The organism is Rhizobium sp. 2YAF20 (assembly GCF_052114685.1).
Taxonomy (GTDB): domain Bacteria; phylum Pseudomonadota; class Alphaproteobacteria; order Rhizobiales; family Rhizobiaceae; genus Rhizobium.
The window spans coordinates 1-56,841 of the sequence record NZ_JBFRFF010000031.1 but is presented as its reverse complement, the minus strand read 5'-3'; the positions used below and the strand labels follow the sequence as shown (position 1 = coordinate 56,841).

General features: G+C 59.2%; 55 protein-coding genes and 2 pseudogenes (1 of these 57 only partly in view). 26 read left to right on the top strand and 31 right to left on the bottom strand.

Annotation, left to right across the window (positions count from 1 at the left end):
- From AB4Z52_RS26730 to eutC, 6 genes are all read left to right on the top strand, one after another.
- Positions 1 to 685: the 3' portion of an ABC transporter permease gene (locus tag AB4Z52_RS26730; protein ID WP_442220922.1), read on the top strand. It extends 365 nt beyond the left edge of the window; the window shows 685 of its 1,050 coding nt (coding positions 366–1,050); its start codon lies off the left edge, out of view; it ends in the stop codon at positions 683 to 685.
- Positions 682 to 1,623 carry an ABC transporter permease gene (locus AB4Z52_RS26725; RefSeq protein ID WP_442220921.1) on the top strand — a complete coding sequence of 314 codons (942 nt, stop codon included), beginning with the start codon at positions 682 to 684 and terminating at the stop codon, positions 1,621 to 1,623. The genes AB4Z52_RS26730 and AB4Z52_RS26725 overlap by 4 nt, the downstream gene beginning before the upstream one ends.
- A gap of 24 nt (positions 1,624 to 1,647) precedes the next feature.
- Complete coding sequence (locus tag AB4Z52_RS26720) at positions 1,648 to 2,973, top strand: amidohydrolase family protein (RefSeq protein ID WP_442220920.1); 1,326 nt, start codon at positions 1,648 to 1,650, stop codon at positions 2,971 to 2,973.
- Positions 2,974 to 3,003: 30 nt separating this feature from the next.
- Complete coding sequence (locus AB4Z52_RS26715; protein ID WP_442220919.1) at positions 3,004 to 3,249, top strand: hypothetical protein; 246 nt, start codon at positions 3,004 to 3,006, stop codon at positions 3,247 to 3,249.
- 581 nt (positions 3,250 to 3,830) lie between these two features.
- Positions 3,831 to 5,228, top strand: coding sequence for an ethanolamine ammonia-lyase subunit EutB (locus AB4Z52_RS26710; RefSeq protein WP_442220918.1), 1,398 nt, complete (start codon positions 3,831 to 3,833; stop codon positions 5,226 to 5,228).
- Complete coding sequence (eutC, locus tag AB4Z52_RS26705) at positions 5,225 to 5,971, top strand: ethanolamine ammonia-lyase subunit EutC (protein ID WP_442220917.1); 747 nt, start codon at positions 5,225 to 5,227, stop codon at positions 5,969 to 5,971. Before AB4Z52_RS26710 ends, eutC begins: the two co-directional genes overlap by 4 nt.
- A 405-nt stretch (positions 5,972 to 6,376) precedes the next feature.
- Here eutC and AB4Z52_RS26700 read toward each other — a convergent pair whose 3' ends face one another.
- The 8 genes from AB4Z52_RS26700 to AB4Z52_RS26665 form a co-directional block, all read right to left on the bottom strand.
- Positions 6,377 to 7,762: an APC family permease gene (locus AB4Z52_RS26700; RefSeq protein ID WP_442220916.1), complete on the bottom strand. Its 1,386-nt coding sequence runs from the start codon at positions 7,760 to 7,762 to the stop codon at positions 6,377 to 6,379.
- A 520-nt stretch (positions 7,763 to 8,282) separates the two neighbouring features.
- A complete protein-coding gene (locus AB4Z52_RS26695; RefSeq protein ID WP_442220915.1) occupies positions 8,283 to 8,516 on the bottom strand; it encodes a hypothetical protein in 234 nt (77 codons plus the stop codon).
- A 93-nt stretch (positions 8,517 to 8,609) separates the two neighbouring features.
- Entirely contained in the window at positions 8,610 to 9,227 is a 618-nt protein-coding gene (locus tag AB4Z52_RS26690) for an alpha/beta hydrolase (protein ID WP_442220914.1), read from the bottom strand.
- The gene (locus AB4Z52_RS26685; RefSeq protein WP_442220913.1) at positions 9,224 to 10,186 is read right to left on the bottom strand and encodes a glutathione S-transferase family protein; all 963 of its coding nucleotides are present in this window, start codon (positions 10,184 to 10,186) and stop codon (positions 9,224 to 9,226) included. The genes AB4Z52_RS26690 and AB4Z52_RS26685 overlap by 4 nt, the downstream gene beginning before the upstream one ends.
- Before the next feature lie 11 nt (positions 10,187 to 10,197).
- Positions 10,198 to 11,055: a VOC family protein gene (locus AB4Z52_RS26680; protein WP_442220912.1), complete on the bottom strand. Its 858-nt coding sequence runs from the start codon at positions 11,053 to 11,055 to the stop codon at positions 10,198 to 10,200.
- A gap of 45 nt (positions 11,056 to 11,100) precedes the next feature.
- Complete coding sequence (locus AB4Z52_RS26675; RefSeq protein ID WP_442220911.1) at positions 11,101 to 11,508, bottom strand: DoxX family protein; 408 nt, start codon at positions 11,506 to 11,508, stop codon at positions 11,101 to 11,103.
- Positions 11,509 to 11,622: 114 nt separating this feature from the next.
- Positions 11,623 to 12,537 carry a LysR family transcriptional regulator gene (locus AB4Z52_RS26670; RefSeq protein WP_442220910.1) on the bottom strand — a complete coding sequence of 305 codons (915 nt, stop codon included), beginning with the start codon at positions 12,535 to 12,537 and terminating at the stop codon, positions 11,623 to 11,625.
- A gap of 406 nt (positions 12,538 to 12,943) precedes the next feature.
- Complete coding sequence (locus AB4Z52_RS26665; RefSeq protein WP_442220909.1) at positions 12,944 to 13,117, bottom strand: hypothetical protein; 174 nt, start codon at positions 13,115 to 13,117, stop codon at positions 12,944 to 12,946.
- 20 nt (positions 13,118 to 13,137) lie between these two features.
- On the opposite strand from AB4Z52_RS26665, the pseudogene AB4Z52_RS26660 reads away from it, so the two are divergent.
- From AB4Z52_RS26660 to AB4Z52_RS26645, 4 genes and pseudogenes are all read left to right on the top strand, one after another.
- Positions 13,138 to 13,302: pseudogene (locus AB4Z52_RS26660) on the top strand (helix-turn-helix transcriptional regulator); the annotation flags it as partial.
- A gap of 102 nt (positions 13,303 to 13,404) precedes the next feature.
- Positions 13,405 to 13,791, top strand: a complete 387-nt coding sequence (locus tag AB4Z52_RS26655; protein WP_442220908.1) for a hypothetical protein — start codon at positions 13,405 to 13,407, stop codon at positions 13,789 to 13,791.
- Positions 13,792 to 13,934: 143 nt separating this feature from the next.
- Positions 13,935 to 15,401 (top strand): glucose-6-phosphate dehydrogenase, encoded by a 1,467-nt coding sequence (gene zwf / locus AB4Z52_RS26650; RefSeq protein ID WP_442220907.1) that lies wholly within the window; start codon positions 13,935 to 13,937, stop codon positions 15,399 to 15,401.
- Positions 15,385 to 15,666, top strand: a pseudogene (locus tag AB4Z52_RS26645) (IS110 family transposase); the annotation flags it as partial. The gene zwf and the pseudogene AB4Z52_RS26645, both read left to right, overlap by 17 nt.
- A gap of 243 nt (positions 15,667 to 15,909) precedes the next feature.
- On the opposite strand, the gene AB4Z52_RS26640 reads toward AB4Z52_RS26645, so the two are convergent.
- The 11 genes from AB4Z52_RS26640 to AB4Z52_RS26590 form a co-directional block, all read right to left on the bottom strand.
- Positions 15,910 to 17,490, bottom strand: a complete 1,581-nt coding sequence (locus AB4Z52_RS26640; RefSeq protein ID WP_442220906.1) for an amidohydrolase family protein — start codon at positions 17,488 to 17,490, stop codon at positions 15,910 to 15,912.
- Positions 17,487 to 18,542 (bottom strand): questin oxidase family protein, encoded by a 1,056-nt coding sequence (locus AB4Z52_RS26635; RefSeq protein ID WP_442220905.1) that lies wholly within the window; start codon positions 18,540 to 18,542, stop codon positions 17,487 to 17,489. Before AB4Z52_RS26635 ends, AB4Z52_RS26640 begins: the two co-directional genes overlap by 4 nt.
- A 1-nt stretch (position 18,543) precedes the next feature.
- On the bottom strand, positions 18,544 to 20,217 hold the full coding sequence (locus tag AB4Z52_RS26630; RefSeq protein WP_442220904.1) for a CocE/NonD family hydrolase: 1,674 nt from the start codon (positions 20,215 to 20,217) through the stop codon (positions 18,544 to 18,546).
- A gap of 3 nt (positions 20,218 to 20,220) precedes the next feature.
- Positions 20,221 to 21,039 carry a creatininase family protein gene (locus AB4Z52_RS26625; RefSeq protein WP_442220903.1) on the bottom strand — a complete coding sequence of 273 codons (819 nt, stop codon included), beginning with the start codon at positions 21,037 to 21,039 and terminating at the stop codon, positions 20,221 to 20,223.
- 9 nt (positions 21,040 to 21,048) lie between these two features.
- Positions 21,049 to 22,548 carry an NAD(P)-binding domain-containing protein gene (locus AB4Z52_RS26620; RefSeq protein WP_442220902.1) on the bottom strand — a complete coding sequence of 500 codons (1,500 nt, stop codon included), beginning with the start codon at positions 22,546 to 22,548 and terminating at the stop codon, positions 21,049 to 21,051.
- Positions 22,545 to 23,342, bottom strand: a complete 798-nt coding sequence (locus AB4Z52_RS26615; RefSeq protein ID WP_442220901.1) for an ABC transporter permease — start codon at positions 23,340 to 23,342, stop codon at positions 22,545 to 22,547. The genes AB4Z52_RS26620 and AB4Z52_RS26615 overlap by 4 nt, the downstream gene beginning before the upstream one ends.
- Positions 23,339 to 24,217, bottom strand: coding sequence for an ABC transporter permease (locus AB4Z52_RS26610; protein WP_442220900.1), 879 nt, complete (start codon positions 24,215 to 24,217; stop codon positions 23,339 to 23,341). The genes AB4Z52_RS26615 and AB4Z52_RS26610 overlap by 4 nt, the downstream gene beginning before the upstream one ends.
- Positions 24,217 to 25,311 carry an ABC transporter ATP-binding protein gene (locus AB4Z52_RS26605; protein ID WP_442220899.1) on the bottom strand — a complete coding sequence of 365 codons (1,095 nt, stop codon included), beginning with the start codon at positions 25,309 to 25,311 and terminating at the stop codon, positions 24,217 to 24,219. Before AB4Z52_RS26605 ends, AB4Z52_RS26610 begins: the two co-directional genes overlap by 1 nt.
- Entirely contained in the window at positions 25,311 to 26,393 is a 1,083-nt protein-coding gene (locus AB4Z52_RS26600; RefSeq protein ID WP_442220898.1) for an ABC transporter substrate-binding protein, read from the bottom strand. The genes AB4Z52_RS26605 and AB4Z52_RS26600 overlap by 1 nt, the downstream gene beginning before the upstream one ends.
- A 139-nt stretch (positions 26,394 to 26,532) precedes the next feature.
- A complete protein-coding gene (locus AB4Z52_RS26595; RefSeq protein WP_442220897.1) occupies positions 26,533 to 27,525 on the bottom strand; it encodes a LysR family transcriptional regulator in 993 nt (330 codons plus the stop codon).
- 276 nt (positions 27,526 to 27,801) lie between these two features.
- Positions 27,802 to 28,701 carry a LysR family transcriptional regulator gene (locus AB4Z52_RS26590; RefSeq protein ID WP_442220896.1) on the bottom strand — a complete coding sequence of 300 codons (900 nt, stop codon included), beginning with the start codon at positions 28,699 to 28,701 and terminating at the stop codon, positions 27,802 to 27,804.
- A 114-nt stretch (positions 28,702 to 28,815) separates the two neighbouring features.
- Between AB4Z52_RS26590 and AB4Z52_RS26585 the strand changes: the two genes are divergently transcribed.
- On the top strand, positions 28,816 to 29,448 hold the full coding sequence (locus AB4Z52_RS26585) for a DsbA family protein (protein ID WP_442220895.1): 633 nt from the start codon (positions 28,816 to 28,818) through the stop codon (positions 29,446 to 29,448).
- Positions 29,449 to 29,641: 193 nt separating this feature from the next.
- Positions 29,642 to 30,541 (top strand): MBL fold metallo-hydrolase, encoded by a 900-nt coding sequence (locus AB4Z52_RS26580; protein ID WP_442220894.1) that lies wholly within the window; start codon positions 29,642 to 29,644, stop codon positions 30,539 to 30,541.
- A 268-nt stretch (positions 30,542 to 30,809) separates the two neighbouring features.
- Here the strand turns inward: AB4Z52_RS26580 and AB4Z52_RS26575 are convergent, their stop codons facing one another.
- Positions 30,810 to 31,712 carry a helix-turn-helix domain-containing protein gene (locus AB4Z52_RS26575; RefSeq protein WP_442220893.1) on the bottom strand — a complete coding sequence of 301 codons (903 nt, stop codon included), beginning with the start codon at positions 31,710 to 31,712 and terminating at the stop codon, positions 30,810 to 30,812.
- Between the two features lie 94 nt (positions 31,713 to 31,806).
- Between AB4Z52_RS26575 and AB4Z52_RS26570 the strand changes: the two genes are divergently transcribed.
- From AB4Z52_RS26570 to AB4Z52_RS26515, 12 genes are all read left to right on the top strand, one after another.
- Positions 31,807 to 33,369, top strand: a complete 1,563-nt coding sequence (locus AB4Z52_RS26570; protein WP_442220892.1) for a 4-hydroxyphenylacetate 3-hydroxylase N-terminal domain-containing protein — start codon at positions 31,807 to 31,809, stop codon at positions 33,367 to 33,369.
- A gap of 10 nt (positions 33,370 to 33,379) precedes the next feature.
- Positions 33,380 to 33,892 (top strand): flavin reductase, encoded by a 513-nt coding sequence (locus tag AB4Z52_RS26565; RefSeq protein WP_442220891.1) that lies wholly within the window; start codon positions 33,380 to 33,382, stop codon positions 33,890 to 33,892.
- Between the two features lie 117 nt (positions 33,893 to 34,009).
- Positions 34,010 to 34,396 carry a 5-carboxymethyl-2-hydroxymuconate Delta-isomerase gene (locus AB4Z52_RS26560; protein ID WP_442220890.1) on the top strand — a complete coding sequence of 129 codons (387 nt, stop codon included), beginning with the start codon at positions 34,010 to 34,012 and terminating at the stop codon, positions 34,394 to 34,396.
- A 44-nt stretch (positions 34,397 to 34,440) separates the two neighbouring features.
- The gene (hpaE, locus tag AB4Z52_RS26555) at positions 34,441 to 35,958 is read left to right on the top strand and encodes a 5-carboxymethyl-2-hydroxymuconate semialdehyde dehydrogenase (RefSeq protein ID WP_442220889.1); all 1,518 of its coding nucleotides are present in this window, start codon (positions 34,441 to 34,443) and stop codon (positions 35,956 to 35,958) included.
- 30 nt (positions 35,959 to 35,988) lie between these two features.
- The gene (gene hpaD, locus AB4Z52_RS26550) at positions 35,989 to 36,969 is read left to right on the top strand and encodes a 3,4-dihydroxyphenylacetate 2,3-dioxygenase (protein ID WP_442220888.1); all 981 of its coding nucleotides are present in this window, start codon (positions 35,989 to 35,991) and stop codon (positions 36,967 to 36,969) included.
- A gap of 66 nt (positions 36,970 to 37,035) precedes the next feature.
- A complete protein-coding gene (gene gabD, locus AB4Z52_RS26545; protein WP_442220887.1) occupies positions 37,036 to 38,490 on the top strand; it encodes an NADP-dependent succinate-semialdehyde dehydrogenase in 1,455 nt (484 codons plus the stop codon).
- Positions 38,491 to 38,514: 24 nt separating this feature from the next.
- Entirely contained in the window at positions 38,515 to 39,387 is an 873-nt protein-coding gene (locus AB4Z52_RS26540) for a fumarylacetoacetate hydrolase family protein (RefSeq protein ID WP_442220886.1), read from the top strand.
- Entirely contained in the window at positions 39,387 to 40,190 is an 804-nt protein-coding gene (gene hpaH, locus AB4Z52_RS26535) for a 2-oxo-hept-4-ene-1,7-dioate hydratase (protein WP_442220885.1), read from the top strand. The genes AB4Z52_RS26540 and hpaH overlap by 1 nt, the downstream gene beginning before the upstream one ends.
- Positions 40,191 to 40,201: 11 nt before the next feature.
- Positions 40,202 to 41,008, top strand: coding sequence for a 4-hydroxy-2-oxoheptanedioate aldolase (gene hpaI, locus AB4Z52_RS26530; protein WP_442220884.1), 807 nt, complete (start codon positions 40,202 to 40,204; stop codon positions 41,006 to 41,008).
- 167 nt (positions 41,009 to 41,175) lie between these two features.
- Positions 41,176 to 41,964, top strand: coding sequence for an SDR family NAD(P)-dependent oxidoreductase (locus AB4Z52_RS26525; protein ID WP_442220883.1), 789 nt, complete (start codon positions 41,176 to 41,178; stop codon positions 41,962 to 41,964).
- 18 nt (positions 41,965 to 41,982) lie between these two features.
- On the top strand, positions 41,983 to 42,762 hold the full coding sequence (locus AB4Z52_RS26520; RefSeq protein WP_442220882.1) for a MoaF C-terminal domain-containing protein: 780 nt from the start codon (positions 41,983 to 41,985) through the stop codon (positions 42,760 to 42,762).
- Positions 42,763 to 42,773: 11 nt separating this feature from the next.
- Positions 42,774 to 43,163: a nuclear transport factor 2 family protein gene (locus AB4Z52_RS26515; RefSeq protein WP_442220881.1), complete on the top strand. Its 390-nt coding sequence runs from the start codon at positions 42,774 to 42,776 to the stop codon at positions 43,161 to 43,163.
- Positions 43,164 to 43,205: 42 nt separating this feature from the next.
- Here the strand turns inward: AB4Z52_RS26515 and AB4Z52_RS26510 are convergent, their stop codons facing one another.
- The 11 genes from AB4Z52_RS26510 to hpaR all read right to left on the bottom strand — a co-directional run bounded on the left by AB4Z52_RS26510 (position 43,206) and on the right by hpaR (position 54,309).
- Positions 43,206 to 44,147, bottom strand: a complete 942-nt coding sequence (locus AB4Z52_RS26510; RefSeq protein WP_442220880.1) for a helix-turn-helix domain-containing protein — start codon at positions 44,145 to 44,147, stop codon at positions 43,206 to 43,208.
- An 11-nt stretch (positions 44,148 to 44,158) separates the two neighbouring features.
- Positions 44,159 to 44,875, bottom strand: coding sequence for an SDR family NAD(P)-dependent oxidoreductase (locus AB4Z52_RS26505; protein WP_442220879.1), 717 nt, complete (start codon positions 44,873 to 44,875; stop codon positions 44,159 to 44,161).
- 15 nt (positions 44,876 to 44,890) lie between these two features.
- Positions 44,891 to 45,640: an ABC transporter ATP-binding protein gene (locus tag AB4Z52_RS26500; RefSeq protein WP_442220878.1), complete on the bottom strand. Its 750-nt coding sequence runs from the start codon at positions 45,638 to 45,640 to the stop codon at positions 44,891 to 44,893.
- Positions 45,609 to 46,313: an ABC transporter ATP-binding protein gene (locus AB4Z52_RS26495; protein ID WP_442220877.1), complete on the bottom strand. Its 705-nt coding sequence runs from the start codon at positions 46,311 to 46,313 to the stop codon at positions 45,609 to 45,611. Before AB4Z52_RS26495 ends, AB4Z52_RS26500 begins: the two co-directional genes overlap by 32 nt.
- Entirely contained in the window at positions 46,310 to 47,347 is a 1,038-nt protein-coding gene (locus tag AB4Z52_RS26490; RefSeq protein ID WP_442220876.1) for a branched-chain amino acid ABC transporter permease, read from the bottom strand. Before AB4Z52_RS26490 ends, AB4Z52_RS26495 begins: the two co-directional genes overlap by 4 nt.
- Positions 47,344 to 48,210 (bottom strand): branched-chain amino acid ABC transporter permease, encoded by an 867-nt coding sequence (locus tag AB4Z52_RS26485; protein WP_442220875.1) that lies wholly within the window; start codon positions 48,208 to 48,210, stop codon positions 47,344 to 47,346. The genes AB4Z52_RS26490 and AB4Z52_RS26485 overlap by 4 nt, the downstream gene beginning before the upstream one ends.
- 69 nt (positions 48,211 to 48,279) lie before the next feature.
- A complete protein-coding gene (locus AB4Z52_RS26480) occupies positions 48,280 to 49,533 on the bottom strand; it encodes an ABC transporter substrate-binding protein (protein ID WP_442220874.1) in 1,254 nt (417 codons plus the stop codon).
- A gap of 62 nt (positions 49,534 to 49,595) precedes the next feature.
- Positions 49,596 to 51,191 (bottom strand): GMC family oxidoreductase, encoded by a 1,596-nt coding sequence (locus AB4Z52_RS26475; RefSeq protein WP_442220873.1) that lies wholly within the window; start codon positions 51,189 to 51,191, stop codon positions 49,596 to 49,598.
- 2 nt (positions 51,192 to 51,193) lie between these two features.
- On the bottom strand, positions 51,194 to 52,600 hold the full coding sequence (locus AB4Z52_RS26470; RefSeq protein ID WP_442220872.1) for an aldehyde dehydrogenase family protein: 1,407 nt from the start codon (positions 52,598 to 52,600) through the stop codon (positions 51,194 to 51,196).
- A gap of 102 nt (positions 52,601 to 52,702) precedes the next feature.
- Positions 52,703 to 53,689 carry a helix-turn-helix domain-containing protein gene (locus AB4Z52_RS26465; RefSeq protein WP_442220871.1) on the bottom strand — a complete coding sequence of 329 codons (987 nt, stop codon included), beginning with the start codon at positions 53,687 to 53,689 and terminating at the stop codon, positions 52,703 to 52,705.
- A gap of 98 nt (positions 53,690 to 53,787) precedes the next feature.
- Entirely contained in the window at positions 53,788 to 54,309 is a 522-nt protein-coding gene (gene hpaR, locus AB4Z52_RS26460) for a homoprotocatechuate degradation operon regulator HpaR (protein ID WP_442220940.1), read from the bottom strand.
- 665 nt (positions 54,310 to 54,974) lie between these two features.
- On the opposite strand from hpaR, the gene AB4Z52_RS26455 reads away from it, so the two are divergent.
- Together AB4Z52_RS26455 and AB4Z52_RS26450 are read left to right on the top strand one after the other, a co-directional pair.
- A complete protein-coding gene (locus AB4Z52_RS26455; RefSeq protein ID WP_442220870.1) occupies positions 54,975 to 55,844 on the top strand; it encodes a hypothetical protein in 870 nt (289 codons plus the stop codon).
- 49 nt (positions 55,845 to 55,893) lie between these two features.
- Positions 55,894 to 56,472: a YceI family protein gene (locus AB4Z52_RS26450; protein ID WP_442220869.1), complete on the top strand. Its 579-nt coding sequence runs from the start codon at positions 55,894 to 55,896 to the stop codon at positions 56,470 to 56,472.
- Positions 56,473 to 56,841: the final 369 nt, after the last annotated feature.

Sequence of the window (56,841 nt, the reverse complement as noted above, 5' to 3'; positions counted from 1 at the left end):
GGGCGCCGTCGCCGGCATGGTTCTGATCCTCATTCCGCTGTGGCTGCGTTTGCGTTTCTCGGTCGATGAAGTCGTGACCAGCCTGCTGCTCAACTTCATCGCATTGCTCTTTGTTTCAATGCTGATCGACGGGGTGCTCAAGGATCCGCTCGCCTTCGGCTGGCCGCAATCGCAATCGGTGAGCGACCATGCCATGCTGCCGAAGCTGGTTGCCCGCTCGCGACTGCATATCGGCTTTGCGATAGCCATTGCGCTGGCGATCATTGTCCACCTTGTCCAGTCGCGCACAGTCTTCGGCCTGCAATCGCGCGCTGCTGGGCTCAATCCCGCTGGCGCAATATTCGCAGGCGTTCCACTGGGCAAGACGCTGGTGAAGGTTGCCTGTCTTTCAGGAGGACTGGCCGGCCTTGCCGGCGCGATCGAGGTGATGGGCGTCAAAGGCTACGTGACAACCGACCTGTCGCCCGGTTTCGGCTATTCCGGCATCGTCGTGGCCATGCTTGCCAATCTAAATCCGCTCGGCGTTGTCCTCGCCGCCATTTTCACAGCCACCATGTATGTCGGCGCAGACGGCATGAGCCGTGGCCTCGGCATCCCCACCTACATCGCCGATGTCACCGTGGCACTTTCATTGCTTACTATGCTGATAGCACTGTTCTTCACCCAGTACAGGATCCGCCGATGACCGTGCTGTTTGATATTATCGCATCTGTCGGGCTGTGGGGTGCGGTGCTGCGCATCGCCACGCCGTTGCTCTTCGGCACGCTCGGCGCATTGCTCTGTGAACGCGCGGGCGTACTCAATCTCGGTATCGAGGGCATCATGACCTTCGGCGCCATGATCGGCTGGCTTTCGGTCTATCACGGCGCAGATCTGTGGACCGGTCTTTTGATCGCAGCAATTGCCGGTGGCGTCTTCGGTCTGCTGCATTCTGGCCTGACGGTGACGCTCGGCCTCTCCCAGCATGTGGCAGGCCTTGGTGTCACGCTATTCGCCTCCAGTTTCAGCTACTACGTCTTTCGCCTGATCGTGCCCACTGCCGGCACGCCGCCGACCATCGTGCCGTTCCAGCCGATCGCCATTGCGGGCCTGTCGACGCTACCCTTCATAGGGCCGGCGTTCTTCACGCAGACGGCGCCGACCTATCTGGCGATCCTGATTGCGATCCTGATGGCCTATATCCTGTTTCGCACGCCGCTGGGCCTTGCGATCCGCATGACCGGCGAAAACCCGCATGCGGCAGAGGCACAAGGCATCAATCCCATGAAGATACGTTATGGCGCGGTGATTGCCGGAAGTGCGCTGATGGGCATGGGTGGTGCATTCCTCACTCTGTCGGCCTTCAACAGCTTTTTCCCGACCATGGTGCAGGGCCGCGGCTGGATCTGCATCGCGCTTGTTGTCTTTGCGTCCTGGCGGCCGGGCCGCGCCTTGTTCGGCGCACTGCTCTTTGCGTTCTTCGATGCCTTCCAGCTTCGACTTCAGACGGCCGTGGACGGTGTGCCCTATCAGATATTCCTGATGACCCCCTATATACTTTCCATTGTGGCCCTTGCGGTCATGGCCCGCCGCGCCCGCGTGCCGCAGGCCTTGATGCAGCCCTACCGGCGCGGCGAGCGATAATCGTTTTCACTCAACGAGGTTTCCATGTTTGACCTGATCATCCGCAATGCAAATCTCCCCGACGGTCGCCATGGCATCGATATCGGCATTACGGCCGGCAAGATCTGCGCGATCGATAGGACCATAGAGGCGCAAGCCGGAGAGGAGATCGACGCTAGCGGACGGCTGGTCAGCCCGCCCTTCGTCGATCCGCATTTTCACATGGATGCAACGCTGTCGCTCGGCCTGCCACGCATGAACGTATCTGGTACCCTCCTTGAAGGGATTGGATTGTGGGGGGAATTGCGCGCAATCGCAACAAAGGAAGAGCTGGTCGACCGCGCCTTGCGCTATTGCGATCTCGCGGTGACGCAAGGCCTACTGTTCATCCGCAGCCACGTCGATACCACCGATCCAAAACTGGTGACCGTCGAGGCAATGATCGAGGTCCGAGAAAAGGTGGCGCCCTACATCGACCTGCAACTGGTCGCCTTCCCGCAGGACGGATATTATCGCGCGACCGATGGCATCGACTTACTCAACCGAGCATTGGACATGGGCGTCGATATTGTCGGCGGTATTCCCCATTTCGAACGGACGATGGCCGAAGGTACGGCTTCGGTCGAGGCGCTCTGCAGGATCGCCGCCGATCGCGGCCTGCCGGTGGACATGCACTGCGACGAAACCGACGATCCGCTCTCGCGTCATGTCGAGACGCTGGCCGCACAAACCATTCGTTTCGGCCTAGAGGGCCGCGTCGCCGGTTCGCATCTGACCTCGATGCATTCGATGGACAACTACTATGTCTCCAAGCTCATCCCGCTGATGGCCGAAGCGCGGATCAACGTCATCCCCAATCCCTTGATCAACATCATGCTTCAGGGCCGGCACGATACCTATCCAAAGCGTCGTGGCATGACCCGTGTTCGCGAACTGATGGACGCAGGGCTCAACGTCTCCTTCGGGCACGATTGCGTCATGGATCCCTGGTATTCGATGGGCTCGGGCGACATGCTGGAAGTCGGCCACATGGCCATCCATGTGGCGCAAATGGCCGGCATCGAGGACAAGAAGAAGATCTTCGACGCGCTGACCGTCAATTCGGCAAAGACCTTGGGCCTGAAGGGGTACGGCCTTGAAACCGGTTGCAACGCAGACCTCGTGATCCTCCAGGCGCAGGATACGCTGGAAGCGTTGCGGCTGAAACCGAACCGGCTGGCGGTGATCAAGGCTGGTAAGGTCATCGCCCGTTCGGCACCGCGCATCGGCGAGCTTTTCCTTGACGGGCGCCCCTTAAAGATCGATGGCGGCCTCGACTACGCGCCCAGCATTCGAGATGGTGAGATCGCGGACTGGAAGAGGTCAACATAAGGATCGGGTGGTAACCCACCGGTATCTGCCTTGAGCGAGAATTCATTCAGCAAGCAGTTGCAGGCAGACGGTTTTTGCATTCGCCCTGCCTATCATACCGTGCTCGCTATCGGAGAGTTCGCATGGTGGCTGATCAATGCGCATGGCGATGGGGTGGACGTTCACGAAGGCAGTGTGGTTTCGTTCATGGAGAGGAGAGTTAAGCTGCCAGATTATCGTTATGGCACGCGCATCGCGCTTACGCGGCTGGTCGCCGGACTCCGCCGTGTCCTATGATTTAGCAGGGGCGGTCGCCTATTGCTTACGATGAAGATTTGGACCAACGACCAGGAAATGCCCGGCCACAATTTTGCTATCGCTCAGAGTACAAATTAGCAATCTTGTATTCGTGCAACTGGCTAGTTTTCCATCATTGCGGCCGATCTGCGCGTAGCTCACTTGAAGTTGACGGTTTCCTCTCTGTGCAGATTACCCCACCGAACAAGCGTTCGAGCGTGAAAAAAGCAGATCAAGAATTGTCAAACAAATTTTATCGCGTTCCAAGTTGAAGTGCCCACTAAAGTGCGTATATCGGCGCACGTTGCCGAAAACTGAATGCGATCGCCACGGCGAGCAGCTACCCCCCAAACCGGACAATGGCCTTACCGAGAGACGCGCATGCGTAAGGGGCCATAGTCTTGCCATACGAAACCCTTGGCGCGGAAGCCTCCCTATGCAGTCCAAGAGAGTGGCGCGGTTCTTGCATGACTTAGGCATGGAGCCGAGCAAACGTACCCGGCGAAAGCCCGCGAATACCACAGTCAGAAGGTGGATGCGTGCTTGGGCAAAAGAATAGGCTGGTTGATAGCCAGGGGCATATGAAAACATATTCGATCGTTCTAGGGCGAGAGCGCCATATTTTCCAGGATCTGAAATCGGTATTGGCTTGCGCCTCGCCCCTGAAATCAGGTGACGTGCTAGCCGGGATCGCAGCGTCGAGCAACGAGCGGCGGGTGGCCGCCCGCTATCTGCTGGCGGAGATGCCTCTCAAGACTTTCCTGGAGGATCTGGTCATCCCCTATGAGATCGACGAGGTCAGCCGACTGATTGTCGACCGTCATGATCGGATGGCTTTTGCGCCGGTGGCTCATATGACGGTCGGCGAATTTCGCGACTGGCTTCTCTCTTATGATGCTACCTCCGAAAAGTTGCTTGCTCTCGCGCCGGGCCTCACCCCGGAAATGGTCGCGGCGGTCTCCAAGATCATGCGCAATCACGACCTGATCACCGTCGCCGGCAAATGTAACGTCGTCACTGCTTTTCGCTCCACGATCGGTCTGCCAGGCCGACTTTCAAGTCGTCTTCAGCCAAATCATCCCACCGACGATCCGGAAGGTGTCGCCGGCTCGACGTTGGACGGGCTTCTCTATGGGATTGGCGATGCGGTGATCGGCATCAACCCGGCTACCGACAATCTTGAGGCCTGTACAAGATTGATGGTCCTGTTCGACCGCCTGCGCGAACGGTTCGAGATCCCTACTCAGTCTTGCGTGTTGGCCCATGTTACCACCTCAATCAAAGCCATCGAGGCTGGCGCGCCGCTCGATCTGGTGTTCCAGTCAATTGCAGGCTCTGAGGCTGCCAACAAGAGTTTCGGCGTCGATCTCGCGGTCCTGAGGGAGGGTCGGGAGGCGGCGCTTTCCATGAAGCGCGGCACGGTCGGAAACAACGTCATGTATCTGGAGACCGGCCAGGGTAGCGCTCTGTCGGCGGACGCCCATCATGGTGTCGACGAACAGACGGTCGAGGCGCGCGCCTATGCCGTGGCGCGCGAACTCAGTCCGTTGCTCGTCAATACAGTGGTCGGCTTTATCGGGCCTGAATACCTATTCGACGCCAAGCAAATTATTCGCGCCGGGCTCGAGGATCATTTCTGCGGCAAGTTGCTTGGCGTGCCGATGGGCGTCGACGTTTGCTACACGAACCATGCGGAAGCAGACCAGGACGATATGGACAACCTGATGGTGCTGCTGACCGTCGCGGGCGTCAGTTTCCTCATCGCGGTGCCCGGCGCCGACGACGTCATGCTCAACTACCAGAGCCTGTCCTACCACGATATTGTCGGCCTCAGGCACCAGTTCAATCGCCCGCCCGCTCCGGAATTCGAAGCCTGGCTCTATCGCATGGGCATGCTTGACCGGACGGGTCGGCTTGCCCCAGCCAGCGCCTCGGGCCCCTTCTCCCGCAACCTCTTGAGCTACAGGGCATCGGCATGAGCACCATCGACTTAGATCCGTTTGCGCGGTTCCGCCATGCCACACGCGCCCGGATCGGGCTTGGAAGGGCGGGCGACGCGTTGCCGACATCGGCAATTCTCGACTTCCAGCTCGCCCATGCCAGGGCGAGGGACGCCGTGCACGGACAAGTGGACTTTATTGCCCTTGCAAACGAACTTGCGCCTGTGCCTACGATCAGGATGAGGTCTCGCGCCAAAGACCGCACGGTCTATCTGGCACGTCCGGATCTCGGCCGTCAGACGAACGCAGCCGATCTCCCAACTCACGGGGATCGGTATGATATCGCCTTCATTATCGCCGACGGGCTCTCGGCCTCGGCGGTCGAACACCACGCGGTCCCGCTGTTTAAGGCTTGCACGAAGCGTCTCGGGGGCTTCAGCGTCGCCCCAGTGATATTGGGCGAACAGGCGCGGGTGGCATTTGGCGATGAGGCGGCAGCGGCGTTTGGTGCAGAAGTTGCCATCGTGCTGATCGGCGAGAGGCCGGGACTAAGCGTTCCCGACAGTCTCGGTGCCTACATCACGTTTCGTCCGCAAGCGGGGATGCGTGACAGCGAGCGCAACTGCGTGTCCAACATTCATGCCGATGGGCTCGGCTACGAGGTTGCGGCCGACAAGATCGTTTGGATCGTCCGGGAGGCACTTCGCTTGCAGTTGACCGGCGTGGATCTCAAGGAAAACGCTGAAGGTGCCACAGCAGCGCTGCCACACTGTGAAACATAATTCAGTTTTCAAAAAGGCGAAATCAATCAAGTTTTTAACCCGCAACTGTAAAAGCCTGACCGGCCCGCTCTTTTCGTGGCTTGCGCCTTGTCGCGCTATTTCGGGCGAATATTTCGGCTCAAGCTTCGGCTGAGACCCTACAAGGCATGGGGTATCGCGTTATCCAGACGATTGCCGAATATGCCGCTGGCTAGCTGGCAGTCTCGTCGACAAATGATACCGTGAGGAGCCCGTCGTCACTAGTAGCGGACAGCAAAGCTGGTTCTGGCGACCGCCGATCAGCACGGCTTTGTTCTTGATGTTTTGCTACAAAGAATGAGCAGTCCCGTCCCAGCGAAAACGAGGGCCGGAACGGGATGACGACACACAGTGACATGATCCCGGTCCGGCGAACTCAATTGGTTACTAGGCGGGCTGAGCAATCGCGACTTCGAGATCATGCTCGATCGAGAGCAGCGCGCCGGGAGCCCGCGCCTTCACGATGAAGAACCACGCGACACCGACCATGAGATAGAGCGCGAATAGGTATGGCAGGATGTTGTAGGGATAGGCGGGGACCGGATAGAGACTGCCGACGAGCGCCAGAACCATGAAGACGGCACCGAGCGCGCCAACAACATAGTCGGCGGTCTTGACCTGTCCGATCTTTTTCAAAAAGACCGGTGCGCTGACCGAGACCAGGAAGTAGACAACGATGAAGCCGAAGGTTGCGACGGTTCCGAAGTAGCCGACCAGATCGCTTTCGGCCCGCCCGTAAAAGGCGACGCAGAGGAAGAGGTTGATGAAAGCACCGACAGTCAGCGCGGTGTAAGGTGTCTTGTGGTGCGTGTGGACCACGCCGACGCTGGCATGGAAGAAGCTATAACGCCCAAGCGAAAACAGCGTGCGCCCGTACGCGTTGAGCGAGGCGAGCGCGCAGGCGAACGAGGACAGCGTAGCACCGGCATAGACGAGGATCGCCAGGATCTGGCTGTCGCCGGTCGTCACATCGCCCAGCGGCGAGGCGCTCGTACCCAGTTTCGCGGTATCGTCGCTGAAAGCTAGGACGAGGATATACGACGTAAACACAAAGAATGCACCTGCCAGAGCCGGGCTCAAGATCACCGCCAGCGGAATCTTGCGCTTGGGATCGCGTGTTTCCTGGCCGAGCGAGGCTGCACTCTCGAAGCCGACGAATGAGAAGATGCCGAACACGATCGCCTGTGCGACGCTTCCCAAATTTGCACCTTCAAGATGGATCTGCTTGGCATCTGCCTTAAAGCCAGTCTTGTTCCAAACAAAGATGCAAACCAGGGTTATGGCGAGCACCGAGACACCTTCCAGGATCAATCCGATCCTAGACGATATGCGGATATCGCGGACCGCCAAATACCAGATCAGCAGCGAAACCAAGGCGTAAACGACATAACCTGGGATCACGAAAGGCAAACCGATGATCTGCAGCAACGTATTCAGGAAAATAGACGTCGCCACAGTCAATGTCGCGGCGGTAAAGACATAGGCGGCCAGCATCGCCCAACCCGACAGCAGACCCGACCCAGGCCCCAAGCTGCGTGACACATATATGAAGAACGAGCCCGCTGATGTGATCTGGGCGGCTAGCTTCCCGACATTGAGACCGACGACGATCATGGCGATCGTCGACAGTACATAGACGAGCCACGATGCGGTTCCAGCCATTCCTGCGACGACAGTCACAGCAAGAGCAGGCGTGAATGTTGGCGATACATTCGCGATCGACTGACCTAAGACTTCTGGGAATGAAAGGCTATCTTTTCGAAGTTCTGACATCTATCCACCTTCTGTTTTAGCGCGACTGATTTACGTGCAGATCATCTACACGCAGCGGTTGGCTTGACTGTCGACGAGGTCAATTGTCGATTTGCGCTACTTAAAGTCGGCGAAGCGCTGTTGGCAGAAAGGCCTCATATGTTCAGTGCAACGGATCCACTACCGCACTTTCGCTAGAGGCAAGAATTATGCCTGACGATCAAATCTGCGCAAAATGATCCAAATTTTCGCAAGGTGGATAGCAATGGACGATGCGGCGGGAGATTGAAGCCCGGATCGTACGCAATAGTGCTGAAAACATTGCCAAACGACTAGAATTTGCACCGTGCAACCGCTCGATAGCCGGCCAATGGGCCTTTGCTGAGGATAGGCGCCGGAAGACTGAGGTGGCGCGGTGCTTCCGACAATGTTCACGACTCTTCGCTTTTTCGTCGAGCGCGAGCACCGATCGTCGCCGGTAACGCAATTCCGGATTTGCTCGGCAAGCCGGACCATGAGTTCATCGGTGCGAGGGGTGATGTCAGGTTAAATCAGTGCTGCGAGATTCTGGTTGGATAGTCGCTCTCAGGCGAGTGTTGGGATGCTCGGAAAGGGTGAGGGTGCCGCTGACAGTGCTATCCGGGCTGACATCGAACTCGAAGCGCATGTTCCTGCCCGTGGCAACGATCAAAGGGCTTCTGGGATAACGGCGACAGAGAATAGTAATCGCCGTCGTGATGCGGATCTGCTTGGTTACGGCAGCGATGGCGCTCATCGCGGCGGCCGGCGGCGCGAGGCTTCCAGACCCCTGGTTCCCTGGGGAAGATCACCCAAGGTGTTGAGGCCGATCTCCATCGCCGTCGATCTCCTATTTCGCCAGCGTATCGGACATGAAGTCGGCTGCTCTCTCTGCTCCTTCGGCAGAGATCGTGTGGCCAAGTCCGGGGAGCGTCAAGGTCTCGACGGCAACGCCGACCGCCTGCAGGATCGCCGCCGCCTTGGCGGTTTCAGCTGCCGGAATGACGGGATCGGCGCTGCCGTGGACGAGCAGGACCTTCGTCGAGACGGAGGGTTTCAGCGGTTGCGGCGAGGCAAGCCGACCCGAGAAGCCGACGACGGCCCCGACCGGCCAGCGCCCAGAGGCGACGGCATCGAGCGCCATGATCGTGCCTTGCGAGAAGCCTACCAGGGCGACGCGATCGAGCCGGTCGGAAAAGCCGTTCTCTTCGATGATCGCTAAAATCGTCGCGTCGAAGGAGGCGCGCGCCTCGCTTATCCGGGCCGGGCGGTTTTCCTCCGTGACACCGGCGACGCTGAACCACTGGTACCCCGAGCCGAAACTGGAAGGGCTCGGCGCATTGGGGGAAGCAAAAACGGCGTCAGGCAGGCGGTCCCGCCAGACGCCTGCGAGCGGCGCCAGATCACTGCCGCTGGAACCGACGCCATGAAGCATGATGACAAGGACATTTGCCGCAGATGTCGTCATGTCGAAGCTAAGCCTTTGAGTTCGGGGCCGAGGGGAACGATACAGCTCGGATTGAGTGCCTTGATCGAATAATAGCCACGCTTGATGTGGTCGATGCTGACCGTCTCGCGGATGCCGGGGACCGACAGCAAGCGATTGAGGTAACGGCTAAGAGCGGGATAATCGACGAGCCGCCGCAGGTTGCACTTGAAGAGGCCGTTGTAGGCCGCGTCGAAGCGGACAAGCGTGACGAACAGCCTCACATCGGCTTCGGTCAGCCGATCGCCGAGGAGGAACGGACCAGCGCCGGCGAGCCGCCGCTCGAGTTCGTCCAGCATCGCAAATACCTCGGCGAAGGCCTCTTGATAGGCGATCTGCGTCGTTGCGAAGCCGGCGCGGTAGACGCCGTTGTTGAGACTTGGATAGATCCGCTCGTTGAGCCCATCGATCTCGGCGCGGAGTTCCTTCGGGTAAAGATCGACGGTCATATCTGCCAGCGCGCCGAAGCCGGAATTGAGCATCCGCAGGATATCGGCCGATTCGTTGTTGACGATGGTTTTGCGCTGCTTGTCCCAGAGAACAGGCACCGTGGCGCGGCCAGTGTAGTGTGGGTCGGCCTTGGTGTAGATCTCGTGCAAATAGGTCGTCCCGTTGAGGTCATCGCGGTCGGAGCCCGGATAGTCGCCAAAACGCCAACCCTCGTCGGAAAGGGCCGGTTCGACAACCGAGACCGATATAGCCGCGCCGAGTTTCTTCAGCGCGCGGCCAATCAGCGTGCGCGAGGCCCAGGGGCAGATCAGGCCGACATAGAGGTGATAGCGCCCGGCCTCCGCCTTGAAACCGGCCTCGCCGGTGGGCCCGGCGCTACCGTCTGCAGTGATCCAGTTTCGGAACCCCGAAATCTGCCGAACGAAGCCGCCTTTGGCGTCGGTCGCCTGTACAGGATGCCAGTCGGTTGTCCATTTTCCATCAACAAGCATGGTCGAACTCCCTAAATGTTCTCTGCGGCCTGTGTGACCATGGTAATTTTGGTTCCCCATGGGTCGCGCAGAGATAGATCTTGCGGCGTAGCGGATGCTGGTTCCGGCTTTATCGGCCGGCTCCTGATCGGATCGATAAAATCGGCGCCGGCAAGGATCTCGACATTGGCAAGGCCGGTGCTCGGATAGGCGCGCTCGCCGGCTCCGCTGCTGTTCCAGATATTTGTTGCCAGGTGGTGATGGTATCCATCGGCGGCATAGAAGGTCCCGCCCGGATAGCGGCAGGTGACGGCGAGGCCAAGGATGCCGTTGTAGAAGGCCTCGGCGGACGGGATCGCGCCTACCTGCAGATGCACATGGCCGACGACCGATCCTTCGGGAAAGCCCTTCCAGCGCCCGTCGCCAGCGCTTGCGACAACGCTGTCGATGTCGAGCGGATCGCTCGGCATGTGCACCTGTCCGTCTTTCCATTGCCAGGACAGACGCGGACGGTCGGCATAGATTTCGACGCCGTTGCCCTCTGGATCGGACAGATAGAGTGCCTCGCTGACGCTGTGATCCGACGCACCGACGACCGGCGGCCGTGTCTCCATCGCGTGCTTTATCCAGCGGCCGAGATCGGATCGCGACGGAAGAAGGAAGGCCGTGTGAAACAGCCCGGCTTCTCTGGGAGAACGGCGGCGCGCCGCCGTATCACGCCGCAGTTCCAGCAACGTCCGTCCCTCGACACCGAGTTCGGCAGTTGCCGCGTCGCCCTTGAGAAGATGAAGGCCGACCGCCTGCTGATAAAAGGCGCTGACCCGATCAAGATCCTGAACGGTCAGGGTGACTTTTCCGACCGAAAACGGCAGGCTCTTCATCGCTGTCATGGCGTTTCTCCGGGATATCAGCGTTGCTCGGGCGTTACGCCCGTCTCACTTGCCGACGGGGGTCGGACGCAGTGCCAGTGCGCCGTCGCCTGTCAGAGCAAGAACGAGGAGAGCAACGATCCAGAAGCCCGGGAATTCCCAGCCACCGTTCGGGTTGGTGAAGAAGAAGCCGGCAGCACCGTGGACGCTGAAGATCGCGCCAAGCAGGATCGGAATCACCGCGATGGCAGCGACGCGCGGCCAGATGCCGAGGATGAGCGTGACCGCGCCGACCAGTTCCCAGACGATCGTCACATAGGCGAGCCAGCCGGGCAGGCCGAGCGAGGCGAAGAAACCGGCGGTGCCGGCAGGCGTGAAGACGAAGATCTTCAGCCCTACATGGGCCAAAAACAGAAATCCGAGCGCAAGGCGTAAGACGAGGGCAGCATAGGGCGCGGTGCGATTATCGATCATGACAGGTCTCTCGACGTTTGAGGTGAATTCCTGCCGAAAGGTATGAACCAATTCCATAGCGATTATTATCTGGCCAGCGAGATATGGTTTGCTTCCAAAATGGAAACTATGTCCTTACCAGCCTTTGTCCCATTGCGGCTGCCCGCGGAAGGCATTTGCGAGAAAATCGACGAGGACTCTCACCTTCAACGCCAGATGCCGCCCGGGCGGATAGACCGCATAGAGGCCGTGGGGCTCGTCCTCCATCTCGGCAAGCACAGGCCTCACCGCCTTGGCCCGCAGCCGCGCGCCTGCCATGAAGCTGGGGACTCGTGCGATCCCCAGGCCAGCCTCGGCTGCGGCCACGCAGGCTTCGGCGTTCGAGAACTGCACGCGCCCCCTGACGTCGACCAGGACGACCGGCTGCTCTTTGCCGAGCCTAAATCGCCAGGTCAAAGGATCGCGAAAATTGGTGTCGATGATGCAGTCATGGTGCAGCAAATCTGCCGGCGCGGACGGAATGCCATGGGCGTTGAGATAGGACGACGCGGCGACGACCACTATTCTTGCAGCACACAGCTTGCGTGCAATGAGGCTGCTGTCGCCGGGTCTGCCGATGCGAATTGCGGCGTCGAACCCCTCGTCCACCAGATTGACAACCCGGTCGGAAAAGCTGACGTCGAGCTGGATATCGGGAAAGGCGGTGGCAAACTGGATAAGAACTGGCGTGAGCTGGGTCGTGCCGAAGGAAATTGGCGCGGTAATCCGTAGCCGGCCCGAGGGCGCCCCCGAGGCGTTGCGCACCGAGGCGTCGAGCGCGTCGAATTCCTCCAGTATGGTCTTCACCCGCTCGTAATAGGCCCGCCCTGCCTCTGAAAGCGACAAGGCCCGCGTCGTTCGCATGATCAGTTGCACGCCGAGGTTCGCTTCAAGGCGCGACACCAGCTTCGAGGCCTGCCCGCTGCTGGTACCGAGCCGCGCGGCGGCCGCTGCAAAGCTGCCCGTATCGATCACCGCAACGAACATGCGGTCGCATTCAATCCGGTCCAAGAAACCTATCCACCCTCTCTGATCAAGACTCGATCGCATATCCTTAGGACAGAGGGGTTTTCGACGCGACATGAAAACGCCAACCGGGATCCGTCTTAATCCCACAAGCAGATGTCCGCGGGTAGGTCGCTGCCGACCCCACGATCGATGGTGATTATCTTGCCCGCGGGGCTAACCATGAGCACCGCCTCGCCGCCGTCCTAGTTGGGCGGGCCCTGCCCGGTCCATGAGCGTCCCCTCGATCCGACGCCGCTGCTGTGGGGCGGCGGCAATCTCGGCTTGCCCATTGCAAGAGCCAATTTGTTCAAAATTTTAGCGACTAAATTCTGAAATTGAATGGCTAAGTCGCCCTGAAGATTGACCCCACGCGCGACGGAATATTTCAACAGTGCAAGGCCAGCCTTTATCACATCATCCCGGCATAGCCTGCGACCTTCTGTTCGTCTCGGCTGGTGAACGAGCCGAGACAGAGGGTCGAAAGCAGCCTTTCGACTTCGCGGTCGCTTAATTTGGCGCCTTCAATACGGGTCGACGATCCAATGCTTCGCAAGGACACGCAAGGCGGGAGCTTGCTGAACATCTTGGGCTCATCGAAGCGCGCAAGAGGAGTTCTCCAAGACCCTCGGCCTGACGCGACGGCAAGTCGCAGAAATTGAAGCCGGCGCGGCAAACCCGACATTTGAAACGCTGGACAGGATCGGCCGGCTGTTCGGGTTCACCGTCGGTTTCGTACCAAAGATTGCGCGCGAGGACACCGCGAAATAGCCGTTCGGCCCGCAACAACAAGTTTGAGAGAGACAAAACTGGTCTACCTGTATCAGAAGTGATCCGGGCGGCGATTTGATCGTGTCCCGGCAGGTGGTGTAGGTGGCGGGACACGATCGCAATTTCGACGCCCCACTGTCGCGTTTATTATTCCAAGATGTCTACAGGTGGGCGGGCAAGTACCGAACGGTTCGAACGTCGAAGGGCGGAAGCACATTTTGCTTTCCCGAATACATCGACGGCGAAATGAACCAGCTGTTTGCCACGTTGAAAAGATCTTTTGCGGCGGAAATTGAAGAACAGTTTGTCTGCGAGGCAGCAGAAATCATTTCCGGATCTATCTGTGGGACAGCTGACACCTTGATCGGTTTTGGATTGTCGACATTGCGTTATTCGAGGACGAGTTTGATCGTAGGCGTGTCTCCAATACATGCCAGCGCGGAACGTCAGCCGCAAAAAAGCAAGCCTAGGCAAATGCTGCCCCCTTGATCGGCTTTGTTATCCATGCCCCTACTCACCTGAAATCGGTGGGGCTTGTTTTCGCGGCCTGAAGCACAAGGACAAGCGCTTCATAGCGGCGCAAGCCTGATAAGGACAGGTCAAGTTCGGATCGTATAACGGAAGGGTCTAGAATGGGTACTTTGCGCAAGAATTCCACACGGGTTGGACCCGGCTATCCACAGGTCGTCGTGCTGTTCGGTGCAACGGGCGATCTATCCCGGCGCAAGCTGCTTCCGGGACTGTTCCATCTTATCAACGCTGGTTTCATTCCCGGCTGCCGCATCGTTGGTGTCTCGCTTGATGATATTAACGTCGATGGTTTCAGGACGATTGCCCGGGAATCGCTGGACAATTTCCTTACCCGCAAGTTTACGCAGGCCGAATGGGAAGCTTTCGCCGCATCGCTCGATTATGTGTCACTTGCTGGCGGAGCAGGGATGCTGAAGGAAGCCGTCGAGAAGGCGGAGGAAGCGCTGGGGCCTGAGACCCGGCGTGTGCACTACCTTTCCGTACCGCCGAAAGCTGCACTTTCCGCTGTGCAGCTTCTCGCCGAGGCTGAATTGGTAAAAAATTGCCGCATAATCATGGAGAAACCGTTCGGCACGGACCTCGCCAGCGCGGTGGAGCTGAACACGAAACTACACGAGGTGTTCGACGAAAAACAGATTTTTCGCATAGACCATTTCCTCGGAAAGGAACCGGCGCAGAACATCCTGGCTTTTCGCTTCGGAAACGGCCTGTTTGAGCCGATCTGGAATCGCAATTTTATCGACCATGTGCAGATTGACGTCCCAGAGACGCTTGGCCTTTCGACCCGCGCCGCCTTCTACGAAACCACCGGCGCCTATCGCGACATGGTCGTGACCCACCTCTTTCAGATCCTAGGATTCATGGCGATGGAGCCGCCAACCGCCCTGGAGCCGGCGCCGATCTCGGAGGAGAAGAACAAGGTGTTCCGATCCATGCTCCCAATCGAGCCGCGCGACGTGGTACGCGGCCAATACATCGGTTACCGCAAAGAGCCAGGGGTTGATGCCGAGAGTGACACCGACACCTTCATCGCGCTCAAATGCGCCATCGACAATTGGCGATGGGCCGGCGTGCCTTTCTTCCTACGCACGGGCAAACGCCTGGCTGAGGGGCAGCGCATAATCTCGATCGCATTCCGCGAACCCCCGAAATCGATGTTCCCTGCCGGCTCGGGTGTCGGCGCTCAGGGTCCCGACCATCTGACCTTCGATCTTGCTGACGCCTCCAGGGTCTCGCTGTCCTTTTATGGCAAGCGACCCGGACCTGGCTTTAGACTCGATAAGCTTTCGCTGCAGTTCGCCATGAGCGAAACCGGTTTGATCGGCGAAGTACTAGAGGCTTACGAACGCCTGATCCTCGACGCAATGCGCGGCGACCACACGCTGTTCACCACCGCCGAGGGCATCGAGCGGCTTTGGGAAGTCTCCCAGCCCCTCCTCGACAATCCGCCACCGGTGCGGCTCTACGACCAAGGCGGCTGGGGGCCGAAGTCGATCCACCAGCTCATCGCCCCGCACGCCTGGCGGCTGCCATTCGAGCGCGCCTGGCGCGATTCATCGAAGGAGTAATCGACGAAAAGACGGGAAGCGGGTCTGGCGGGGAAAATGTCCTTCGGATCCAAAAGTTCTGGCGCAGATGATCCGCAAGCACGCCCCGCATGCAAAGCGCGTTGTATTCGACACAGGCCCATTGTCGACGTGGTTCTATCATGCGCTGACAGCCAAAGGGATTCCTGCGATTTGCATAGAAGCTCGGCACGCGCAAAAGGTCCTGAACGAGACACTCAACAAGACTGACGCCAATGATGCGGATGGTGTAGCCCACTGCTGCGATGCTTGGCGCAAGCTTCAACGTCAGCCTTGGCGCATCATGTCGATCGGACGGGCGTTGGTGCACGGATCGCTTATCGATGATGGGATAATCGGCTGCGATCGCCTCAACCTCGTGCCACCACTATGCCCTTCCGCGGTCGGGCAGTTTCCCATGCCTTCCGCGTGAACCGCTCATGGGTTCCCATACCGATAGGCACGCTGAACAATTGTTTTCGCCAAGGTGATCGGGGTCATTGCGCAATGCTTATTCACAGTCCTGATTGTCCGGCATCGAATTATATCGATACGCGCGCTGCGCGGATGTTGGCGTGAATTTTCGGTGATGCGCCTCCAAATGCGGAAGAAGGGCGCCGATCGCATTCCATGCCTGCGTTTCCGTCTGAGTTTCCGGGCCTTTGAGTATATCTGCAATTTCGAGCAGCACGGTCTCACGGTCGATCGTGGTCACGTTGCCGTTGTCGACGACCAAACACCCGCCGATAAACACCTGATGGACGGCATGCCGCCCCCCGCGATGCAGAACGGCATCTGCCGGAGATGTTCTCATATTGAGATGCGGGCGGCCAATCTTACGTTGGTCCATCAGCACGATATCAGCTTGCAGACCGGGCTCGAGTCGGCCAGTAAAACCGCCGAAGCCGACGGATTTGGCGCCATGTTCCGTGGCCATTTGCAGCACGGCGCCGACATCGGGCCGGTCGTTCCACAGTCCGGTTTCTCGATGCAGCGCCCAGACAAGTTTCATCTCCAGCGTCATATCGCGATCATCGGCGATGTTCGACTGGTCGATGCCGAGCGCCACCGGAATGCCCCGACGCCGCATCTCGTTGACGGGAGCAATGCCGCTGCCAAGCCGGAGCCCCGAAGACGCATTGTGACATATGGTACAGCCGCAATCGGCGATGATGTCGAGATCAGCGCGGCTCAACCAGTTGCCGTGGCCAAGCGTCACATTTGAGCCGAGGCACTCGAGCGCCTTTAAATGCTGCACAGCGCTGTGGCCGAACTTATTATAGGCAAAACTCGATTGCCGCTCGGTTTCCAGAAGATGCATGTGGACTTGTGCGTCAGAAGTGCGCGCCGTTTCGAAGATCGTCTGGAGGCATTCATCGGTACACCAGTGAAGGTTCGCGGGCGCGAGGTTGATGCGAACATGATCTGGCTGCGCCGCCAGCCAGTGCTCGCTAAGCTCTCTGTAAAACGCCATGAGTTCTGCGACTGGCACTGCTGCGGCGTTGAGTTTTGGCGCAATCCATGCGCGCACGGCCTCGGGAAGGGTGGCAAGGACGTTTGCATCGTCATCGTAGGTCAGAATATTGCGGTCACGGATCATGAAAGAGAAACCGGCTCGCATCCCGATCTCGGCATAGGCTTTAAGCGTCGCATCGGCCGTGGTCATCCAACCATCCGGTGCGCCGGAAAATCCGCTGTTGATATGCTGTACCATCGTGGTACCGCTTTCCAGCATCTCGATCGCCGAATAGAGCGTGTCGAGCCTGACATCAATGTGACGCATCGCCCGGAATTGCGGCAGCCATAATTCCAGCGGCGCGAAAGGCACGCCCTGCATCAAGGGAGTTATCCCGAAATGGTGGTGGCTGTTGACCAGTCCCGGCATGGCAATCATATCGCGGGAGCCAAACCGGGGAAGATGGTCGTTGCCATATGCAACCGCTGGCATCGGTCCGATCTGAGCGATCATGCCGCCATCGACACGGATGCCGACGTCATGGCGCATCGCCATGGTGCCATCGGGCGCAAGGCCGCAAAGCACCGTCCCGGCTTCGATAATGCAATCGGCAGTTCTCGACGTCGCTGCCGTCATTTCAGGTAGTCTCCGATAAGACCTAGGCGACGAGCAACCACAACACGATAGAGCGGGTCGCCATAGACCTTCATTTCCTCGCTTGCGGAAAAGGCAAGGCTGATATCGTGCTCATCATAACTCTGCGCGGCGATCGCATGTATCTCGGACCAATCGGGGGCCTGTATGCTACGCCAGCGATCAACCACGACTTTGTCCGGCATCTCGGGAAAGCTAAGCTCGCCCATCAACGCGGCAATGCCCTGCCAGAACACCCGCAAAATCCGATAGAGCGTTTCCTCGTCGCAATGAGGTGCAAGCAGGCGGATCCAGTGCAGTCCGGTGATGACATGCAAGGCCGCAAAATGCTGCGTTGCGGCAAACAGCGAAAGGGCGGTGGATGCCATGTGCTCCATGGTCTCCGGCCCAATTGCGAGCCAATCGACGACGGGTGCGAACGCCGGCACCTTGCCGGCGTCCCGCATATTTTGCCACAACAGCTCATGCAGCTTCATGGCATGTAGTGGCGCAATCTTTGCGGTCATCGCTAGCACCTCGGCTGGGTCGCGCGTTATGGGCGGCGTCCCCTTTGCTGATGGAAGCGGCAGATAGGTGGCAGCCCAATAGGCAAGCGCGATTGCGACATCTGCCTCATTGCCACGAAGAACGCCATAGGCCGCGCGCATCAGTGCGTGAAAAGCGCTGGCAGCAACGCCGGCCGCTAGATCGGGGAGATAGAGCTTCAATGCACTATGGATCCCCAGCCTCGTCAGCTCGCCCACGAAGAATATGCGCAGATCGGGTTCGCGCTCACGCTTTCCGATGGCCGCTTTCCAACTGTTGCCATCAAGGGACGCAATCGGCTGAGCGAAGGGTACGAGCTGCTTTGCATCTCTGTAGTAATCAAAGAAGCGCCGAAGTTGAGGAGGCGCGCCACCGATACGGTCGAGTGCCATGAGAACCATCGGGGCGTGATTGGCGAATGTGTGCGAAAATTCCGAGCCCCACCCCGGCATGCCGGCCAGGATTGCTTCAAGGCCCTCGGCAGTTTCTTCATTGGAGATCGCTGGCATATTAAGCCTTTCTAAGAGTGGCGGCGGCACTTTCGGCGCCAGTCTCCGCCAGGAGCAGCAAGCGGATGGCAGAGGGGTGGGCATCTCCGGATCGAAGCACGAGTGTTGTGACAAGCCCGTCGATAAAAGCCGCGTCTTGGGGACGGACGCCGGTGCCCGGATTGACCGGGAACGCTGGAAACGATGCCGCCTGAATAGAAAGACGCAGACAATGGCCCACCGGCACCGTCATGCACATCGGACGCATCTTGACGATAATCACTAGTGCGTTGTCGTGTGCCATCACGGTCTTATGACCGGCGGTCACCGTGATGGCGGCCCCGTCCGGGGCGAGCGCACTTAAGGTGCAGTCAAGATCGAAGCTTGGTCGGTCGCAGGTTAAGAAGAGCTCAACGTCCGGTGCCCCGACCAGAAAGAGCGGGCTGTCGAGAGGTTCCGAGGTATAGACGGCCACATCGGCCCGGTCATCGATCGCTGCCCTGTCGGCAAAGTCCGATGGCGTCCCGAGATGCAGACCGACGCTTGGAGCTGGCCGCCATGGATCATGTACCAGATAGTCGGAACTCCAGAAGCCTGCCTTGTCATCAAGCTTGCCATCGACACTCGTCGGCGCCGCTCGGCCACTCGATTTGAGATGGAGCAGCAACTCGTCGGTCCGCGGCAGGGTATCGAATCCGACCCAGGCCTTCTTGCCGACATCGAACAGCTGAATTTTCGGATGGCGGTTTTCGCGGCCTTTCAGAACCTCGTCGAAAAAGGCTACAATCTCCGGGTCGATCCCGCCTGCAGCTTCAAGGCCGGCATCCAGCGCGCCGACCCGTCGTCCCCAGGGGAGGTGCGACCAGGGGCCGACGAACAACCGCTGCAGGGAGGGACCCGACGAAAAAGCGTCAAAGGCCGCAAATGTACCCTCAAGCATGATGTCGTTCCATCCGCCGACATGCAGGACCGGAACGTCCAGCGTTACGCCCTCAAGCACCGTTTTTGGCGACCTTTCCCGCCAATAGGCCGGGTCATCAGCGAGCCAATCGTGGTAGTGCGTGTATCGCGATGCATGCTCCAACGCGTCCGGCTTTGCCGAAATCGGGCCGGAGTGCAACGATGGCAGAGCGGCGCGCAAGGCATTGGCGGCGGCAATGTCGCCAGCCAGCCGGGCATTTTCAACCGCCATTTGACAGGCCCACACCTGGTTTGACTGCAAACGGAATCCGTCACCCTCGAAGGCCCAATGATTGCGCACGTCGAAGGCTGCCATCGCGACCGCCATGGCATCGGGTACTTTTCCGCCTGATCGCTTCGCACCCGCAAGCGCCATGAACTGGTTCATGCCATGGTAGCTGAACCCGTAACTCGCCACCGCACCGTTGCCGCCGGCAAGATCAGCTGCCAACGAAAGTGTGAGCGCGCCATCGGCGATATCGTCCTCGAGAACCCTGAATACGCCCTGCGAACAGCCCCTGCCCCGAACGTCCTGCACCAGAACGATATAGCCTTGGGCTGCATACCAAGCGGGATGTGCGAGAACGACCGTCGAGCCCACCTTCCGTCCGTAGGGCAACCGCATCACAAGAACCGGATATGTTTCCGGTCCGACGGGGCGATAGACATCGGCAGCCAACTGCACCCCGTCTGTCATTTGCATATGAAGAGTTTCGACGTCGCGGATCGCCAGCATGGCCTATCTCATTGCCGAAAAGCGGGTTTCAGAGGTGAGCTGGCCAATGTCAAAACCGCGAACGGCTTCAATGAGACGGACCAATGCAGCCGCAGCACGGTTAAGAACGATCGCACCCTTGTCGGCATCGGCATTGGCGGCATTGCCGCAAACCCCGGCCGTATGAAGGTCCTGCGCCTGCCAGCCGAAGCCCACCGCACCCTCTGCAGTTAGCAGGCTGCCGGACTGCTCGATGCCGACCGTCAGCGGCACAAAGTCTTCGGCCTTGTCCATGACGACCAGCTCTGGCGCAATGGCAAGCATCATGCTGGTTTCGATATCCCCGCCGTGGATACCATGAAGAATTTCCGCCGAAGAAAACAGGTCGTCGACCGGCGCAATCCGGAACCAGGAACAGGCGACCGCAAGCATATCGAGCTCCACGCGGATATCACGGCAGGTCATGTCCATGAGCGAGATCTGCCCGCCATGCGAATTGAAAAGAATGAGCTTTCGGGCGCCCGCGCGCTTCACGCTTCTGGCAATGTCGAGCCAGACAAGGCGTAGCGTTTGCCCGGAGATGGTGAGCGTGCCCGGATAGGCCAAATGCTCATCCGATTTGCCAACGCTGAGCGCGGGCAGGATCAGGACGTCGGTACTGGCGTCAAGCAAGAGTGTCATTCGATCAAGGATGCTGGCATTGATCGCCGCGTCCACCTTCACAGGAAGATGGGGACCATGCTGCTCGATGGCCGCGATCGGCAATATGACGACCGTCTCGCTCAAATCGCGGGAAGCGAAATCGGCGGTCGAGTGATCAGTCCAATGAAAGGAGATGGTCATAACGTACCCTCAAACGCGATTGTCAGATTGATCCGCGCTTGCCGGACGCGAATTTGCCGTGGCAACAAGATCTTCAAAATCATCGGAGACCGGCAGATCAGGCGAGGCATAGGCCGCCAATGCCGGCAGGATTGTTTCTTCCTGATCAAGAAGAAGCCGGCGCAAGACACCGCTCACGAGGCGGGGAACGCCATGCTTATGTCCGCTGATCGAGGTCGAGTGCGGGCCGTGGCTGGTAAAACTGCTGCTGTTGAAGGCAAATACGCGGCTGAGCCATGTGTCGGCAGCGTCTTTTGGAACAAAGCCATAGAATGGATCGAGATAGGGAAGCTGTGCGAGTCGAGCATCCTTGTCAGCGTCCTGGGGCGTGTAGCGTTCGCCCCAAAGCGCAACCTTGTCATGGATGCTTGTGAGTTCCGGTCGGGCAGCAAGGTCGATCTGCATGCCAGTCGCAAGCAGGAGATGGTCGAACTCCAAGGTGCCTTCTGGCGTATCGACACGGATTGCGCCCGCTTGCTCGGAAACCGCGAGCCATGGCGTGGCGGGGCGCAGTCGAAACCCGGCAAGGCTCATGGCAGTTTCGAAACTCCGCACCGGCGGCGGCTGGTCGGCGCTACGGAAGAAGCGCGAAATATTCCAGCGCGTGCTGTCGGAGAGATCCGGATAATGCGTCATCATCCCGGGCGTTTCAATCGCGCGGTGCGGGTTCGTGCGTGGCAGCTTCGCACGCCGAAAGCAGAGATCGACGGAGGCAGCCCCCGCTTCAATAGCCTTGATCGCGTTGTCGAATGCCGATGCGCCATGCCCAAGTATGCCGATGCGCAAGCCCTTCAAAGCTTCAAAATCAATGGGACCATTTGTGTGGTTGAACCTGTCTGGCGGCAGCCCGTCAGAGACGAAACCTGGAACTCGCCATGCGCCCGCACCATCATATCCCGTGGCCAGTACCACAGTACGCGCCAGAGACTTTTCCACCACGCCGCGGACATTGGTCGTGACGGCTATGACATCGCCTTCAGGGGCCACGTCGATAACCTGGCAATGATTTGTAATCGCGATTTCGAAGACTTCGGCATACCAATCCAGATAGGCCTTCCAGTCCTTTCTTGGAATACGTGGAAGCTCCTCCCAGGCGTGACGCCCGCAAACTGTCTCGAACCAGCGACGCACAGACAGATTGACGACATTGAATTCGCTGCCAACCTGCGTTTTCGGAGTGCGCAATTCCTCCATGCGGGCAAAGGTCAGCCATGGCCCCTCGGCCCCTGGCGCCGCACTGTCGAGCACACGCACCTTACTGACCCCGTCCCACTTCAGCGCTGCCGCGCTCATGATGCCGGACTGGCCGGCACCAACGATGATGACATCGGCGATCTGCGTTGCGCCGTGCTGCGGCAGATCGGCGATCCATGGCGGGTTCGGATAGCCAAGGGTGGCAAGATCGGCGCGGGCGGCCTGTTTCAGGTCGTCAACCGTCATCCGCGGCACATCGGTGGGGGAGAATGTCATGTTTGATCTCGCAAATGAGCCGTACGTCCGCGTAGTCGGCGTCGGCGATTAATCTCTGTCAGTGCCACGATCAGGGCAGTCAACAGGAGGACGACCACCTGCATCGCATTGAGGTCAGGCTTGAGTTCCCGCCGAAACTCCGATGCGACGATAAGGGAAAGCGGCTGCGTGCGGCCGGCCAAAAACATGGAGATTGTCAAATCCGCCAACGACAGAATGACCCCGATGGAATAGGCCGCGCTCAACGCGACATTGAGCTGCGGAAGTAGAACACGCCGAAAACTCTGCCACGGCGTAGCACCCAGATCCCGGGCCGCCTCCTCCAACCGTGGATCGAGCCGAATTAACACAGCGGCGATGATTGTCGTGGTGAAGGGGATGGCAACAATCGTTTGTGCCAGAATGAGAGCTGTCGCTCCGCGTCCCAGTCCGACCCAGCTCATGAGCATTGCCTGCGCGATGGAAAGGACGGTCTTCGGCACAAGAAAGGGCACGAGGATCAAAACGGCAAATGCGCCTCGGAACGACATTCGCGGCGACGTCAGGGCCAAGGCGGCGACAAGGCCGATGAACGCAGCCAGAAGCCCGACAGGTTGGGCGATCAAAAAGCTGGTTACAAAGCCATCCTGAAACGCCGCGTTGCCCACAAGATCGGCGTACCAGGCAAAGGTGAAGCCGCTCAGGGGAAAAGCCATCGTGCTTGACGCGTTAAAGGAAAAAATCCCGAGAACGACAATCGGCAGGTAGAAAAAGCAGGCCGCAAGGCCAAGCGTGACGATCACAAAGCGGGTCATTTCAGCCCCCGCCGGAATACTGCCCTTGCACCGTTGAGCCGAAGAAGGACGGTGGCGAACCCGATGGCAAATGCGAACAGGACGACAAGTAGGCTAAGGGCCAGAGCCGACGCCAGTGGCCAATCAAAGGCAGTACCGAACAGATTATCGATCATCGCCATCGGCGTCGCGCCCGAGGTTCCGCCAAGAAGACTTGGAGTCATCATATCGCCGGCGGCCAGAGCAAAGACCGTGAAGGCGCCAACGGCCAGCCCGGGAGTAGTCAAAGGCAGGATAACCTTCAAAAACGCATCCAATGGCCGGGCGCCGAGATCTCGGGCGGCCTCAATCAGTCTTTTGTCAACCAACTCGGCTGAGATCCATATCGCCAGAACCATGAATGGCAGATTGTTGTAAAGCAGCACGAGATGTGTGGTGAATGGTGAAAATAACAGGAATTTCAAAGGCTCGTTGATAAGACCGAGCCGTTGCAGGACGGCGTTGATCAACCCTTCGGAGCCAAGAACGACACGCCAGGCATAAATTCGCACGATCTCACCGGTATAGAGCGGCGTCAGCAGGACGATACTTGCAATCCCCTTCCAGAGAGAAGGCAGGCGCGTCATCGAAATCGCAATCGGATATCCGACAAAAGTGGCCAGCATCGCCGTCCCAGCACCTGAGACAACTGCCTTGCCAATCAGAAAGGCGAAGACCGGATTGGTAAAAATCTGCGACCAGCTCTGTCCCGAAAATGCCGGAACCATTGTGAAGGCGTCGAGATCCACCTCAAAGAAGCTGAACACCAAGAGCAAAGCGAGCGGCAGAACGCAACCCACCAATATGAGAGATGCGACGGGTAAGGCAAAATGCGCCCGATGGAACACCAGAGCCATTACTCGACCCTCGTGATAAAGGCACGATCGGGATCCAATGCCAGGCCGACATCCGTTCCTGGGACAAGCGGATGATCCGCCATGAACCGCAAGGTGATGCCCCTCACCCCAGCTTCGATGAGATATCTGTCACCCTTGAACACGACATGTTGGATCGTCGCGTCTATCACGCCCGCGCCTGTGGCAACGCGAAGATTCTCAGGTCGAATGGCGAGCACCGCCTTGTCCCCACGCGACAACCCCTCCACAGCCGGGCACTGGACGATGCCTATTGCCGTGTCGATCGCAGCCGATCCGGGGATCGCACCGTTGCCGACAATCTCGCCGAGAATGAGGGTCGCCGCGCCGATGAAATCAGCAACGAAGGCGTTGGCGGGACGAGCATAGATCGTCAAAGGGTCGCCCCTTTGAACGATACGCCCCTTATTCATGACGACGACGATGTCTGAGAGTGCGAAGGCCTCGTCCTGATCGTGGGTCACATAGACAAAGGCGATACCGAGGCGTCGCTGCAGATCCTTCAGTTCGATCTGCAGGTGCCCACGCATCTTTTTGTCCAATGCGGATAGGGGTTCGTCGAGCAGAAGCAGGTGCGGCTCCGCGATGATCGCGCGTGCCACCGCCACGCGCTGCTGCTGGCCGCCCGAGAGCTGGTGTGGATATCGTTCGCCAAACTCCGCCATATGCACGGCGTCCAGCGCCCTTTTGACGCGCGCAGCCACATCGACATTGCTCTGGCGCCGAAGTGTCAGCGAGAACGCGACGTTTCCGAACACGGTGAGGTGCGGAAACAACGCGTAGCTCTGGAACACGGTGTTGACCGGACGCCGCTCAGGCGGAACGCCGGAAAGCGAGCGTCCATCAAGCACGATTGATCCCGCGTCCGGCGCCTCGAAGCCGGCAATCATGCGCAATATCGTGGTCTTGCCGCAGCCGGAAGGGCCGAGAAACGTGGTAAAAGCCCTTTCCGGAATGTCGAGATCGACACTGTCGACCGCGCGGTCCTTGCCATAACTCTTGGTCAGGCCGCGGGCTGACAGCAAAAGCCCGGACCTTGACGGATCGGACACCATGTCAGGCGTGCTGACCTTCATCAGCTTGCCTTGACTTCATTCCAAACCTTCAGCCACTCCGAGTAATTCTCCGGGGCGACGGGCCACATGAAGGACTTCATCACATCCATGTCGTCGACGAAGATCGCTTCCTGCTCCTCCTTCGACAGCTTGTCGCGAATAATGGACGAGGTGGTTGCGTAGTTGCCGATCTTGGCAATCTGGGTCGCGAAGTCTGCGCCAAGCAGATAGTCGACGAATTTATAGCCGATTTCGGTCTTTTCCGGAGACAGTGCTGCCGGCATGGCAAAGCAGTCGCACCAACCCATAATCCCGGCTTTCGGCTTCGCCATTCCCATGTTCAGCTTGTCTTTAAGCGCGTCATAGGGAACCCGCCACGAAAACGCGCACGAGACCTCGCCCGTGGCAAACAGGTTTGTGAGATCGCCGATCGTCTGCCAATAGGTACGCAGCAACGGCTTTTGCGCGATCAGCAGTTTTTTGGCTTCCGCCAGTTCCTTTGTCTCCATGAGGAAAACTTTGTCGCGCGGTATGCCGGCGACCAGACCGGCTATGCCGATGGATTCCAGCGCATAGTCGCGCATGGCGAGCTGGCCCTTGTATTTCTCGTTAAACAGCGTCGTGTAGTCAGGCTCGCTCTCAAACCTGTCTTTGCGATAGACAATCGGGTTGAGGCCCCAGAGGTAGGGAACCGCGAAATGCTTGCCCGAGGCATCAAGAACCTTTGGCGTCGTCTTGAAGACATCGTACATTTTGGCGGCATTTGGGATTTTGCCCATGTCGATTTCTTCAAGCAGTCCTGCCTTGATGTAACGCCAGCTTCCGTTGAGGGACGGATTGATCATGTCCCAGTCAGACGCCGTTCCGGTTTTTAGAGCCGCGAACTGTGCGTCCTCACTGGAGAGATAGGACAGTTTCACTTTGACGCTCGTCTGCGCTTCGAAGGCCGCGATATATTCAGGATGGCCGTTGGAATCCCAGGTCGCCCAGACCATTTCGGAAACGGCGGCTCTGGCGCTGTTCAATGAACCGAACATCCCTGCTGCCGTACCGGCGGCAATCCCTGCAAGCACTTCACGTCGGGTAATTCCTGAACCGGCCATCATGCCCTCATCTGGTTGGTATTGGACTGCAACCAGTGTGGGCCGTTTAGACAGAATCGGCCATAACCGAACACAAATAGACTATATTGCACTGCGAAGAAGATCGGTCGTTGGCATGCCGACAGCGTCCCAACTCGGCTCAGCCGAATGCAGGCGCTTTAGTCCGCACAGATTTGAGCGGTTCCGACGCCGTTGCATCGCTGGCGCGGACGTCGGCTGCTACTGACTTTATCATTTGTCGCAACCAGACATGGTCAGGCGACTGATGCTTGCACTCGTGCCAGAGCATATAGAACTGCATCTGTCCAAGTTCACGAGGCGCCTCCAGAACGACGAAGGGAAACGCTTGGGCGATCTGCTCGGCAAAAATGCGTCCAGTGGTGAAAACGAGGTCCGATTGGGCAAGGACATAGGGCGCGATCGCATATTCCGGGACCGATGTGGCTATATTGCGTTTAAGGCCGAGCTCGATCAGCCGCCCATCGATCGGGCTTAGGTGAGCACGTTTATCTGACGTCGGAGAAAGATGTTTTTCTGTCAGGAACTCTTCCATCCGGATGGGTTCGCTACGGTTTGCCAGTCTGTGACTTGGGCGTACGACGCAGACAATATCGGTCGTCAACAAAGGGGACATCCTCAGATATTCCGGCGGATGCGGCCAGTTCCCAATAACCGCATCGATGGACCCGTCTGCCAATTGGCTGAGAAGATCGTCGTAACTCGGCATGTGGGACGCATCAACGCCGACATTGGGTGCCTTCTGTGCAATCCTCCCGACAAGTTGCGGTAGAAACACGGCGCCGAGGCAATTGTCGGCAATGATGCGGAAGCTTCTCTTTGCGTTTCTGGGGTCGAAGGTGGGATCGGGAGCGAGGTGTGTGTTGATCTGGCCGAGTATATCGCGCAGGGTCTCCTTCAACGCTAGTCCCCGTTCCGTTGGCACCAGCGTACCACCAGACCTTACCAACAGCGGATCATCCAGCATTTCCCGCAGCCTCTTGAGCGTCAGACTTACTGTCGGCTGGGCCTGACCTAAGAGGTCTGCGGTTCGCGAAACGCTGCATTCTGTCAATAAGGTCAGTAGCGTGCGCATCAACCGCACATCCAAAGTGCCATTTGCCTGCCTTGTCATCGTCCGCCGTCTCCATCATCGTGGGTTGCGATCGTTGATGGAACACGCATTTTTCGTGCCAATCTGAGATTTGTGGCACCTTTCCCTTCCCATAATCCGCTGGCAGAGCGAAGATAAGGTGGCTCTAGATCCGTGCCCGCTGTAGTGGATGAGTGAGGCAGAGCCGCACCGAAATTGCCGGGGATCCCGAGGCAGCCGCAGTGATCGGTGGACCATCTGCCAGTTGCCGTCAGCCAGAGGCTCAAGGGCTATCCCTTGAGCCGCGCGAAGCCTTGTTCACCGTGTAGCGCCCTTGTTGGCTTCAAGGAGCATGCTCACGAATGCCGTCACCTTTGGTGGACGAAAGCGCGCGGCGGGATAGATCGTGTGGATCCCGCCCGACGGTAGGTTCCACGACGGAAGGATGTGGACCAATCTGCCAGCCTCAAGATGCGCTGCCGCCAGAAAGTCGGGCAGCACCGATACGCCGCCACCCGCTAATGCCGCGCTCATGGCTGCGGGTGTGGTGTTCATCGTCATCACTGGGCGCATACGCACAATACGGCGGTTGAAATCCCCTTCGTTGAACTGCCACACGAGTGGCTCGCGCAATGCGCTGTTGGCAATGAATGGCGCGGCTACAAGATCATCGGGGCTGTCGGACGTTATCAAGGCAGCGACTTCAGGGGCTGCGACCAGCAATTGCCGAAACGCTCCGATCCGTCTGGCCTGAAGCGTCGAATCGGTCAGCCAGCCGACTCGGATGGAAACATCGATCTGATTGGCGATGATGTCGACCCTGTCGTCCGACAATACCAGTTCCACGGTGCAGGATGGATATCTCCGTATGAACGCCGCGGCAAGCGGTGCGATGGTATAGGTCCCATAGTCGTTGGGTGCAGCGATACGCAACACGCCGGTGGGCTCTGTATTGGATTGTGCGATTTCGCCGAACGCATCCTCGACCTCTCGCAGGATCATGACGCACCGTGCATAAAAGATCCTCCCCGTTTCGGTCGGCTCCACTCGGCGCGTGGTGCGAGAAAGCAGAGTGCACCTCAGTTCCTCTTCGAGGCGCGCAACCTGCTGGCTGACAACGGTCTTGGTGATCCCCAGACGCTCGGCAGCCTTCGTAAAGGAACCGGCGTCTACCACGGCTGCGAAGTAGGCCAGACGATTGAAATTGACGGTCTCCATGCCACCTTCCAACTGATTGTAAGCTTTTAGCGCACATTCTGTCCAATTAAGGCCCATTTATCAATCGGTGCAGCGCGGTTACCTTCCCGCCATCTCTTCTGAAGGAGAAAAGATATGCGTGTTACCTACCTTTTCGACCCACTTTGCGGTTGGTGCTACGGAGCGGTTCCTGCACTGGAGCGCTTGGTCCAGTTGGATGGTGCGACAGTGGAATTGGCCCCCAGCGGTCTCTTTGCCGGAGAAGGCGCCCGAGCGATGGACGCAAATTTTGCGGCCTTTGCCTGGCAGAACGACCAGCGCATCGCCCGCCTTTGCGGACAGCAATTCACCGACGCCTATCGCGCAAAAATCCTGGGGAAAGCTGGAGGCATGTTCGATTCTGCGCCAGCGACCCTTGGCATAGTTGCCGTGGGACTGACGGAACCGGCACGGGAAATCGAAGCGATGAAGACGCTGCAGAATGCCCGCTATGTCGAAGGCCGGGACAATTCGGAGCTTGCCGTGGTCGAGAGTATCCTTGAAGAGGCTGGGTTCAGCGAAGCTGCCCGCCGGGTGAGGGCGCCAGACGAGGCACTGCTTTCGTCTTACCGGCAAAGGACAAGTGCAGCGCGGTCCGAGATGAAGAACTTCGGTGTCAATGGCGTTCCCGCTCTGATTGTCGAGGACAATCGCAGTCGTCGATTGCTGTCCAGCAATGTTTTATTCGGCGAGCTCGATACCCTGGCAGCGAGATTGCAAGCAACTTAGTTTGCGCTTTCGGATTGGCCAGACAACGCTTTTGCAGTTCCGGTCATCTCTACGATTGTCGGCGCTCGGAACGTCCACCAACATCACGCAACCGGATCACAGTTTCCTCAATCTCTCGGGAAGCTGGATACATGGCGATTAATCCGCCGTCTCTCTTCGCAACACAAAGCATAAGCTAAAGGCAACGAAACAGATGTATACAAGGAGACAAATCATGAAGACGACTATTGCAGCCGGCGCCACCGCCGTTTTCGCTCCCGCCGGTCTTGGCCAAGCGGCCGGTGCCAAGCTGAGCTGGAAGCATTTCCCCGCCGGCCAAAACGGTTTCTTCCGTGCACCGGTCCTGCTGTCGGGCCCGACCGAGGCCCTCTTGATCGACGGCGGCTTTACCTATCCTGACGGACGTGCGTTTGCAGACGCCATCAAAGCAACGGGCAAGAAGCTGACGACCATCTACATCAGCCAGTCCGACCCGGACTACTATTTCAGCCTCAAGCCAGTTTACGAGGCTTTCCCCGACGCCAAGGTGATCGCTGCCTCCGAAACGCTTGCCGCTATCAACGCGAATGTTGAAAAGAAGCTTGCGGTTTGGGGGCCTCAACTCAAGGAAAATGGTCCACAAACCCTCGCAGATATCGTTCTGCCGCACGCATTCGACGGCCCGTCCCTGACCGTCGACGGCGAAACGGTGGAGATCGTTACCGCTGAGGGCCTTGCCAACCGCCGTTACCTGTGGGTGCCGTCGTTGAAAGCCGTATTCGGCGGCGTCATGATCTTTTCGGGAGTGCACGTGTGGGTCGCCGATACCCAGACGAAGGAAGCGCGCGCCGCGTGGATCAGCAATCTCGACAAGATCGCCGCCCGCAAACCCGCTGTGGTCGTGCCGGGCCATCTTACGCCGGAAGCCGCAACCGATCTGTCGGGTGTCGAGCACACCAAGGCCTATCTGCTCGCCTTTGAAGAAGAGTTGACGAAGGCGTCGGATGCCGCCGCTTTGAAGGCCGCGATGGAAGCTCGCTTCCCGAACCTCGGCATGGGTGTGGCGCTCGACATCGGTTCCAAGGTTGCCAAGGGTGAGATGAAGTGGGGATGACCTGAAGAGCGATCCCGATCGGATCGGATAGGTCCGTCTAGAATCCTCCGAGGAGAACGGCAGGAAACCGCTAGCGGTTCTTCCGCCGGACGTAGACATAAGGTTTCCCTTAGTCTGCACGCTCCTCGGAGTGAGGCTAACGTGTTGAGAGCCCATTTGTCGCGAAAGCGTGTGGGCCTCGCAGAGACTTCCGCCGCCTTCTTTGGTGTCCGAACGGCGATGGGTAACGATCTCATTTTTACAAACTTAAGGTACTTTCCATGTCCCTTCAGATATTGGCGGCCGGAGGTAGCTCGGATCTGTCCGGCTGCAGATGGCGCCGGCGCCAGGTGGCCGGCGCCTCGCCGGTGCGTTTGCGAAAGAAGCGGGAGAAATAGGCAGGGTCCTCGAAGCCGGTCTCACGCGCCACGTCTTCCACCGATCGGACGGTGAACATCAGAAGACGCTTGGCCTCGAGCAGTCGACGCTCCAGTAGCAACGCCTTGACAGACATTCCGAAGACTTGGCGAGACGCCTTGTCGAGAAGATGCGGGGTGGTCGCAAGCACATTCACATAGGCTCCAACCGGCCAATCTTTTTTGTAGTGAAGATCGATGGCTCGGCGAAGCGCAAGCCCAAGCGCGACTGTCGTCGAGGTGGACGGCAACGCGATGCGACCGCCAATACGGGCCATCATGGACAACACAACACCGATCAAGCCGCCCAGCACCTTCTCGCCTTCCGCACCCCGCTCACGATACTCTTCGGCGATCATGTCGAGAAGCGCGACGAGCCGCGACCATACGGGGTCCGACGGCTGACCGGTCAGGAAGGTTGGCACGTCGAGGCTGAGAGCCACCTGCGACGCCACTGCCTTCAGCATGTCGTCGGAGACCGACACCACAATTGCGTCGGACTGGTCGTCGACCTCGAATCCATGCACTACGTTGCTTGGCACGAAGCTCACGGTGGGAGCGGAAAAATTCCAAATCTGATCTTCGATCCGATAGGTTCCGCCACCCTGAAACCAATAGGTGATCTGCCCCATCAATGGATGCTTGTGGGGCGCGACACTGCCAAAATGCAGCGTTTTCCGGTCCATTACTGTCTCGACATGCAAAAAACCGACCTCAAGCGAACGGCTCGGCTCGCCATAGACAAAGAAGTTCGGGATCTCATTTCGCGTCAGCATACCAGAAAAAGTACCAGCGAATTGTGACCTTTGTCCATGGTCGATCATTCCGTTTCGACTTAGTTTTTGTCATTATCTCAGGGAGGAACACGACATGGGCGCTGAAGATCACCGCAGCGATAAGACAAGGCCCTTTACCGGCGCCGAATATCTGGCGAGCCTGGGCGATGGACGTGAGGTCTACATCAACGGCGAACGCATCGCCGATGTCACGGCTCATCCGGCCATGCGCAATTCCGCGCGCTCGATCGCGCGCATGTATGATGCGTTGCACGACGAGAAGACAAAGGGCCGCTTAACGTCGCCGACGGATACCGGATCGGACGGCTATACTCACAAATATTTCCGGGTGGCAAAATCCTCTGCTGATCTCGTCGCCCAGCAGGGTGCCATCGCCGATTGGGCACGTATGTCCTATGGCTGGATGGGCCGCACCGCCGACTACAAAGCCGCGCTCATGAACACGCTTGGTGCCAATGCCGACTGGTACGGGCCATTCAAGGAGAATGCGCTTTCGTGGCACAAGCGGGCGCAGGAATCCGTGCTCTTCATGAATCACGCGATCGTCAACCCGCCGATCGACAGACACAAGCCTGCAGATGCGGTGAAAGACGTCTTCGTCCACATCACGAAAGAGACGGATGCCGGCATCTACGTTTCCGGCGCCAAGGTTGTGGCGACCTCCTCGGCGCTGACCCACTACAATTTTCTCGCCCAGAGTTCGGCGACGGTGACGGAAGATCCTTCGTTGTCGGTCATGTTCATCGTCCCGATGAACGCGCCCGGCATCAAGATGTTCTGCCGGGTCTCCTACGAGCAGACCGCTAACACAGTCGGCCATCCCTTCGACTATCCGCTGTCATCTCGTTTCGATGAGAATGACGCGATCCTGGTACTCGACAATGTGTTCGTCCCCTGGGAGGACGTACTCGTCCTGCGCGACGCCGCCAAGATCCTCTCCTTCCACCCTGCCTCCGGCTTCATGCACGGCTATTGCTTCCAGGGTTGCACACGCTTTGCGGTCAAGCTGGACTTCCTGGCCGGCCTGCTTGCCAAGGCATTACGCGCCACGGGCGGGGATGCCTTCCGCGGCAATCAGGCGGCCCTCGGTGAGGTCATCGCGCTTCGACACATGTTCTGGTCCTTCTCCAACGCCATGGCCTACAACCCACAGCCTTGGGCGAATGGCGCCGTATTGCCCAATATGGAAGCCGCCCTGTCCTATCGCACGTTCATGTCGGAGGCCTATCCTCGCGTCATCGAGACGGTGCGCAAAGTCGTCGCCTCGGGACTGATCTATCTTCCCTCTTCGGTGAAGGACTTCGGCAACCCTGATATCAACCGCTACCTTGCGCAATATGTCCGTGGTTCCAATGACATGGGCCATATCGAGCGCATCAAGATCATGAAACTGCTTTGGGACGCGAGCGGTACCGAATTCGGCGGACGCCACGCTCTTTACGAACTCAACTATGCCGGTGCTCCGGAAGAAGTCCGTTTGCAGGTGCTGAAGGGTGCTGAACGCAACGGACGCCTCAAGGAGATGGAAGCGCTCGTCGATCGCTGCATGAGCGACTATGACGAAAACGGCTGGACCGGCGACACCTGGCTGCCGCCGCTCGATGATACGTTACCCACTCGCAACGCGGCCGAGTGAGGCGAAAATCATGGAGGAACCAATCTCGAAAAGCGAGTTTCGCAATGCGATGGCCAGGGTTTGCGCACCGGTCAACGTCATCACCACCAACGGCCCCGCCGGACGCGGCGGGTTCACTGCCACGGCCATGTGCAGCGTCACCGACGAACCGCCGACACTTCTGGTCTGCATGAACAGCCGTTCGGCGCAGACAGGCCTCTTCTTCAAAAACCGGCGTTTCTGCGTCAACGTCCTCACCCAGGAGCACAAGAATCTTGCCGACTTCTTTGCCGGCCAGCGAACGAAGATGGACGAACGTTACGCTGCCGCGGAATGGACCGAGCTCCACTCTGGCAGCCAGGCGCTCAGCGACGCCATCGTCTCTTTCGATTGCCGCCTCACCGAAGCCCGCCTAGTCGGCACGCACCATATCTTCATCGGCGAAGTCATCGATATCCGCAGCCGTAAGGACGGGCACGCGTTGCTCTATTTCGACCGCAACTATGTGCACGTGCCAACACAAGCGGGCAGTTTCGGCGGCTGAGGATCGAGCGTCGCTCCTTTGTCAGCGACTGCAGCAAGCGACGGCGAAAAGGCGCTTGACAGCACTCAATATATTTAACATGTTAATAATAGCAACGGCGACATTCTGGGAGGTCCGATGCCGCATCTCACTGTGGAATATTCCGCCAATCTCGATGGCCGGGCAGATATCGGCGTACTCTGTGATCGCCTGCTACAAGCTGTGCTGTCGACCCGGCTCTTCGAAGTTGGCGCTGTGCGCGTGCGGGCATTTCGCAGCGAACACTATGCAATCGCCGATCAGCTGCCGCAAAACGCCTTCGTGGACATGAACTTTCGCATCGGCACCGGTCGCTCCGCGGAGGAAAAGAAGCGCACCGGCGAGGCTATCTTTGCTGCAGCCGACGAGGTGCTCGCACTCTTGTTCGAGACGCCGCATTTCGCTTTATCGCTCGAAATCCGCGAGATCGATGCGGAGCTGAGCTGGAAGAAGAACGCCATCCACCCGCGACTTCGCGGCAAGTGACAACACCCGCCGCGCGGGATGACATAACATTAAGGGAATAGATGATGTCCAAATTGCAGGAAAACATCGCGAAGGCCGAAACCTATCTGGCACAGTTTAGGGATCGTGGTGTTCTCAACCGCATTAACGGCGAGGATGTCGCAGCCGACGACGGTTCGACTTTTGAGACTATTTCGCCGGTTGATCTGAAACCGCTCGCCACCGTTGCCCGCGGCAAGGCCGACGACATCGACCGTGCTGCGAGAGCCGCCAAAGGCGCATTCGCCGAATGGGCCGCCATGCCGGGTGACGTGCGCAAGACGCTTTTGCACAAGATCGCCGACGCGATCGTCGCGCGCGCCGAAGAAATCGCGTTCGTCGAATGCATGGACACCGGGCAATCTCTGAAATTCATGGCAAAGGCTGCCTTGCGCGGAGCCGAGAACTTCCGCTTCTTCGCCGATCGCGCGCCGGAAGCTCGTGACGGCAAGACGCTGCGCGCCGAAGGTCAGGTGAACCTGACGACGCGCGTGCCGATTGGCCCGGTCGGGATCATCACGCCCTGGAACACGCCCTTCATGCTGTCGACCTGGAAGATCGCGCCTGCGCTTGCCGCAGGATGCACCATCGTCCATAAGCCCGCCGAATTCTCGCCGCTGACGGCGCGCCTGCTCGTCGAAATCGCCGAAGAGGCCGGCCTGCCGAAGGGCGTGTGGAACCTTGTCAACGGCTTCGGCGAGGATGCCGGTCGCGCGCTCACTGAACATCCGCTGATCAAGGCGATCGGTTTCGTCGGCGAAAGCCGCACCGGATCGATGATCATGAAGCAGGGCGCCGACACGCTGAAGCGGGTGCATTTCGAGCTCGGCGGCAAGAACCCGGTGGTGGTGTTTGCCGATGCCGATCTCGAGCGCGCCGCCGATGCCGCCGTCTTCATGATCTATTCGCTGAACGGCGAACGCTGTACCTCGTCCTCGCGCCTGCTGGTCGAAGAAAGCGTCTATGACAAGTTTACTGCGATCGTCGCCGACAAAGCCAAGCGCATCAAGGTGGGGCATCCCCTTGATCCGGAAACGGTCATCGGCCCGCTGATTCACCCGGTTCATGAAAAGAAGGTGCTGGAATATGTCGCGATCGGCAGGTCGGAAGGTGCAACCCTTGCGACCGGCGGCGAGAAGGTCAATGGCCCGGGCGGCGGTTGCTATGTCTCTCCCACCCTGTTTACGGGTGCCAACAACAAGATGCGCATCGCCCAGGAGGAAATCTTCGGGCCGGTACTGACCGCCATCCCGTTCACGGACGAAGCCGATGCGCTTGCCCTTGCCAACGACGTTCAGTATGGCCTGACCGGCTATCTCTGGACATCAGATGTCACCCGCGCCTTCCGTTTCACGGATCATCTCGACGCTGGCATGATCTGGGTGAATTCGGAAAACGTCCGCCACCTGCCGGCCCCCTTCGGCGGCGCGAAGAATTCCGGCATCGGCCGCGACGGGGGCGATTGGTCCTTCGATTTCTACATGGAAACCAAGAACATCGCCTTCGCGACCAAGCCGCACGCCATCCAGAAACTCGCCGGCTGAGCCGATAGCACGCATAAGGAGGAGGAACACATGTCCCTGCCAAAACCCAATCTCTATCCGCCCTTCAACATCGTGCGCCTCAGCCATGTCGAATTCGGCGTCACCGATCTTGCCAAATCACGCGCCTTTTATGTCGACACCCTCGGCCTACAGGTGACCGACGAGACGGCGGACACAATCTACCTACGCGCACTCGAAGAACGCGGCCATCACTGCATTGTGCTGCGCAAGTCCGACAAGGCGGAGGCCCGCGACCTCGGCTTCAAAGTGTTTGACGAAGAAGAGCTCGACAAGGCGGCACATTTCTTCAAGGACAAGGGCCTACCGGTGGAATGGATTGAACGGCCTTATCAGGCGCGGACTTTCCGCACCCGCGACCCCCTTGGCATCCCGCTCGAATTCTATTCGAAGATGGATCGCCTGCCGCCGATTCACCAGAAATACGCCCTTTACAGAGGCGTCAAGCCACTCCGCATCGACCATTTCAACTGCTACTCGACCAATGTCGACGAAAGCGTCGCCTTCTACAACGAGATCGGTTTCCGTGTCACCGAATATACTGCTGACGAGGAGACCGGCCGCCTCTGGGCCGCCTGGACGCATCGCAAGGGTGGCGTCCACGACATCGCATTCACCAATGGTCGCGGTCCGCGGCTGCACCATACCGCCTTCTGGGTGCCGACGCCGCTCAACATCATCGACTTGCTCGATCTGATGGCGACCACGGGCTGGGTTTCCAACATCGAGCGCGGCCCGGGACGCCACGGCATCTCCAACGCCTTCTTCCTCTATATCCTCGATCCGGACGGCCACCGTATCGAGATCTATTGCTCGGACTACCAGACCGTCGATCCCGACCTGGAACCGATCAAGTGGGACCTCAAGGATCCCCAGCGTCAGACACTTTGGGGCGCACCCGCTCCCAAATCCTGGTTCGAACATGGTAGCCTGTTCGCCGGCGCGGACGTGTCGGAGCCAGATCTGAAGGCACAGCCGATTATCGCGCCTTAAGCGTTTACCATGAGAGCGGGCGAGAACGCCCGCTCCTTTCAACGTTCGCCAGGCGAGGAGATGGTCATGAAATTGAAGGACGCAACACTGTTCCGGCAGGCTGCATTGGTCGGCGGCGAGTGGATCGAGGCCGATCCCTCCAATGCGATCAAGGTCGACAATCCGGCAACGGGTGACATTATCGGCCTTGTTCCCAATCTGGGTGCTGCCGAGACCAAGAAAGCGATTGCCACAGCCGAGATCGCCCAGAAGGAATGGGCCGCCCGGACCGCGAAAGAACGCTCGGCGATCCTGCGGCGCTGGTTCGAGCTGATGATGGAAAACCAGGATGATCTCGGACGCATCCTGACAGCCGAACAGGGCAAGCCGCTCGCAGAGGCCAAGGGCGAGATTGCCTATGGCGCCAGCTTTGTCGAATGGTTTGCCGAGGAGGCCCGCCGTGTCTATGGCGACATCATTCCCGGCCACCAGAAGGACAAGCGCATTCTGGTCATGAAGCAGCCGATCGGCGTTGTCGCTGCCATCACTCCCTGGAACTTCCCGAACGCCATGATCACCCGCAAGGCCGGTCCGGCCTTTGCCGCCGGCTGCGCCATGGTGCTAAAGCCGGCCTCACAGACGCCGTTTTCGGCTATCGCGATTGCAATCCTCGCCGAACGTGCCGGCCTGCCCAAGGGCCTGTTCAGCGTGATCACCGGATCAGCGCGCGCGATCGGCGCCGAGATGACCGCAAGTCCCATCGTGCGCAAGCTGACCTTCACCGGCTCGACCGAAGTCGGTGCCGAGCTCTACAAGCAGAGCGCGCCGACCATCAAGAAGCTGGGGCTTGAGCTTGGCGGCAACGCACCCTTCATCGTGTTTGATGATGCCGATATCGACGCCGCCGTCGAAGGCGCGCTGATTGCCAAATTCCGCAACAACGGCCAGACCTGCGTCTGCGCCAACCGCCTCTATGTGCAGGATGGCGTCTACGATGCCTTTGCCGACAAGCTCGCAAAGGCTGTCGGCGCGCTGAAGACCGGCAACGGCTTCGACGAGGGCATCAATCTAGGTCCGCTGATCGACGCGGCGGCTCTTGCCAAGGTCGAGGAGCACGTCGCCGATGCGCTTTCCAAGGGCGGTCGCGTGGTTGCCGGCGGGCATCGTCATCCGCTCGGCGGACGCTTCTACGAGGCGACCGTGCTGGCCGACGTCACTCCGGCCATGGCCGTTGCTAGGGAAGAGACCTTCGGGCCGGTCGCCCCCCTCTTCCGCTTCAAGGACGAGACCGATGTCATTGCTCAGGCCAATGATACCGAGTTCGGTCTTGCCTCCTATTTCTACGCCAAGGATCTCGCCCGTGTCTTTCGGGTCGCCGAAGCGCTGGAATACGGCATGGTCGGCGTCAATACCGGGCTGATCTCGACGGCCGAAGCCCCCTTCGGCGGCGTCAAGCTCTCCGGCCTCGGCCGCGAGGGATCCCGCTACGGAATCGAGGAATTCACCGAAATTAAATATGTCTGCCTCGGCGGGATAGCCTGAGGCCAAGAGCAGGGCCATGACAGCATGATCAATCCAAGATTCCTCTCGTTTTCGAGAAACGGCCGTCATGGTTACGGGCTTGCAGTCGACAGCGGTGTCGTCGACCTTTCGGCCCGCCACGGGGCAACATGGCCGACCCTGCGCGAGGTGATTGAGGCCGGCCGCCTCGGGGAACTCGCCGAGGAAGGCAAGGCACTGAAGCCGGATTTTGCGCTGGACGAAGTCCGCGTCGAGATCCCCATTCCGTCGCCGGAAAAAATCATCTGCGTCGGGGTCAACTTCCCCGACCGCAACGAGGAATACAAGGACGGGCAAGCAGCGCCGTCCAATCCCTCGCTCTTCATCCGCTTTCCTCGCTCGTTCACCGGGCACGAGCAAGCGCTGATCCGGCCGCCGGAAAGCCCGCAACTCGACTATGAAGGCGAGATCGTCATCGTCATCGGCAAGGGTGGCAGACGGATTACCGAGGCCGATGCGTTCTCCCACATCGCAGCCTTGTCGCTCTGCAATGAAGGCACGATCCGTGACTGGGTGCGCCATGCGAAGTTCAACGTCACCCAGGGCAAGAATTTCGACAACACCGGCTCGATCGGCCCGTGGCTGATCCCGTTCACCGACGCCGCCCAGCTCGAGGACATCAAGCTGACAACCCGCGTCAATGGCGAAGTGCGTCAAAGCGACCGCACCAGCCGGATGATCTTCTCCTTCAGCAAGATTATCAACTACATCTCCACCTTCACCACGCTGGTGCCGGGCGACGTCATCGTCACTGGCACACCGACGGGGGCCGGCGCGCGTTTCGATCCGCCGATCTGGCTAAAGCCCGGCGATGTTGTCGAAGTCGAAGCCGACGGCCTCGGCATCCTGAAAAACACCATCGCCGACGAGGTGCTCTGATGCTGTCGAAGAATGAAATCCAGGCAGCGGCCGAAAGCCTCGATCACGCCGAGCGCACCCGCGCCCAGACCGGGCTCCTGTCCCTGAAACATCCCCAGATGACCATGGATGACGCCTATGCCATCCAGAGCGCCTGGGTTGAGAAGAAGATCGGCGCTGGGCGCAAGCCGATCGGCTGGAAGATCGGGCTGACATCGAAGGCGATGCAATATGCGCTCAACATCAGCATCCCCGATTCCGGCGTGCTCTTCGACGACATGATCTTCGAGGACGGCTCAACCGTGCCGGCCGACCGTTTCATCCAGCCGCGCATCGAAGCGGAAATAGCCTTCGTCATGAAGGCGCCGCTCAAGGGGCCGAACGTGTCGATCTTCGACGTCCTCAACGCCACCGACTACGTGACCCCCGCCCTCGAAATCCTCGACACCCGCATCCTTCGCGTCGATCCGGAGACGAAGAAGGCGCGCACGATCGTCGACACCATCTCCGACAACGCCGCCAATGCCGGCATCGTTACCGGTGGGCGCGCCGTGCGGCCCGACCAGATCGACATGCGCTGGATGGGCGCGATCGTCAGCCGCAACGCTGAGGTCGAAGAGACCGGCCTTGGCGCCGGAGTCCTCAATCAGCCCGCCCGCGGCATCGCATGGCTTGCCAATCGACTGGCGCTGTATGGCGACGGGATCGAGGCCGGCCAGATAGTGTTGGCCGGATCATTTATCCGCCCGATCGAGGCACGGCACGGTGACACGATCAATGCCGACTTCGGCCCGTATGGGTCGGTCAGCCTGTTCTTTGCATAAAGGAGCGAAACATGCCTGCGCCCAAGAACCTCTTCAAACAGGCCCTGAAGGAAGGGCGGGCGCAGATCGGCCTCTGGCAGGCGCTCGCCAACCCCTACACGGCCGAAATCTGCGCCGGCGCCGGTTACGACTGGCTGCTGCTCGACGCTGAACACGCGCCGAACGACGTGCCGCTTCTCGTCTGGCAACTGCAGGCGATGAAAGGCACGACAAGCCATGCGGTGATCCGGCCGCCCATCGGCGAGACCTGGATCATCAAGCAGATGCTTGATATCGGCGCTCAGACCCTGCTGATCCCGATGGTCGAGAGCAGGGAAATGGCGGAGACATTGGTCAAGGCGGTGCGCTATCCGCCGCATGGCGTGCGCGGTGTCGGCGCGGCCCTTGCCCGGGCCTCTGCCTTCAATCGGATTCCCGATTATCTTCCGACCGCCAATGACGAGATTTGTCTTTTGCTGCAGGTAGAAAGCCGCGCTGGGCTCGAAGCACTCGATGCCATCGCTTCGACCGAGGGTGTCGACGGCGTCTTCATCGGACCCGCTGATCTTGCCGCCGATATGGGTTATCTCGGCAAGCCGGGCGCGCTGCAGGTCCAGGCAGAGGTCGAAAAGGCACTCGCCAGAATTCAGTCTCACGGCAAGGCGGCAGGCATCCTGATCGGCGATCTCTCCCTTGCAAAGCGCTATCTCGAGCTTGGCGCCACGTTTGTCGCGATCGGCAACGACGTCACGCTGCTTGCCAACGCGACGACTAAACTCCTCGACGATTTCAGCAATGCGGAAGCCGCCAGACCACCGGCGGACGCAAAGGTCTACTGATCGCTGACGATGCCTCCCCTGGCATCGCGTGACTAGTGCCTTCGTCACGCAAATTTTCGGCACCGGCGGATAGATTGTACACGCTCAGTCAAAAGAGACTGCACAGCTGGACACGACGCCTCTGCCTGTATCGGCCATGATGATCATGAAAGCCAAGAGGAGGAAACATGCGTTTCAAGAACAAGTCTGCCCTGATTACCGGTGGCGGCACCGGCATCGGCGCGGCGGTCGCTCGCCGCATTCGACAGGAGGGCGGCAATGTCGCGCTTGTCGGGCGCCGTCCGGAACCGCTTCGCAGCGTTGCTGACGAGATCGGCGCTACCATCGTTGCGGCCGATGCGGCCGATGGCGCAGCGATGAAGGCTGCCGTCGAGACGATCGTCGAGACCTTCGGCGGCCTTGATATCCTGATTGCCAATGCCGGCGGGCACGGCGTCGGGCCGACGGTCAGCATGTCGGACGAGACATGGGATCTGGCCGTACGACTCAATCTCAACACCGCGTTTGTCAGCGCCCGCGAATCCCTGCCCCATCTCATCAAGAGCAAGGGCAACATCGTCGTTCTTGCTTCGATCGCCGGTCTATTTGCCGGGCCCGACGCCGCAGGCTACGTCACCATGAAGCATGGCTGCATCGGGCTTGCGAAATCGCTGGCACGAGATTACGGCCGTAAGGGCGTGCGCACCAACTCCGTCTGCCCCGGCTGGGTGACGACGGCGATGGCCGACGAGCAGATGGAATTTATCGTCGAAAAATTCAAGCTGAAGAACGTCGAGGAGGCCTATGCCCTCGTCACCAAGGACGTGCCGCTCGGACGGCCGGCGACAGCCGAAGACGTCGCCAATGCAGTCTGTTTCCTGGCTTCGGCCGAGGCATCGATGATCAACGGCGCGATCCTGACCGTCGATGGTGGCGCCGGCACTGTCGACCTGCCGACACTGGCATTCGCGGACTAATATGAGGAGGAGATACCGATGAACCAGAATCCCAAAGACTGGAAGACCTACGACCAATTCGCCTACGGCATCGACACCAACCGGTTGCCTGCAACGGAGGCACTTGGCGGCTCATCCCACAAGATCGGCTTCGAGGACGGCCGCAAGCTAGAACTTTCCTTTAGCAAAGGCGAGGTCAAGTGGTCGGACGGCGGGGAAAGCGCGACCGACAAGGCGGACGTGATTGAGGTCGCGCCGAAAACCTATTTCGTCGAGATTGTCTTTGCCGGGCGCCCCAAGGAAGCGGAAACGCTCATCTTCAACATCGAGACTCGTCGAGCGCTTTCCATCTATTCGATCGTTCGCGATGCCACGGATGCCGTTGGCGAACCGCAGGTGGCGCAGATCTTCCGGCCCGGCGTCGTCGACGGCGGCACGGCAAGCGGGCCGGTGCCGCACGAAAGCCGGGATCTGATCGGACTTCGGGCGCACTTCACCTACAGCCCCAATCATGTCTACGAGCACACCTATCTGTCGTCGCAGCGCTATGCCTGGCAATGCCTCGTCGGCGTTCAGCGCGGCCATGGCGATGTCGACCTGACCACGACCTACAAGTTCGACGAAAACCTGTACGTCTTCACCTTCCGGGAGTTCAAGATCGCGGTCGCCTCGACATTTTTCTACAATTTCAATGACATGCGATCGACTGGCAAGTTCCTGGGCATCACCGGCGACGGGCGCATCCAGAACAGTCCCGCCGGCGCCTTCATCCGCAAGGCCTCGATGACCTATTACCTACCCGGCCAGGAACCAGTGTGAAGGACAGCACCATGCGAACAGCTTTCGATATCGTAAAGGCACACTACGACGCCAACGACCGTCGCGACATGGACGGCATGCTTGCCGACATCGCGCCCGATTGCCACTGGACGGAGATGGATGGCTTCCCCTGCGCCGGCACCTATGTCGGCCCCCAGGAAATCTTCAGGAATGTCTTTCAGGCGCTCGGGCAGGCGTTTGATGGATACAGCTTCAAACTGGAACGCCTTCTTGATGCCGGCAATGATGTGGTGGCCGTCGGCAACTATAGCGGTACGCACAAGCAAACAGGCAAGGCCTTCAACGCTCGTGTGGTGCACGTCTGGAGCGTCGCAGGCGACAAGATCCGGCGCTTCGAGCAGTTTACCGATACGCTGAGAGTGGCTGAATCCATGCGGTAATCAATCGAGGCGGCCCTGCGGCACAAAGCCGGGTCGCCTTACCTATGAGAGCCTTGCCTTGCGCCATTGCGACGGCGAAGCGCCATAGCGATTGCGGAACGCCCTTGAAAAATGCGCGCTCGACGAAAAGCCGAGCGCAAAGGCGATTTCGGATATTTCGCCCGCATAGCCCCCCGCTTCGCGCAGTTGCGCCTGAGCTCTCTGCAGACGCAGATCCCAGATGTAGTCCGAAGGCGTCAGGCACTCGACTTCGAACGCGCGATAGACGTAACGCACCGAGCAGCCCATGCGGCGCGCGATCACACTGACGGTCAGATCGGGTCGCGCGAGATTGCGATCGACAAAGTCTTTGATGCGTTCAAGCAGAAGATCCAGCGGGTTGCAGATCGACCTAGCCGGCTGTGCGTCGCCACCGACCATACTGCGAACGAGTTCGATCATCGTCCGTCCGACGCTGAAGCGTCGCGCTGTGTCCAGATGATCAATCTCGTGCATAGACGAGTCCATCAACGACAACAGAATGCGGCACATTCCATCCTGCGTGGCGTGCGGCACGAACGGCGTCGCTAGTCTCTCGACTGCGGCGGGGGGCAGCGCATGACGCGGCAATTGCAACAGCAGTTGCCGGACCGAGGTGCTGTTGGTCAGTATATACGGGCGGCGTGGATCATAAATGACCAGCGCGTGGGCTGAAACCGGCGCCTGCAAGCCGCCTTGGGTAAGCGCTGCGCTGCCTTCCGTCTGCATGATTAGTTTGATCGCGTCTGGATCATCAGGCCCTGCCGTCACTTTGTCGCCGAAAACGATATGCCGGTCTGCCTCCAGCCGCGTCAGTCGGCATGCACCCAGCATGGCCGACACCATCCTGCTCTTGTTCTCATCCGCCGCGCTGAAGTCGAGTCGAATATTCCCGAACAGGTTGCGAGCCAAACCCGCAAACTCCTGCCCCGTGGCGCTCTCGACATGTTGGTGTACCGCAGCCATGATCGAAGTCCTCAGGAGGTGAGATATCCACCATCGACCGGCAGGCAGGCGCCCGTGACGTAGCGTGCCGCTTCAGAAGACAGGAAGACAATCACATCGGCGATCTCCTCGGCCGCACCCCATCGACCGGCCGGAATGCGCCGCAGGATCGGTGCGGAGGCCCCCTCGTCGGCAAATAAAGCACGGCTCAAGGGTGTAACGATCCAGCCCGGCGCGACGGCGTTTACGCGAATACCCGCCTGCGCATATTCTTGCGCCAGGGATTTGGTCAATTGCACGATGGCACCCTTGCTTGCCGCATAAGCTGGGCGGTCGGCAGCGCCGAAGGTCGAATACATCGACGCAATATTGACCATCGATGACCCCGGCTGCATGCGCGGACGCGCCAGCTGGCAGCAATCCATGACCGATGTCAAATTGATCGCCATCACCTCGTCGAATGCCGCTTTCGACCATTCGCCCCGATCGCGACTGACACCGGTGCAATTGACCAAAACATCGATCGCTTCGACCGACGAGAAAAACGCCTCCACCGCGCCAGGCTTCAGCACGTCGACTTCATGGCTTTCGATCCGCGGGCCGGAAGGCGCCGACGATACTCCAAGCCCAAAGCTCAACACGCGCGCACCAAGACTGGCAAAACGTTGGACGCTCGCAGCACCTATGCCCGATGTGCCGCCGGCTACAACAACCGTTCGCCCGGCAAAAAGATCGGCGGAAAACGTCATGGAAGCTCCTTCGTTTCAACTGGCAAGATAGGCGCCGTGGAGAATGTCCGGCCGTGCTTTCAGCGCGGCCGCTGTGCCAACAAAGACGAGACGCCCGCGTTCCAGAACGAGCGCCTGATCGGCGAGATCAAGCGCGAGATTGGCGAATTGCTCTATCAGCAGCACGCCGATGCCGCTGGCGGCTGCGATCTTCAGGGCTTCAGCCAGACGCTTGACGACGGCGGGTGCAAGACCGAGCGACAGCTCGTCGACGATCATGAAGCGAGGCTTGGCGACAAAAGCCTGCGCCATCGCCACCATCTGCTTCTGCCCGCCGGAAAGATCTGACGCTGATTGGCTACGCCGCTCGGCAAGCTCGGGAAAGATCTCATAGGCTCGCTTCAGCCCTTGTGCGCGCCCTATCGCCGAGGGATCGAGTGCAGCCACGAGGATATTGTCCTCCACGGAGAGCTGCCCAAGCACGCGATGCCCTTCCGGAACGAGTGCGAGGCCCGCGCGGCGAACTCCGTCGGGCATATATCCCTCGAGTGCGATGTCGCCCAGACGCACCGTCCCGCCGCGGGGTAGAACGCCGGCCATAGCCATGACCGTGCTCGATTTTCCAGCCCCGTTGGCGCCGAGCAATGTCGTAACCTTGCCGGCCGTGACCGAGAAGGAAATATCGTGAATGACCCGCTTGCCGCCGCGCTCGACGGTGAGGCCTTCGACACGGATTTCGGATGGCTCGCTCAAGTCAAAACTCCCCCAGATAGGCACGCCGCACATTGGGATCGGCAAGCACTGTATGCGTCGGACCGAGAGCGAGAAGCTTTCCGTAGTCCAGCACCATGGTCTCGCTGCACATGGAACGGATGAGATCGACGTCGTGGTCGATAATCAGAACCTGCGCCCTGAATTCCACCGGAATACGGAGCACCAGTTCGCGAAACGTCTTGCCCTCCTCTTCGCTCAGCCCTGCAGCCGGCTCATCGAGCAGTATGAGCCTCGGTTCGCCGACCACGCATTTTGCAAGCTCCACGAGACGTCGCTGAAAGAGATTGAGCGACTGCCCCAGCCGATCGGCGATCGTCGCGAGCCCGACGAAAGCGAGAGCCTGCTCCACGGCACTCGAACGATTTCGGGCAGCGACGACGTGGTCGGCGATTGCGGCAATGTTGCCGGAAACTGTCAGATCTTCGACGACCTGTTCGGTCTGGAATGAGCGACGCAAGCCTGCCCGCACGCGCTCTAGCGGCGACATCGCAAGCAACGCTTGTTCGCCAAGCGAAACTGTCCCTTGAACCGGCTTGACGAAGCCGGAGAGCACGTTCAGCAGCGTGGTTTTGCCGGCACCATTTGGGCCGATAAGGCCAGCGACCGGCGCGTTCAGAACGGCGCTGAGCTCGTTGATTGGCCGGACGCCGCCGAACTGCACGACGAGGTTGTCGATCTTGATCATCGCCCCCTCCCTTGCGAAAGCCTATCGCTTAGCCAGGCGACCAGGACTGATATCTGACCGGCAATGCCGGTGGGCGCGGTCGCCAGTGCATGAAAGAGGGCCATTCCGAAAATCCCGATCGTGACATAGCCATCGATGCCAAGATCGGTCAGCAACGCCGGTACTGCCCGTAACAGCAGGCCAGCAATCAGTGCACCGTACCAGTTGAAGACGCCACCGACGACGGCAAGCGCAAAGAGATTGAGGCTGTCGAAAGCGCCGAAGGCACGCCCATCAAGCTGGCCCACATTGCCGGCGAGCAGGCCGCCGGCAATGCCGGCGAGAAAGCCGCTCAATGTGAAAGCCCAGGCCTTGTACGTCAGGACGTTGACGCCGCTTGCGATCGCAACGGTCTCGCCTTTGCGGATCAGCGCCCAGGCCCGGCCCGGACGCGCAAGCTTGTGCCACTGCGCAATCAGCAGCCCGATCGCAGCCGCGCCACAAACATAGAGAAAGTAGGCAACTTCTCCCTCGGCCATTGCAGGCCTTGCCAGCATCTCACGCCCAGAACCGTCAGCCCGGCCGAGGAATCCGTACCCGCCATCGGGAAAACCCCAAGCGCTGATGACGATTTGGAAGGCGCCGGCCAACATCAGCGTAACGAGTGCAAGATAGAGGCCACGCAGGCGTAGCGCCGGCACACCGAATGCCAATCCCACCACCGAAGCAACGGTTCCACCCGCAAGCAGGCTGATCTCGAAGGGTGGATGAAAGGCATGGCCGACACGAAGCGTCACCCAGCCGCCGACGCCAACAAGTGCAAATTGGCAAAGGGAAACCAGACCGAGCTGGCCGTATAGTATGGCAAGCCCGGCAGCCGAAAGCGACAGCGCAACGGCTGATGTTGCAGCCGACAGCCAGAAGGAATTGGCGATGCAGGCGACGACGAGCGAAAAGACCGCCATCGTCACCGGGACATGCAGAAGCTGCTTGGGCAGGCGCACCATCGAAAGGCCTTCGGCGTTGGGGACGATTGATTGCTCCTGAACGGTCATCGGTCTTTCAACGCGGCTTTCGCCGTGCCTCCCAGGATCGTGACTGCGACAAGGGCGATGATGAAGGGTGCCGCCGCGCGGTAGGGCGATATCCAGGCAATCGGCGTCAGCACGGCCTCGGCGATACCTATCAAGATGCCGGCGGCAGCGGTTTCCCAAAGCGACCGCAACTGGCCGAGGATCGCTGCTGCAATCGCCGGTATGACCAACAAGGTTAGAAACGTGCCCTGCAAGCGTACGAGGTCGGCAAGTAGCAAGCCGGCAAGACCGGAAAAGATGCCTGTGATGATCCAGGCGGCCGTCTCGGTATAGAGAATGCGTACGCCAAGCACGGCGCTGAGATCGCGATCATTGGCAAGTGCGCGCATATCAAGGCCAAGGCGCGTACGGCTCAACAACATCGTGATCGCGATGACCATGACGATGGCAAGAAGTATGGCGATGATGCGCGTGAAGGTAAGACGTACGGCAAAGACCGAGACGAACATCTGATCGGTCGGATATTGCAGGCGGCGTGGCAGCTCACCCCACACAACGCCCATGACCGCAATCAGGACGAGAGCAGGTGCCAGTGTTCCAACGGCCCGCACGACGGTGTCGCGATGCGATAGCATAGGGGCGAATATCCGGCCGTATAGAAAGCTGATCGCTGTCGAGACGGCAACGGCCGCAACGATGGCAAAAGAGAGCGGCATTTTCCACTCAAGCAATTGCCAGGCGCAATGTGCGCCGATCGCACCGAATGCTCCGAAAGCGAAATTGAGAACGCCGGTAGCGCGAAATAAAACAACAAGACCGACGCCGGATAACGCGTAGACCGCGCCAATCCCAAGCCCGGAAATAATGAAAGGCAGAATGTTCATTGGTCGATCCTCTTGGGTCGCTCGGTTCCGCGGCGTTGCAGCCGCGGAACGCGATGGCAGACGCCAGGGTCAGTTGATGCCAGCGGACTTTTCGAAGGCATGGATGTCCTTGAGCTCAGGATCCGGCGACGGCGCGCAGTCGGAGACGACTTTCCATTTGCCGCCTTCGCTGACGGCCATGCGCGTCGTTGAATTGGCATTGTGGCGTTGCTGGCCGTCGCCGAAATACCAGGCAGCGCAGAAGATATCGCTTTTGAAATCCTTGATCTGGCGGACGGCGGCAGATGCGGTCTCACGGTTGACCTTGGCGGGATCAAGCGTCATCAGGGCTTTCTCAGCAATCCGTGCAGCCAGGTAGCCAGCCTGTGCGAAGGTGTCGCGCGGGTCAGATTTCTGGCCGTACTGGTCCATAACGGCCAGCCAGTTCTGATTATCGGGCGTCGCTGCTTCCAGATCGTTGAATTCCATGTTGACGGTAAAGTTGCCGTCCCAGCCGGCACCAATCGTACCAGGCACCGATAAATCATAGGCCGAGGCGGCGCTTAAGAACTTGATCGTCTTGTTGAGCCCCTGCTCTTCAGCGGCCGTTAGAAGCGGCACGGTAACACCCTTTGGAAGCCCCAGGATGATCGCATCCGGTTTGAAGGCCGCAGCCTGCAAGATCGTCGATGTGGAATCGGCGGTGCCGGGATCCATCAGTATCGTTTCAGCCGTCAGGCCTTTTTCCTTGGCAAGCTGCGCAATCCCATCGCAGGACCAGGTACCGACATTTGGAATATTCGGACCGATGCAGACGACCGACTTGGCTTTCAACTTGTCGAGCGCATAACCCATCGCGCCCAACATGGAGACACGCGGCCCAGCATTGGTCGGCGCATAATTCTCCGCAAAGTAACATTCGCGCGGTACGCCGACGCCTGCAATAACAAGAATGCCTGACTTTTTATAGAAGTCGGCATTGGCACCGCATTCGACGAAGCTCGAATTGCCGACCATCAATACGGCCTTTTCGTCGTTGACGAGCTTGGCCGCCAGCTGCGCGGCGATCTCCGGATTCCACTGGTCATCCTCGACGATATATTTGACCGGCCGCCCCTTAATGCCGCCATTGGCGTTCAGGCAGTCAAAATAGGCCTTGGCAGCCTTGGTGGAATTTGAGAAATCGTCCGGCCCGGTCTTGCCGGTGATGGCGCCGATAATGATCGGCTCGCCGCTTGCCGCCTTGCCGCTATTGTCGCCGCAAGATGCGGCGGCATGCGCACTGAACGCCGAAATGAGCGTCAGAAAAAGGCCGATTGCCAGCCCTTGTAGATTGATAGACATAGTCTCCTCCAGTTTGTTTCTCCCCGCTCCCCACGGGGGTGTTCAACTCAACAATCTCCGCGTCAGTCGGAAATTGCCTTTCCGGTCATGAAGGCGGCAGCCCTTGCCGCAATCATCATTGTTGGTGCGTTGGTGTTACCTGAGACCAGTGTGGGCATCACCGAGGCGTCGCAGACACGCAGGCCCTCGATGCCGCGCACCTTCAGATCCGGTCCGACGACGGTCAGTCGATCGTCGTCCCGGCCCATGCGGGCCGTGCCAGCCGGATGGAACACGGTTTTTGCCGACTGGCGTATGTAGTCGCGCAAGGCGGCCGGATCATTTTCGACACCGGACTTCGGCAGCACGCGGCGCTTGACCAATTTGGCAAGGGCTGGCGCATCGAGGATGCGGATCGCCGTCTCGACGCCGCGCACCAAGGTGTCGATATCGGCGGGATCAGAAAGCAGATTTGCGTTGAAATCCGTCTGATCTTTAGGATCGGCACTTTTCAGCCGGATCCAGCCCCGGGACCGCGGCCGCAAATAGCACGGGCCAATACTAAGACCATGACCAGGCTCGGGGTCACGATCGACGAAGCCGATCAAGACGGGCAGGACATGAAACTGGACGTCCGGCTGCCCGGTGCCGGCGGTATCGACGAAACCACCGCACTCGACGACATTGGAGGACAGCAGCCCGCTATGCGATGTCAGATAACGCAGCATGTGGCCGGCGGCCCGCAGACCCTTGTCGTGGCCGAGGATCGAAATCGGCTCATACGTTTCGCCCTGCACCGGCACTTCCAGATGGTCCTGATAGTTGGCCCCGACGCCTGGAAGGTCGGCGACGACCTTGATGCCGAGGGAAGAAAGGTGCTCCCCGTCGCCAATGCCTGACAATTGCAGGATCTTCGGTGTCGCAATAGCGCCGGCTGTGAGCGCGATTTCCCGCGTCGCCTTGAATATCGTGCCATCGAACAGCTCGACACCGACTGCCTTTTGCCCTTCGAACAGGATGCGGGCGACCTTGCGTTGCGTCAGCACGGTCAGGTTCGGCCGCTTCTCCGCTTCGCGCAGGAAGGCCTGAGCCGAGCTCCAGCGCCGGCCGCCATAGGTGGTGCTCTGATAGAATCCGACGCCACCCTGATCGGCGCCATTGAAGTCGTCATTGTGGGGGATGCCGATTTCAGTGGCGGCCCTGATGAAAGCTTCGCTCAATGGATGGCGGTGGCGTGGATCGGAGACGCGCAGACCACCCTTCTTGCCATGGAAATGCCCGTTTAGCCGCTCGTTGTTTTCCAGTGAACGGAAGGCTGGAAGCACGTCGTCATACGACCAGCCCTGGCAGCCCATTTGTGACCATGTGTCGTAGTCGTTGCGATGGCCGCGAATATAGATCATCGCGTTCACCGAGCTGCCGCCGCCAAGGACATTACCCTGTGGGATGATGCTCGGCCGTCCGTTCAAGCCCTTGTCGGGGTTGGAGGCATAGGGGTGGATATCGATACCCTTGCCCAGCACCTTGAAAAAAGTGGCCGGAATATGGATCCACGGATCGGAGTCACGTCGGCCGGACTCGATTAGCAACACCTTGTGTACCGGATTTTCCGAAAGCCGGTTGGCAAGCACACAGCCTGAGGAGCCGCCACCGACGATAATGTAGTCGAAGGTCGCCATGGTCAGCTCAGCACCGTCTGGATCGTCGTGAATTCCTTCAAGCCTTCGGCGCCGAACTCGACACCGATGCCCGACTGCTTCACGCCTCCGAAAGGCGCGTTGGGCTGGATCGTGCCGTGCTTGTTGATCCAGACCGAGCCGCATTCGAGCTGCATCGCATAGTGCTTCGCCTTCTCGACATCACCGGACCAGACTGAGCCGCCGAGACCGGCCGGATTCTGATTGGCGCGCGCGATCACCTCTTCGATATCGCTATAACGGATGATCGGCAGGGCCGGACCGAATTGCTCTTCATCGACGAGGCGTATCCCGTGATCGACATCGGCAACGAGCGTGATCGGGTAGAAATGGCCGGGCCGGTCCATCGGCGCGCCGCCGGTCAGGATGCGGCCGCCATGGGCACGAGCGTCTTCGACGAGATCTCGCACCTTGTTGAACTGCATATTGTTCTGCACCGGGCCGAGAATGCTTGCCTCGTCCAGCCCATCGCCGACAGTGATCTTGGCGGCGTAGTCGGCAAGGCCGCGGCAGACTTCTTCATAAATGCTGTCGTGCACATAGAGGCGCTTCAGCGCCGCGCAGGTCTGGCCGTTGTTGATGAAAGCGCCCCAGAAGAGCCCCTCGACAATGGCCTTCGGATCGGCATCGGGCAGAACGATACCGGCATCGTTGCCGCCAAGCTCCAGCGTCAACCGTTTCAAGGTCGCGACCGCCGAGGCCATGACCTTCTTGCCGGTCTCGGTCGAGCCGGTGAATGTCATCTTGGAGATGCCCGGATGGGCGGACAGGGCAGCGCCGATGTTGTTTTCGCCGGTGATCACGTTGACGACACCGGGCGGCAAGACCTCGTTCATGATCTCGACGAGACGGATGGTCGAGAGCGGCGTTAGAGGCGATGGCTTGATGACGACCGCGTTGCCGGCCCGGACCGCCGGAACGATATGCCAGCAGGCGATCATGACGGGCCAGTTCCAGGGTGTAATCGACCCGACGACGCCGATCGGCTTGCGGTGCAGCTCGACGCGGCCTTCGCTGTCGTCCTGCAGGATCTCAATAGGCAGCTCCAGCTCGGCAGTGTGTCGGGTCCAGGCGAGCGCGGCGCCGATCTCGAAGCGCGAACCGAGGCCGTTGAGCGGCTTGCCCTGCTCTCGGGTCAGAATCTGGGCAAGTTCCTCGGCATGTTCGCTGATCTTCTCCGCGACGGCCCGGCATGCTTTGGCGCGCTCTTCGTCCGAAACATGCGACCAGGTCTTGAAGGCCTTGCCGGCAGCGGCGACTGCCTGGTCGAGGTCTGCTTCGGTGCCAAGCGGCATATAGCCGACGACTTCTCCATTCGACGGATTTGCGACCGGTGCATGCTGGGACGTGGCGACAGCCTCGCCGCCGATAAGCAGGGTATACTGCTTCACGATATTCTCCTCCCGTGACTTTCGGGAGGACTATGACTTTTGCCGCAAAACCCGTCTTGGGGAGAAACGCGCCTCGTCTTGGACTGGAGCGCAGACTGCGCGTCAGTCCAGTTTAAGTGCTGTCTCTACGGAGCGGAGCAGCTCGCTTGGCGCACAATCGAACAGTTCCTTGAAGCTGCGATTGAAATAGGAAATGTCGTTGAAGCCGGCCGAATAAGCGACTTCGGCGATGGTCGTGGGATTGCGCCGCTCTTTAAGCTGTTCGATCTTCTCGCGCGCAAAGCGCAGGCGCTTGTCGCGGATAACGGTCGTGCAGGTCATACCCATCCCCTGGAAATCCTGCTGCAGGGTGCGGATCGAGACGCCTAGCCTTGTCGCTAGCCACTTGGCATTAAGCTCAGCCTTTGTGAGATGTCGGTCGATCAGAATATCGACCATTTGCATGCGTTTGCTTGCACTATCGTGCAACGAATTCAAACTTGCCGTCTGGCTACCAGTCGATAGGAACGCCTGACGGGTCGTATCGAACATCAATTGGCGAAGATATGGCGACGCCGCTTCACTGTCCGGCGTCGTCATCATCTTGGCGATCAACGCGCGCAGCATCATCGCCATCGGATCGCTGGCAACAAGCTTGCGGGCCACATCGAAGTCCATCCTGCTGTCCGAATACATCAATTGACGCGGCAGATGCAGAGACAGATGATTGGAGAAGTGGCCCTGGAAATAGAAGCTGGTCGGTCGCGTGGAATCCACGAGAATGCATTCGCCGACATCGAGGATATTTTGCCGGCCGGAATGTTCCACACCGCAGGCTCCCTCGAGCTGCAGGATCAGGAACAGATGTTCATTGGCATCTCGACGAATGTCATCCCAATCGCGACGAACATAATCGAGATCGTTGGAGACGTGCGCAAACTCCATGCCGCAAACGTCGATGCGGCTCGCGGTGCCGATGACGCTATCGCCACGTTCCATCGTATGCGGGTTGAAATTTCCGCAAATGTTCTGAAGGTCGTCTACCCATTGATCGTAGGGTGTGGGTGACCATGTCCGGTCAACGAGGTTACGGTCCTGCAATAGATCCAACTCTGCCTCCCAACAGCGTTAGTACTGCTGAAGATTGCTACAGATCACTTGGCAGGTCAATCAGATACTTAACATATTAATGAAATTGAACCAGATGCTCACTCCTCGCCAACTGATCCGTTCACCGCCTTCAGCAATGCCAGCTCTTCCAGCAAATCGAGAAGCTCCTCCACACGTTTCGCCCCAAAGCGGCCGTCAATATCGGCATAGACCTTGAGACTCTCCGGCAGGACATCTTCTACGAGCGCCTGACCGACCGGCGTAATCTGGAGCAAGACCCGCCTGCCATCGGCATTATCCTTGTGCTTTGTAATAAGGCCGCGCTGCTCAAGCGAGCGGATCATCCGCGTGAGGCTGGGCGCCAAAATGGAGGCCTTGTCCGCCACCTCCGTTGCATCGAGTTTGCCCGCCTCAAAGAGAATACGAATGACCCGCCACTGCTGTTCGGTGACATCGTGTGCAGCCAGGATCGGTCGAAAATGACTCATCACCGCCTCTCTGGCGCGCAGCAGGCTGATGGCAAGAGACCTCCGTCGCTCTTGCAATGACCGCCTCGCCGCTAACGAGGGCGTTTCAAGTTCACCATACCGCCCATTCTTCATGCGAGTTCTATCGTACATTTTCCCCGATCGCGCAATTCTCGAATGTTCTCCACCGGTCCAGAGCACCTGACGGAAAGTTGAAGACATGTCCATCATCGTGGAATGACTGACCATAAGCGCACTGGCTTGGTTCATGCGGCATGCACTAAGTATGGGCAAAATTCTCTTCACCTATGTGTGGTGGGAACCCTTTAGGAACTCAGGCAGCGGCGTCATTGTCTAAGTCATGCCTTTCGCTGCTACTCGTCCCGCTAATTTCTGTCGAAAACCAGCCTCGAACCTTGCGTAGATCATCTGCATTCCAATGAAATTGGGAAATAGAATCGACGCCCCTCCCTTAAATTATACCTTCTGCCGGCACACCCGTTGCGCGGATTTCACTGCCGCAATTTCTGCAAGGACGGAGAGTGCGAGTGTGTTGGGCATCCCTGGCTTTTGCGATGGTCCGACAGTCTCTCCTACGCGATCGGTGTCCCGTTCGAGCTTCGCAGGCCCGCGCCGCGGGTCAGAATCCGCCATGGGCAGCATCTTCTGTCTTCGATTTGGGCAGGCTTGACCGTTCGCGATTCTCGAACAGTTTGTTATCAATGTCTCACAATTAAACCAAGATAGTACACTTGTTAAATAAAATGCGCGCTTGTATCGTCCCGGCCGACAATGGTTCGGCTTTGGGAGATCCAACCGTGATAGAGCAGCTTCTGTTGACGACCGTCGGGGTGCCGTTTCTTCTTGGCGTCGTCGTCGCATTGGCCTCGGTCATCTTTCCTGACAGACGCGGGCTTATCACCGCCCTGCTGATCCCGCTCGCAGCCGTTGCCATCCACTTGATGCTTGAAGGCATGCCGGCGCTCCCACCCGTCGCGGCGAAGCAAAAGCTCCCAATTATTCTGTTCTTCGGCGCAAGTATCTTCGCGGTTCTTGCGCTTGTGCGCAGATCGCTGTCGGTTGCGGTTAACACCATGCTGGCTGGCATCGCCCTCGCCCTTTCGGGCTGGTTACTCGGCAAGAACGTGCTGCTTGCCAGTTCGCCCAAATCCATCGTCGTTCTCGTCGTCTTCGTGGTCGCGACCGCCGCGATAGGTCCCGCCGTCGCAGTGCGGGCCGGTGCGCGCCGCGGGGAACCGTCGGTGCTGGCGGCTGCCTTGCTTGGCGTCTCTATTGCGGCAGCACTTTCGGCAGCCCTTGGGGCATTCGTCGGCATGGCGCAAATCGACGGCGCACTCGCAGCCCTCACCGGCGGTTGGCTGCTGGTGAACTATGTTCGCTATCTCATGGGCAATGACGACGCGCTCGCGCTGCGCGGTTTCGAAGGCCTTTCCTTTGCCTGTGTGATTGCCGTCCATCTGATCATGACAGCGCTTTTCGCGCCGAAGGCGGAGCCCGCCGCAGTCGTACTGGCGGCTTTGCCCCTCGTCGTTGCCGCTGTCATCGTTGTCGGGGGTGTCACCTTCGACCGACTTCCGCGGTTCCTTCGACCCGTTGCAGCCGGTGCTGCAGCTGCCGTTCCGGCCGCCATCTCTATCGCCATCGCCGCCGTCCTATTTCAGGGATGAGGCTCGACCAAGGTTCAGGACATGCTGGACTAACCAGAGGAGAATACCAATGAAATTCACAACTCTAGTCGTGGCCTTGACCGGCGCACTCTTTGCAGGATCTGCCTTTGCCGCGGATACATATGATGTCGACCCGACGCACGCCTGGGTCTCCTTCAAGACAAATCACGCAGGCTGGTCGAATGCCCACGGGATCTTCAAGACGGTTGCGGGCACGATTTCTTTCGACAAGAGCGACATTGCGAAAAGCTCAATCTCGCTGAAGCTCGACGCCAATAGCATCGACACGAACTTCGATCAGCGCAATTCCGACTTGAAGAGCCCCGATTTCCTCAATGTCGAGGAGTTCCCCGACGTCACCTTCACCAGCACGAAGATCGAAAAGACCGGTGACAAGACCGCCAAGGTCACCGGCGACCTGTCGCTTGCCGGCACGGTCAAGCCGGTAACCCTGGATGTGACCTGGAATGCCGAGTCCCCGCTTCCTTGGGATGCCAAGACCGTCAAGACCGGTTTCTCTGCAACTGGTAAGTTCAGTGGCCTCGATTTCGGCCTGAAGAAAATGACGGACTTCGGCCTCGGTCCGGACCTCGCGCTCGACATCGATGTCGAAGCCATCAAGAAGTAACGACATTCCTTTTGAATTTAACCAAAGCAGTCGGGATACGCATTCCGGCTGCCCGTTTCGGTGCCGAACTGATCTGGGTTCGGAACAGGCTTCACCGCTCCGCCGAGCGCGCCCTGCCGAGGGCATTTTTCGCGACTACCCCTGATTGCGTAGAGTTGATTGCCGAGGAGCCTCGATGCAATCTACCGATATCGGGAGATTGACTCGCAACTTTTGCTTGCTCAAACGGTGTGCCCAAAAGCGCGGAAATCACGTACTCGGTGGTTGAACAGGCGTTTCTGCCGTGTCAATCGTACACAGGAAATCCACCCGCCCTGCTACGTGAAATGGTAGAAACACATATTGTCCCGGTAAATGGTTACCTGAAAT

Coding starts and splice junctions, on each gene's coding strand:
- AB4Z52_RS26610 (WP_442220900.1), bottom strand. CDS start 24,217: ATGGCTCTGGTGTTCCATCGGGCGCATTTTGCCTTACCCGTCGCATCT.
- AB4Z52_RS26575 (WP_442220893.1), bottom strand. CDS start 31,712: ATGCTGACGCGAAATGAGATCCCGAACTTCTTTGTCTATGGCGAGCCG.
- AB4Z52_RS26580 (WP_442220894.1), top strand. CDS start 29,642: ATGTATACAAGGAGACAAATCATGAAGACGACTATTGCAGCCGGCGCC.
- AB4Z52_RS26495 (WP_442220877.1), bottom strand. CDS start 46,313: ATGATCAAGATCGACAACCTCGTCGTGCAGTTCGGCGGCGTCCGGCCA.
- hpaI (WP_442220884.1), top strand. CDS start 40,202: ATGCCTGCGCCCAAGAACCTCTTCAAACAGGCCCTGAAGGAAGGGCGG.
- AB4Z52_RS26520 (WP_442220882.1), top strand. CDS start 41,983: ATGAACCAGAATCCCAAAGACTGGAAGACCTACGACCAATTCGCCTAC.
- hpaR (WP_442220940.1), bottom strand. CDS start 54,309: ATGTACGATAGAACTCGCATGAAGAATGGGCGGTATGGTGAACTTGAA.
- AB4Z52_RS26700 (WP_442220916.1), bottom strand. CDS start 7,762: ATGTCAGAACTTCGAAAAGATAGCCTTTCATTCCCAGAAGTCTTAGGT.
- AB4Z52_RS26585 (WP_442220895.1), top strand. CDS start 28,816: ATGCGTGTTACCTACCTTTTCGACCCACTTTGCGGTTGGTGCTACGGA.
- AB4Z52_RS26595 (WP_442220897.1), bottom strand. CDS start 27,525: ATGACAAGGCAGGCAAATGGCACTTTGGATGTGCGGTTGATGCGCACG.
- AB4Z52_RS26590 (WP_442220896.1), bottom strand. CDS start 28,701: ATGGAGACCGTCAATTTCAATCGTCTGGCCTACTTCGCAGCCGTGGTA.
- AB4Z52_RS26665 (WP_442220909.1), bottom strand. CDS start 13,117: ATGTTCAGCAAGCTCCCGCCTTGCGTGTCCTTGCGAAGCATTGGATCG.
- AB4Z52_RS26625 (WP_442220903.1), bottom strand. CDS start 21,039: ATGACCATCTCCTTTCATTGGACTGATCACTCGACCGCCGATTTCGCT.
- AB4Z52_RS26635 (WP_442220905.1), bottom strand. CDS start 18,542: ATGCCAGCGATCTCCAATGAAGAAACTGCCGAGGGCCTTGAAGCAATC.
- AB4Z52_RS26525 (WP_442220883.1), top strand. CDS start 41,176: ATGCGTTTCAAGAACAAGTCTGCCCTGATTACCGGTGGCGGCACCGGC.
- AB4Z52_RS26695 (WP_442220915.1), bottom strand. CDS start 8,516: ATGAGCGCCATCGCTGCCGTAACCAAGCAGATCCGCATCACGACGGCG.
- AB4Z52_RS26560 (WP_442220890.1), top strand. CDS start 34,010: ATGCCGCATCTCACTGTGGAATATTCCGCCAATCTCGATGGCCGGGCA.
- AB4Z52_RS26690 (WP_442220914.1), bottom strand. CDS start 9,227: ATGACGACATCTGCGGCAAATGTCCTTGTCATCATGCTTCATGGCGTC.
- AB4Z52_RS26480 (WP_442220874.1), bottom strand. CDS start 49,533: ATGTCTATCAATCTACAAGGGCTGGCAATCGGCCTTTTTCTGACGCTC.
- AB4Z52_RS26605 (WP_442220899.1), bottom strand. CDS start 25,311: ATGAAGGTCAGCACGCCTGACATGGTGTCCGATCCGTCAAGGTCCGGG.
- AB4Z52_RS26685 (WP_442220913.1), bottom strand. CDS start 10,186: ATGCTTGTTGATGGAAAATGGACAACCGACTGGCATCCTGTACAGGCG.
- AB4Z52_RS26630 (WP_442220904.1), bottom strand. CDS start 20,217: ATGCTGGCGATCCGCGACGTCGAAACTCTTCATATGCAAATGACAGAC.
- hpaE (WP_442220889.1), top strand. CDS start 34,441: ATGTCCAAATTGCAGGAAAACATCGCGAAGGCCGAAACCTATCTGGCA.
- AB4Z52_RS26570 (WP_442220892.1), top strand. CDS start 31,807: ATGGGCGCTGAAGATCACCGCAGCGATAAGACAAGGCCCTTTACCGGC.
- AB4Z52_RS26510 (WP_442220880.1), bottom strand. CDS start 44,147: ATGGCTGCGGTACACCAACATGTCGAGAGCGCCACGGGGCAGGAGTTT.
- AB4Z52_RS26680 (WP_442220912.1), bottom strand. CDS start 11,055: ATGACAGCGATGAAGAGCCTGCCGTTTTCGGTCGGAAAAGTCACCCTG.
- AB4Z52_RS26505 (WP_442220879.1), bottom strand. CDS start 44,875: ATGACGTTTTCCGCCGATCTTTTTGCCGGGCGAACGGTTGTTGTAGCC.
- AB4Z52_RS26565 (WP_442220891.1), top strand. CDS start 33,380: ATGGAGGAACCAATCTCGAAAAGCGAGTTTCGCAATGCGATGGCCAGG.
- AB4Z52_RS26485 (WP_442220875.1), bottom strand. CDS start 48,210: ATGAACATTCTGCCTTTCATTATTTCCGGGCTTGGGATTGGCGCGGTC.
- gabD (WP_442220887.1), top strand. CDS start 37,036: ATGAAATTGAAGGACGCAACACTGTTCCGGCAGGCTGCATTGGTCGGC.
- AB4Z52_RS26600 (WP_442220898.1), bottom strand. CDS start 26,393: ATGGCCGGTTCAGGAATTACCCGACGTGAAGTGCTTGCAGGGATTGCC.
- AB4Z52_RS26540 (WP_442220886.1), top strand. CDS start 38,515: ATGATCAATCCAAGATTCCTCTCGTTTTCGAGAAACGGCCGTCATGGT.
- AB4Z52_RS26490 (WP_442220876.1), bottom strand. CDS start 47,347: ATGACCGTTCAGGAGCAATCAATCGTCCCCAACGCCGAAGGCCTTTCG.
- AB4Z52_RS26640 (WP_442220906.1), bottom strand. CDS start 17,490: ATGACGGCAGCGACGTCGAGAACTGCCGATTGCATTATCGAAGCCGGG.
- AB4Z52_RS26500 (WP_442220878.1), bottom strand. CDS start 45,640: ATGTGCGGCGTGCCTATCTGGGGGAGTTTTGACTTGAGCGAGCCATCC.
- AB4Z52_RS26710 (WP_442220918.1), top strand. CDS start 3,831: ATGAAAACATATTCGATCGTTCTAGGGCGAGAGCGCCATATTTTCCAG.
- AB4Z52_RS26515 (WP_442220881.1), top strand. CDS start 42,774: ATGCGAACAGCTTTCGATATCGTAAAGGCACACTACGACGCCAACGAC.
- AB4Z52_RS26475 (WP_442220873.1), bottom strand. CDS start 51,191: ATGGCGACCTTCGACTACATTATCGTCGGTGGCGGCTCCTCAGGCTGT.
- AB4Z52_RS26450 (WP_442220869.1), top strand. CDS start 55,894: ATGAAATTCACAACTCTAGTCGTGGCCTTGACCGGCGCACTCTTTGCA.
- AB4Z52_RS26620 (WP_442220902.1), bottom strand. CDS start 22,548: ATGACATTCTCCCCCACCGATGTGCCGCGGATGACGGTTGACGACCTG.
- AB4Z52_RS26720 (WP_442220920.1), top strand. CDS start 1,648: ATGTTTGACCTGATCATCCGCAATGCAAATCTCCCCGACGGTCGCCAT.
- hpaD (WP_442220888.1), top strand. CDS start 35,989: ATGTCCCTGCCAAAACCCAATCTCTATCCGCCCTTCAACATCGTGCGC.
- zwf (WP_442220907.1), top strand. CDS start 13,935: ATGGGTACTTTGCGCAAGAATTCCACACGGGTTGGACCCGGCTATCCA.
- eutC (WP_442220917.1), top strand. CDS start 5,225: ATGAGCACCATCGACTTAGATCCGTTTGCGCGGTTCCGCCATGCCACA.
- AB4Z52_RS26615 (WP_442220901.1), bottom strand. CDS start 23,342: ATGACCCGCTTTGTGATCGTCACGCTTGGCCTTGCGGCCTGCTTTTTC.
- AB4Z52_RS26675 (WP_442220911.1), bottom strand. CDS start 11,508: ATGATCGATAATCGCACCGCGCCCTATGCTGCCCTCGTCTTACGCCTT.
- AB4Z52_RS26725 (WP_442220921.1), top strand. CDS start 682: ATGACCGTGCTGTTTGATATTATCGCATCTGTCGGGCTGTGGGGTGCG.
- hpaH (WP_442220885.1), top strand. CDS start 39,387: ATGCTGTCGAAGAATGAAATCCAGGCAGCGGCCGAAAGCCTCGATCAC.